Annotated in this window: 48 protein-coding genes, 1 tRNA gene and 2 rRNA genes (2 of these 51 running past the window's edge); 36 read left to right on the plus strand and 15 right to left on the minus strand. The window is 61.0% G+C overall.

Annotation, left to right across the window (positions count from 1 at the left end):
* Both QMN23_RS03595 and rrf read left to right on the plus strand, forming a co-directional pair.
* Positions 1-1158 (plus strand): 23S ribosomal RNA (locus tag QMN23_RS03595) (it extends 1799 nt beyond the left edge of the window).
* Positions 1159-1266: 108 nt separating this feature from the next.
* A 5S ribosomal RNA gene (rrf, locus tag QMN23_RS03600) occupies positions 1267-1383 on the plus strand.
* Positions 1384-1523: 140 nt separating this feature from the next.
* Here the strand turns inward: rrf and rpoH are convergent.
* Positions 1524-2378 (minus strand): RNA polymerase sigma factor RpoH, encoded by an 855-nt coding sequence (gene rpoH, locus QMN23_RS03605; RefSeq protein WP_282001820.1) that lies wholly within the window; start codon positions 2376-2378, stop codon positions 1524-1526.
* 207 nt (positions 2379-2585) lie between these two features.
* Here rpoH and QMN23_RS03610 point away from each other — a divergent pair, with 207 nt between their 5' ends.
* From QMN23_RS03610 to rplI, 14 genes are all read left to right on the plus strand, one after another.
* On the plus strand, positions 2586-3659 hold the full coding sequence (locus tag QMN23_RS03610) for a branched-chain amino acid aminotransferase (RefSeq protein ID WP_282001822.1): 1074 nt from the start codon (positions 2586-2588) through the stop codon (positions 3657-3659).
* Positions 3660-4031: 372 nt separating this feature from the next.
* Positions 4032-6626: an ATP-dependent chaperone ClpB gene (clpB, locus tag QMN23_RS03615; RefSeq protein ID WP_282001824.1), complete on the plus strand. Its 2595-nt coding sequence runs from the start codon at positions 4032-4034 to the stop codon at positions 6624-6626.
* A gap of 106 nt (positions 6627-6732) precedes the next feature.
* A complete protein-coding gene (locus QMN23_RS03620) occupies positions 6733-7563 on the plus strand; it encodes a polysaccharide deacetylase family protein (protein ID WP_282001827.1) in 831 nt (276 codons plus the stop codon).
* 201 nt (positions 7564-7764) lie between these two features.
* Positions 7765-8001, plus strand: coding sequence for a hypothetical protein (locus tag QMN23_RS03625; RefSeq protein ID WP_282001829.1), 237 nt, complete (start codon positions 7765-7767; stop codon positions 7999-8001).
* A 166-nt stretch (positions 8002-8167) separates the two neighbouring features.
* Complete coding sequence (ispE, locus tag QMN23_RS03630) at positions 8168-9010, plus strand: 4-(cytidine 5'-diphospho)-2-C-methyl-D-erythritol kinase (RefSeq protein ID WP_282001832.1); 843 nt, start codon at positions 8168-8170, stop codon at positions 9008-9010.
* Between the two features lie 23 nt (positions 9011-9033).
* Positions 9034-9108, plus strand: a tRNA-Gln gene (locus tag QMN23_RS03635).
* A gap of 64 nt (positions 9109-9172) precedes the next feature.
* Positions 9173-10117: a ribose-phosphate pyrophosphokinase gene (locus QMN23_RS03640; RefSeq protein WP_282001835.1), complete on the plus strand. Its 945-nt coding sequence runs from the start codon at positions 9173-9175 to the stop codon at positions 10115-10117.
* Between the two features lie 65 nt (positions 10118-10182).
* Positions 10183-10776: a 50S ribosomal protein L25 gene (locus QMN23_RS03645; protein ID WP_282001837.1), complete on the plus strand. Its 594-nt coding sequence runs from the start codon at positions 10183-10185 to the stop codon at positions 10774-10776.
* Between the two features lie 11 nt (positions 10777-10787).
* Positions 10788-11387, plus strand: a complete 600-nt coding sequence (gene pth / locus QMN23_RS03650; RefSeq protein ID WP_282001839.1) for an aminoacyl-tRNA hydrolase — start codon at positions 10788-10790, stop codon at positions 11385-11387.
* 33 nt (positions 11388-11420) lie between these two features.
* Positions 11421-12515: a redox-regulated ATPase YchF gene (gene ychF, locus QMN23_RS03655; RefSeq protein WP_282001841.1), complete on the plus strand. Its 1095-nt coding sequence runs from the start codon at positions 11421-11423 to the stop codon at positions 12513-12515.
* Positions 12516-12652: 137 nt separating this feature from the next.
* Positions 12653-13018, plus strand: coding sequence for a 30S ribosomal protein S6 (rpsF, locus tag QMN23_RS03660; protein ID WP_282001843.1), 366 nt, complete (start codon positions 12653-12655; stop codon positions 13016-13018).
* Positions 13019-13039: 21 nt separating this feature from the next.
* Positions 13040-13315 carry a 30S ribosomal protein S18 gene (gene rpsR / locus QMN23_RS03665; protein WP_282001844.1) on the plus strand — a complete coding sequence of 92 codons (276 nt, stop codon included), beginning with the start codon at positions 13040-13042 and terminating at the stop codon, positions 13313-13315.
* 15 nt (positions 13316-13330) lie between these two features.
* Positions 13331-14275, plus strand: a complete 945-nt coding sequence (locus QMN23_RS03670; RefSeq protein ID WP_282001845.1) for a YybS family protein — start codon at positions 13331-13333, stop codon at positions 14273-14275.
* A gap of 24 nt (positions 14276-14299) precedes the next feature.
* Positions 14300-14746 carry a 50S ribosomal protein L9 gene (rplI, locus tag QMN23_RS03675; protein ID WP_282001846.1) on the plus strand — a complete coding sequence of 149 codons (447 nt, stop codon included), beginning with the start codon at positions 14300-14302 and terminating at the stop codon, positions 14744-14746.
* Positions 14747-15074: 328 nt separating this feature from the next.
* Here rplI and QMN23_RS03680 read toward each other — a convergent pair whose 3' ends face one another.
* On the minus strand, positions 15075-15944 hold the full coding sequence (locus QMN23_RS03680) for a cytochrome C (RefSeq protein ID WP_282001847.1): 870 nt from the start codon (positions 15942-15944) through the stop codon (positions 15075-15077).
* Between the two features lie 353 nt (positions 15945-16297).
* On the opposite strand from QMN23_RS03680, the gene QMN23_RS03685 reads away from it, so the two are divergent.
* Both QMN23_RS03685 and QMN23_RS03690 read left to right on the plus strand, forming a co-directional pair.
* Positions 16298-17038: an AzlC family ABC transporter permease gene (locus QMN23_RS03685; protein WP_282001849.1), complete on the plus strand. Its 741-nt coding sequence runs from the start codon at positions 16298-16300 to the stop codon at positions 17036-17038.
* Complete coding sequence (locus QMN23_RS03690; RefSeq protein ID WP_282001850.1) at positions 17025-17348, plus strand: AzlD domain-containing protein; 324 nt, start codon at positions 17025-17027, stop codon at positions 17346-17348. Before QMN23_RS03685 ends, QMN23_RS03690 begins: the two co-directional genes overlap by 14 nt.
* Before the next feature lie 40 nt (positions 17349-17388).
* On the opposite strand, the gene QMN23_RS03695 is transcribed toward QMN23_RS03690, so the two are convergent.
* Together QMN23_RS03695 and QMN23_RS03700 are read right to left on the minus strand one after the other, a co-directional pair.
* Complete coding sequence (locus QMN23_RS03695; RefSeq protein ID WP_282001851.1) at positions 17389-18276, minus strand: RluA family pseudouridine synthase; 888 nt, start codon at positions 18274-18276, stop codon at positions 17389-17391.
* A gap of 71 nt (positions 18277-18347) precedes the next feature.
* Entirely contained in the window at positions 18348-19049 is a 702-nt protein-coding gene (locus QMN23_RS03700; RefSeq protein ID WP_282001853.1) for an AAA family ATPase, read from the minus strand.
* A 199-nt stretch (positions 19050-19248) separates the two neighbouring features.
* On the opposite strand from QMN23_RS03700, the gene QMN23_RS03705 reads away from it, so the two are divergent.
* From QMN23_RS03705 to QMN23_RS03715, 3 genes are all read left to right on the plus strand, one after another.
* Positions 19249-19992: a DUF3108 domain-containing protein gene (locus tag QMN23_RS03705; RefSeq protein ID WP_282003802.1), complete on the plus strand. Its 744-nt coding sequence runs from the start codon at positions 19249-19251 to the stop codon at positions 19990-19992.
* Positions 19993-20418: 426 nt separating this feature from the next.
* On the plus strand, positions 20419-21048 hold the full coding sequence (locus QMN23_RS03710) for an OmpW/AlkL family protein (protein WP_282001855.1): 630 nt from the start codon (positions 20419-20421) through the stop codon (positions 21046-21048).
* 244 nt (positions 21049-21292) lie between these two features.
* On the plus strand, positions 21293-21853 hold the full coding sequence (locus QMN23_RS03715; RefSeq protein ID WP_282001857.1) for a nitroreductase family protein: 561 nt from the start codon (positions 21293-21295) through the stop codon (positions 21851-21853).
* Positions 21854-21935: 82 nt separating this feature from the next.
* On the opposite strand, the gene hcp is transcribed toward QMN23_RS03715, so the two are convergent.
* Positions 21936-23588, minus strand: a complete 1653-nt coding sequence (gene hcp / locus QMN23_RS03720) for a hydroxylamine reductase (protein WP_282001859.1) — start codon at positions 23586-23588, stop codon at positions 21936-21938.
* A 198-nt stretch (positions 23589-23786) separates the two neighbouring features.
* On the opposite strand from hcp, the gene QMN23_RS03725 reads away from it, so the two are divergent.
* Both QMN23_RS03725 and QMN23_RS03730 read left to right on the plus strand, forming a co-directional pair.
* A complete protein-coding gene (locus QMN23_RS03725) occupies positions 23787-24368 on the plus strand; it encodes a class I SAM-dependent methyltransferase (RefSeq protein WP_282001861.1) in 582 nt (193 codons plus the stop codon).
* A gap of 150 nt (positions 24369-24518) precedes the next feature.
* Positions 24519-28100, plus strand: coding sequence for a DUF748 domain-containing protein (locus QMN23_RS03730; RefSeq protein WP_282001862.1), 3582 nt, complete (start codon positions 24519-24521; stop codon positions 28098-28100).
* Positions 28101-28151: 51 nt separating this feature from the next.
* Here QMN23_RS03730 and hpnH read toward each other — a convergent pair whose 3' ends face one another.
* The 4 genes from hpnH to shc all read right to left on the minus strand — a co-directional run bounded on the left by hpnH (position 28152) and on the right by shc (position 34265).
* Positions 28152-29150, minus strand: coding sequence for an adenosyl-hopene transferase HpnH (gene hpnH, locus QMN23_RS03735; RefSeq protein WP_282001864.1), 999 nt, complete (start codon positions 29148-29150; stop codon positions 28152-28154).
* An 80-nt stretch (positions 29151-29230) separates the two neighbouring features.
* Complete coding sequence (dxs, locus tag QMN23_RS03740; protein WP_282001866.1) at positions 29231-31135, minus strand: 1-deoxy-D-xylulose-5-phosphate synthase; 1905 nt, start codon at positions 31133-31135, stop codon at positions 29231-29233.
* Positions 31136-31156: 21 nt separating this feature from the next.
* Positions 31157-32143 (minus strand): hopanoid-associated sugar epimerase, encoded by a 987-nt coding sequence (gene hpnA, locus QMN23_RS03745; RefSeq protein WP_282001869.1) that lies wholly within the window; start codon positions 32141-32143, stop codon positions 31157-31159.
* Between the two features lie 79 nt (positions 32144-32222).
* Positions 32223-34265 (minus strand): squalene--hopene cyclase, encoded by a 2043-nt coding sequence (shc, locus tag QMN23_RS03750; RefSeq protein ID WP_282001870.1) that lies wholly within the window; start codon positions 34263-34265, stop codon positions 32223-32225.
* A gap of 267 nt (positions 34266-34532) precedes the next feature.
* Here shc and QMN23_RS03755 point away from each other — a divergent pair, with 267 nt between their 5' ends.
* From QMN23_RS03755 to QMN23_RS03765, 3 genes are all read left to right on the plus strand, one after another.
* Positions 34533-37223, plus strand: a complete 2691-nt coding sequence (locus tag QMN23_RS03755; RefSeq protein WP_282001873.1) for an MMPL family transporter — start codon at positions 34533-34535, stop codon at positions 37221-37223.
* Complete coding sequence (locus QMN23_RS03760; protein WP_282001875.1) at positions 37220-37807, plus strand: class I SAM-dependent methyltransferase; 588 nt, start codon at positions 37220-37222, stop codon at positions 37805-37807. The genes QMN23_RS03755 and QMN23_RS03760 overlap by 4 nt, the downstream gene beginning before the upstream one ends.
* A gap of 105 nt (positions 37808-37912) precedes the next feature.
* Positions 37913-39823: a SpoIIE family protein phosphatase gene (locus tag QMN23_RS03765; protein WP_282001877.1), complete on the plus strand. Its 1911-nt coding sequence runs from the start codon at positions 37913-37915 to the stop codon at positions 39821-39823.
* A gap of 8 nt (positions 39824-39831) precedes the next feature.
* On the opposite strand, the gene QMN23_RS03770 is transcribed toward QMN23_RS03765, so the two are convergent.
* Positions 39832-40947: an HD-GYP domain-containing protein gene (locus QMN23_RS03770; RefSeq protein WP_282001878.1), complete on the minus strand. Its 1116-nt coding sequence runs from the start codon at positions 40945-40947 to the stop codon at positions 39832-39834.
* On the minus strand, positions 40944-43118 hold the full coding sequence (locus tag QMN23_RS03775) for a HEAT repeat domain-containing protein (protein ID WP_282001879.1): 2175 nt from the start codon (positions 43116-43118) through the stop codon (positions 40944-40946). The genes QMN23_RS03770 and QMN23_RS03775 overlap by 4 nt, the downstream gene beginning before the upstream one ends.
* Before the next feature lie 212 nt (positions 43119-43330).
* On the opposite strand from QMN23_RS03775, the gene hpnI reads away from it, so the two are divergent.
* A complete protein-coding gene (gene hpnI / locus QMN23_RS03780) occupies positions 43331-44467 on the plus strand; it encodes a bacteriohopanetetrol glucosamine biosynthesis glycosyltransferase HpnI (protein ID WP_282001880.1) in 1137 nt (378 codons plus the stop codon).
* On the opposite strand, the gene QMN23_RS03785 is transcribed toward hpnI, so the two are convergent.
* Positions 44387-45250, minus strand: a complete 864-nt coding sequence (locus QMN23_RS03785; protein ID WP_282001881.1) for a PP2C family protein-serine/threonine phosphatase — start codon at positions 45248-45250, stop codon at positions 44387-44389. The two genes, hpnI and QMN23_RS03785, sit on opposite strands and share 81 nt — an antisense overlap.
* Positions 45251-45266: 16 nt before the next feature.
* The gene (locus QMN23_RS03790; protein WP_282001883.1) at positions 45267-46025 is read right to left on the minus strand and encodes an SDR family oxidoreductase; all 759 of its coding nucleotides are present in this window, start codon (positions 46023-46025) and stop codon (positions 45267-45269) included.
* A 121-nt stretch (positions 46026-46146) separates the two neighbouring features.
* Between QMN23_RS03790 and QMN23_RS03795 the strand changes: the two genes are divergently transcribed.
* Together QMN23_RS03795 and QMN23_RS03800 are read left to right on the plus strand one after the other, a co-directional pair.
* Positions 46147-46863 carry a hypothetical protein gene (locus QMN23_RS03795; RefSeq protein WP_282001885.1) on the plus strand — a complete coding sequence of 239 codons (717 nt, stop codon included), beginning with the start codon at positions 46147-46149 and terminating at the stop codon, positions 46861-46863.
* Entirely contained in the window at positions 46860-47528 is a 669-nt protein-coding gene (locus QMN23_RS03800) for an HAD family hydrolase (protein WP_282001887.1), read from the plus strand. Before QMN23_RS03795 ends, QMN23_RS03800 begins: the two co-directional genes overlap by 4 nt.
* On the opposite strand, the gene QMN23_RS03805 is transcribed toward QMN23_RS03800, so the two are convergent.
* The gene (locus tag QMN23_RS03805) at positions 47483-47677 is read right to left on the minus strand and encodes a DUF6485 family protein (RefSeq protein WP_282001889.1); all 195 of its coding nucleotides are present in this window, start codon (positions 47675-47677) and stop codon (positions 47483-47485) included. The two genes, QMN23_RS03800 and QMN23_RS03805, sit on opposite strands and share 46 nt — an antisense overlap.
* Positions 47678-47803: 126 nt before the next feature.
* On the opposite strand from QMN23_RS03805, the gene QMN23_RS03810 reads away from it, so the two are divergent.
* The 4 genes from QMN23_RS03810 to QMN23_RS03825 all read left to right on the plus strand — a co-directional run bounded on the left by QMN23_RS03810 (position 47804) and on the right by QMN23_RS03825 (position 52826).
* Positions 47804-48742 carry a PfkB family carbohydrate kinase gene (locus QMN23_RS03810; RefSeq protein WP_282001890.1) on the plus strand — a complete coding sequence of 313 codons (939 nt, stop codon included), beginning with the start codon at positions 47804-47806 and terminating at the stop codon, positions 48740-48742.
* 21 nt (positions 48743-48763) lie between these two features.
* The gene (locus QMN23_RS03815; RefSeq protein ID WP_282001892.1) at positions 48764-49462 is read left to right on the plus strand and encodes an aspartate/glutamate racemase family protein; all 699 of its coding nucleotides are present in this window, start codon (positions 48764-48766) and stop codon (positions 49460-49462) included.
* A gap of 223 nt (positions 49463-49685) precedes the next feature.
* Positions 49686-52313: a PAS domain S-box protein gene (locus QMN23_RS03820; protein WP_282001894.1), complete on the plus strand. Its 2628-nt coding sequence runs from the start codon at positions 49686-49688 to the stop codon at positions 52311-52313.
* Between the two features lie 183 nt (positions 52314-52496).
* Complete coding sequence (locus QMN23_RS03825) at positions 52497-52826, plus strand: hypothetical protein (protein ID WP_282001897.1); 330 nt, start codon at positions 52497-52499, stop codon at positions 52824-52826.
* A 57-nt stretch (positions 52827-52883) separates the two neighbouring features.
* Here QMN23_RS03825 and QMN23_RS03830 read toward each other — a convergent pair whose 3' ends face one another.
* On the minus strand, positions 52884-53516 hold the full coding sequence (locus tag QMN23_RS03830; protein WP_282001899.1) for a CAP domain-containing protein: 633 nt from the start codon (positions 53514-53516) through the stop codon (positions 52884-52886).
* 154 nt (positions 53517-53670) lie between these two features.
* Between QMN23_RS03830 and QMN23_RS03835 the strand changes: the two genes are divergently transcribed.
* From QMN23_RS03835 to QMN23_RS03845, 3 genes are all read left to right on the plus strand, one after another.
* Positions 53671-55488, plus strand: a complete 1818-nt coding sequence (locus QMN23_RS03835; protein WP_282001901.1) for a sensor histidine kinase — start codon at positions 53671-53673, stop codon at positions 55486-55488.
* A 3-nt stretch (positions 55489-55491) separates the two neighbouring features.
* Positions 55492-57186, plus strand: coding sequence for a sigma-54 dependent transcriptional regulator (locus QMN23_RS03840; RefSeq protein WP_282001903.1), 1695 nt, complete (start codon positions 55492-55494; stop codon positions 57184-57186).
* Between the two features lie 475 nt (positions 57187-57661).
* Positions 57662-57671: the 5' end (the start) of a carboxypeptidase-like regulatory domain-containing protein gene (locus QMN23_RS03845; RefSeq protein WP_282001905.1), read on the plus strand. The gene runs 2666 nt beyond the window's last position; 10 of the gene's 2676 nt are visible here — the first part of the coding sequence; its start codon is at positions 57662-57664; its stop codon lies off the right edge, out of view.

Consider the following 57671-nt stretch of genomic DNA (forward strand, 5'->3'; position numbering starts at 1 on the left):
AGGGGGTCGCAGAGAAATGGCGGTAGCGACTGTTTACTAAAAACACAGGACTCTGCTAAGTCGAAAGACGATGTATAGGGTCTGACGCCTGCCCGGTGCCGGAAGGTTAAGGGGATTTGTTAGCGCAAGCGAAGCTTTGAACCGAAGCCCCGGTAAACGGCGGCCGTAACTATAACGGTCCTAAGGTAGCGAAATTCCTTGTCGGGTAAGTTCCGACCTGCACGAATGGCGTAACGATTTCCGCGCTGTCTCAACCAGTGGCTCAGCGAAATTGAATTCTCGGTGAAGATGCCGAGTACCCGCGGCAAGACGGAAAGACCCCGTGAACCTTTACTACAGCTTGACAGTGACATTCGGAATAGCTTGTGTAGGATAGGTGGGAGACTATGAAACTGGGACGCTAGTCTCGGTGGAGTCAACCTTGAAATACCACCCTGGTTGTTTTGGGTGTCTAACCCAGGCCCGTCATCCGGGTCGGGGACACTGTCTGGTGGGTAGTTTGACTGGGGCGGTCGCCTCCCAAAGAGTAACGGAGGCGCACGAAGGTTCCCTCAGGCTGATTGGAAACCAGCCGTAGAGTGTAAAGGCATAAGGGAGCTTGACTGCGAGACAGACAAGTCGAGCAGGTACGAAAGTAGGTCTTAGTGATCCGGCGGTTCTGTATGGAAGGGCCGTCGCTCAACGGATAAAAGGTACTCCGGGGATAACAGGCTGATCTCCCCCAAGAGTTCACATCGACGGGGAGGTTTGGCACCTCGATGTCGGCTCATCGCATCCTGGGGCTGAAGTAGGTCCCAAGGGTTTGGCTGTTCGCCAATTAAAGCGGTACGCGAGCTGGGTTTAAAACGTCGTGAGACAGTTTGGTCCCTATCTGCCGTGGGCGCAGGATACTTGAGAAGAGCTGTCCTTAGTACGAGAGGACCGGGATGGACGTACCTCTGGTGTTCCAGTTGTTCCGCCAGGAGCAGTCGCTGGGTAGCTATGTACGGAAAGGATAACCGCTGAAAGCATCTAAGCGGGAAGCCTCCTTCAAGATTAGGTATCCCTGGGAGCAATCCCCTGAAGGCCCGTTGTAGACCACAACGTTGATAGGCCGGGTGTGTAAGCGCAGCAATGCGTTCAGCTGACCGGTACTAATCGGCCGTGAGGCTTGACCATAAAAAATATTTACCGAAGGGGGTGGTAACCCCACCCCCCTTCATATCAAATCGACTGACCACTTCGCTCCTCGATACTATGCAATTGACGAGATACCTTTTACGGTTTCTCGGTGGCTATGCCGAGAGGGCCACACCCGTTCCCATCCCGAACACGGAAGTTAAGCCTCTCAGGGCCGATGGTACTGCATGGGTAGCTGTGTGGGAGAGTAGGTCGCCGCCGGGATTTTTTTGGAAAAGCCCATCTGTGTATTCAGATGGGCTTTTTCTTTGCTTGCACGCCTATCTACGAAAATCCCACGAATTAACAACTTCGGCACCAGACCATTTTGCTTGCTCGACAGAGGCAGTTATTCGGGTACCCGGCTATAAAGCCGCTCTGATCGCGAAGGGGGACAGGTCTGTCTTCATTTTCTTTAATGCCATCGCTTCAATTTGCCGGACACGCTCGCGCGAAATGGCAAAGTGCTCGGCTATTTCCTGCAAAGTCAATGGTGTATCGGCAATGACCCGATTCTCGATGATGTACCGCTCTTTTTCGTTTAAATTTTCGAGTGACTTGGCAATATTGAGTTGTAATTGTAGCTCTTCTTCGTGGCTGGAAAGAGACTCTTCCTGGTTAGGGCGTTCATCGGCCAACGTCTCCAGCAGGGTTAAGCCATCGCCTCCCGCCAGTTCGGCATCAAGAGAAAAATCTCCCTTCATGCGTTGATCCATTTCAACTACTTCTGACACCTTGACGTCAAGCGAACGAGCCGTAGCTTCGGGGTCGTCGTCCTGGTCGCCAAGCATACGCAATGCATTTTTCGCCTGATTCAGCTTGAAGAAAAGTTTCTTCTGTGCTTGGGTTGTGCCGATTTTAAGGAGACTCCATGCCGAGATAATATAATTTTGAATATAGGCCCTAATCCACCATACAGCGTAAGAGATGAGCCTTATACCCTTGTAGGGGTCGAATTTGCGGACAGCTACCATGAGTCCGACATTACCCTCCTGAATGAGGTCAAGCATTTTCATCCCGTAACTACGGTACTCGGCGGCAACCTTTACTACAAAACGTAAATTAGCCGTCACAAGACGATGCGCGGCATCAAGATCCTTTTCTTCAAAGAACTTCACAGCATAAAGGTGTTCTTCTTCGGCGGTCAGTACTGGAAATTTACGAATCTCTCCCAGGTAGACTGTTAAGCTGTCCGCAACCACTGGTAAATTCATGGCCATGTAATGCTTCCTCCCCTGGATCGCAGGTTTAGCACTCGCAAGTGGCGAGTGCTAATAATGTAGCAAGTAGAGATGGAAAAATCAAGTCACACCAACAAGATTGCCAAGTGTGTTCGTTGAAAAGCCTTGCCCCTTGCGCGTCGCTGTGATAAACCGAAACTACTCAAATTTCTGACGCATTGCGCCGACCAATGGAGGTTGAAGAAGATGGACATCAGAGTCGAGCCGCTCCCGGACGACCGGAAAAAAGCGAAAGTAGCCGATGAGACGAAGTTGGGGTTTGGCAGGGTTTTTACTGATCGGATGTTGCTTGCTGAGTGGAAGAGTGGGCAGGGGTGGGTAGATGCCCGCATTGAGCCTTATGCTCCCTTTGTCCTTGATCCCGCTTGCTTGGTCTTCCACTATTCACAGGAAATCTTTGAAGGACTTAAAGCTTATAAATGGGCTGACGGGTCCATTGCCCTCTTTCGTCCGGAGATGAATGCCCGGCGTTTTAACCTTTCAGCTGAGCGGCTCTGCATGCCCGACGTGCCGGAGGACCTGTTCATCGGCGGTATTGAGGAGTTGGTTCGTCTTGAGCAGGACTGGATTCCGACCAGTGATGGCACCTCGCTTTATATTCGCCCGGCGATGATTGCTGTTGAACCGGTGCTGGGGGTGAAGCCGTCGGATCACTTCTATTTTTATGTGATTTTATCGCCGGTCGGCGCGTACTATGCCGCCGGCTTCAATCCCGTCAAGATCCTGGTAGAAGATAAGTATGTCCGGGCAGTTCCCGGTGGTACCGGGGAAGCCAAAACAGGCGGCAACTATGCGTCGTCGCTCAAGGCTGGCCTTGAAGCAAAGAAGAAAGGATACGATCAGGTTCTGTGGCTCGACGGGGTCCATCGTCGTTACATTGAGGAAGTTGGGGCGATGAATATGCTTTTTGCCTATGAAGACCGGATCGTAACCGCTCCGCTGACCGGCTCCATTCTTAATGGTGTGACACGCGATTCAACGCTGAAGCTGGCTGCGAAGCTGGGAATGAAGATTGAAGAGCGGCTGATTGATATAAACGAGTTGATGGCCGATGTACGTTCCGGAAAGGTGAAAGAGGCCTTTGGCAGTGGAACTGCCGCAGTCATCACGCCTGTCGGTGTTTTGTGCTATAAGGATGAAGTTGTCCAGGTAGGCGACGGCGGTGTCGGCCTGATCACCCAGCGCCTGTACGATACCCTCACGGGTATTCAGTACGGCCGTATTGCAGATGAGTTTGGCTGGGTAAGGAAGATTGCCTGATCAAGTTGATCACCCGTTTTCCATGGAAGCTTGATGACATGCTGATAATGCATGACAGAGCTAAATCGCCCTTCTGGGGGGATCGTGAAACACCAGCACGAGTCTAACAAACTCTGTCTTTCGTGCCGCCGGCAGTGTAAACAGCCGGCGGCTACCATTATCGCTTCATGCCCCCGCTATTATCCCGGGACAAAGATCAAGCGCGAGTCCTGGCGGCAGATGGAGCTTAATTTGCCACTGAGGTCTTAGTTTTCAGCCGTTTTCGATAAGCTGTAAGCCTCTCCCTCCTGCCGTTGATTTACCGCTTCCCCCTCCTTGACATCAGGTCAAGGCGTGCCTATGTTTTCCTCATCGGAACTAAGGAGAACGCCCATGATCAGACCTGAAAAAATGACTATCAAGTGCCAGGAAGCACTGGCCGAAGCCCAGCAATTGGCTGCTCGGCAAGCTAATAGCGCTATCGAGCCGGAACACCTTCTCACAGCATTGCTTGACCAAGAGGGTGGGGTAGTTTCCCCTATTCTCCAGAAAATCGGGGTAAGTCCGGCTGCACTCAAAACAAGCGCCGATGCGCTGGTAGGCAAGTTGCCGCAGGCCCGTGGTGCAACCGCCCAGATTTACCTCTCACCTACGCTCAACCGCATACTTGACGCTGCCCAGCGCGAGGCGGACGGGATGAAAGATGAGTTCGTTTCTACCGAACACCTCCTGTTGGGTTTTCTGGCGGAAAAAGGAAGCGAAGCCGCCCGGATTCTTGCCGACGCAGGTGTTACAAGGGAAGCGGTGCTCGCTGCCTTGATGGATTATCGTGGCGGGGAGCGGGTCACCGACCAGAACCCGGAAGAGAAATACCAAGCGCTGACCAAGTATGCTCGGGATCTGACAGAACTTGCCCGCCAAGGTAAGCTTGATCCGGTAATTGGCCGCGACGACGAGATTCGCCGGGTTTTGCAGGTACTTTCCCGCCGGACCAAAAACAATCCGGTGTTGATTGGTGAGCCGGGCGTTGGCAAAACAGCGATTGTTGAGGGGCTTGCCCAGCGGATTATTTCGGGCGATGTTCCCGAAACACTTAAAAACAAACGACTAGTTGCCCTTGATATGGGGGCGTTGATTGCCGGTGCCAAATATCGTGGTGAATTTGAAGAGCGTCTGAAGGCCGTCGTTAAAGAAGTTGCAAAGTCGGATGGCAAGGTGATTCTGTTTATCGACGAACTGCACACCTTGGTAGGGGCGGGTGCTGCCGAAGGGGCAATGGATGCCTCGAATATGCTCAAGCCCGCCCTGGCGCGTGGCGAACTCCATTGTATCGGGGCAACGACGCTCGATGAATATCGGAAGTACATCGAGAAGGATGCCGCCCTTGAGCGCCGATTCCAGCAGGTGTATACCGGTGAACCAACGGTTGAGGATACTATTGCGATCCTGCGGGGACTCAAGGAGAAATACGAGACGTATCACGGTATTCGGATAAAGGATAGCGCGATAATTGCGGCAGCTACACTTTCTGATCGCTATATTACCGACAGATTCTTGCCTGACAAGGCAATTGATCTGATCGATGAAGCAGCCTCACGACTCAGGATAGAAATTGATTCGTTACCGACTGAGATCGATGAGGTTGAACGAAGAATCATCCAGCTGGAGATCGAAAAACAGGCGCTCCTGCGCGAGCAGGATCCTCATGCTCAAGAGCGGCTGAAAAAGCTTTCCGACGAGCTTGAGGAACTGAAAGGGAAAGCTGCTGAACTTAGAGCTCACTGGCAGAAGGAAAAAGGCATTATCAACCGCATTAGCGAACTAAAGCAATCGCTCGAAGAACGAAAGGAAGAAGCGAAAAAAAGCGAGCGAGAGGGTGCCCTGGGGCGAACCGCCGAGTTGCGTTACGGAGAAATTCCGGCCATCGAAAAGGAAATTACCGCAAAACACAACGAACTGGAGGAAATCCGGAAAGAAGGTAAGATGCTTCCCGAAGAGGTTGATGGTGAACTCGTCGCCGAAATTATTTCCCGATGGACGGGGATTCCGGTGTCCCGAATGCTTGAGGGAGAGGCCGAAAAGCTGGTAAAAATGGAAAATCGGCTGAAATCACGGGTTGTCGGGCAGGACGAGGCACTGGTTTTGGTTGCGAATGCGATCAGAAGAGCCCGCTCGGGGCTGGCGGATCCAAACCGTCCAATCGGCTCGTTTCTTTTCCTCGGTCCGACAGGGGTAGGCAAGACCGAAACCGCCAAGGCGCTGGCTCAGTTTCTCTTTAACGATGATCAGGCAATCATCAGGATCGACATGAGCGAATATCAGGAGAAGCATACGGTGGCACGGCTGATCGGAGCACCTCCCGGCTATGTCGGCTACGAGGAAGGGGGGCAACTGACCGAGGCCGTCCGCCGGCGACCATACAGTATCATCCTTTTTGACGAAATTGAGAAAGCGCACCCGGAAGTCTTCAACGTGCTGCTCCAGGTCCTTGATGATGGTCGACTCACTGACGGCCAGGGGCGAACCGTGGATTTCCGCAATACAGTGATCATTATGACCAGCAATCTGGGGTCGCAATGGATTCAACAGTACGGGGCCACAGATTATGCCCGTATGAAGGCTATGGTTACGGAAACGCTGAAGGAAAGCTTCAAACCTGAATTCCTCAATCGTATCGATGAAGTAGCGATCTATCATTCGCTACCCCTTGAAGAGATTAAAAAAATCGTCGATATCCAGGCAGCTGAACTTGTGAAACGGCTTGCCGAGCGACATCTTCAGTTGGAAATTTCTGACAAGGCAAAAGAGTATCTGGCTCATGAGGGATTTGACCCTGCCTATGGCGCCCGACCGCTGAAGCGGACCTTGCAGCGGAATATCCAGGATCCGCTGGCTCTTATGCTGTTGGATGGGAAATTTCAGGAAGGGGATACTATCCGGGTCGACCTGTCGATTTCCGGGGATGGCCTCGTTATCAAGAAGAAGTAACCCAATGGATGCAAAGAAAGAGAGGCGGTCTTATGGACCGCCTTTTTGCTTTCAAAGCTGGCGGGGCATCGTTACAATACGGGCAATACTGATTTGTGGAGGGAGTATGGTTGTAGTGAGCCGGCTGCTACCAGCAGTACTGTTTAGTTTCGTTGCAGTGACGTCGGTGTGTGCTGCGCAAGCCGATCTGGCGAGCCCACCGCTGGAAGATGCACGGGGGGACTATGCCAGCCTTCGCTCTCGCCTGGTGAGTCGTTATGGTGAAGCAAAACCTCATGACTGGGGAGAAAATGTCCCGGGTGTGAAAACTCGGCTTAAAACACGGGAGCAGATTGTGGCGCTTACTTTCGATGCTTGTGGGGGTGCCAAGGGGAAAGGCTTCGATGCGAAATTGATCGATTTTCTTGAGCAAGAGCATGTTCCGGCAACGCTCTTTATCAACGGTCGGTGGATAGAGGCCAATCCCGATATTTTCAAGCGACTTGCCAGCAATCCGCTGTTCGAGATCGCCAACCACGGTGACCAGCACCGTCCGGCTTCGGTGACCGGACGAAAGGCATATGGCATTCAGGGGACTCGCTCAGTCGGGGCGCTGGTCGATGAAATTGAGCTTAATGCCCGGCGTATAGCGGCGATCACGGGGAGACGGCCAGCTTTCTACCGATCAGGGACCGCATATTATGACGAGATTGCTGTAGCAATTGCTGGTGAGTTGGGACAACAGGTCGCCGGCTTTTCGGTTCTTGGTGACGCCGGGGCGACCTTTAGCGCCGAGCAGGTGAAGAATGCCCTTCTGCGGGCGCCGGGAGGTGCGATCATCATTTGCCACATGAATCACCCCGAATCGGGAACTGCCGCCGGAGTGATGGCTGCTGTCCCGGAGCTGAAGAAGCGGGGTGTTACGTTTGTCCATCTCAGTGACAGGCTCCTTGAATGAGGCGTTAGGAGGGGGCTTTGCCGCAAATGCGGTAAACGTTGGCGCATACAAGGTGGGAGCGGCCCTTTGGTCTGTTGACCAGTTGTTAGAAAACGGCCAAAAATTAGCATGTTGCGCGATTTTATGCCAGTTGGCATGCTCTCTGCTCTTATAATAGACAAGAAGCGTTGCTTCATATCTTTTTGGAGAGAGGTCCTGGTCATGAAAAAAGTTCTGTCCTCTGTTGTTGCTGCTCTTGTTGCCGTTGCTTTCGCTGGGGTTGTTTTTGCTGCTGAGCCGGCAAAAGACGCCGCTGCTCCTGCTGCTCCTGCCGCTGGCGAAGTGAAAAAAGAAGAGAAGAAACCGGTTAAGAAACACCACAAAAAAGTCAAGAAAGCCAAGAAAAAAGCTGAGAAGAAAGAAGAAGCTGCTCCGGCTGAAGCTCCGGCCGCGAAGTAATTTTTCTACTTCCTGTGCGAAGCAAGGGCCACATCGAAAGATGTGGCCCTTTTTCGTTTCAATTCCTGTCGGGCTGGCGGCGTTAGCGTTATTCTCCTTGCATTTTCAGTAAAATCATTCTAGATAAACTCGTCTCTGTTCATCACCAATTTCCGTTACGGTGCCTATGACAAAATCAATTACCTTAAAAGCCCCGGCCAAAGTCAATTATCGGCTTGACGTGCTGCGAAGGCGATCAGACGGCTATCATGATCTGCAGATGATCATGCAGCGTATCGACCTGTGTGACGATATTGTTGTTGCTGTTTCCCCTGAGCCGGGCATCAGGGTTTCATGTGGGAGTGTCGGTGTCCCCAATGGGCCGGAAAATATTGCATGGCGTGCTGCTGATGCATTGTTGCGGCATAGCGGTGTGCAAACCGGCCTCGATATTGGCATTACTAAGCATATTCCGGTTGCGGCGGGGCTTGGCGGTGGCAGCAGTGATGGCGCGTCGGTACTGATGGGAGTTAATGAACTCTTGGGACTGGGGATTTCTGACCGGCAGCTGATGGAGATCGGGGTGAAACTTGGCGCCGATGTGCCGTTCTTTATTTTCAAGCGGACCGCCATTGCTGAGGGGATAGGAGAGGTGTTGACGGCGGTCGAGCATGTTCCGCCTGCTTGGCTGGTGATCGTTAACCCCCGGGTTCACGTCTCGACAGCATGGGTTTACCAAAATTTACAATTGACAAATTTGCGACCACAAGATAGAATTCCTCGCTTCTATAAGGATATTGGCGATCTCGTGGCTGTTTTTGCTAATGACCTCGAGTCGGTTACCATTCCGCGCTATCCGGTCATCGGGGAGATCAAGAAGCGACTGCTGGCAACCGGTTGCCGAGGGGCGCTGATGTCTGGCAGCGGGCCCACGGTGTTCGGCATCTGCGATCAAGAAGCGGTTGCCCGCAAAATTGCCGGACAGTTAAGTGGCGATGGTTGGTTTGTCGAAGCAGTTCAAACACTTTAAAGCCCATCGAGCGTAACTAACATTGGGGCGTCGCCAAGTGGTAAGGCACCGGATTTTGATTCCGGCATTCCCAGGTTCGAATCCTGGCGCCCCAGCCAGTTTGTCACCCATTTCCATCCGGGGCTGCCTGGTGGAAATTATTTTTTTGGTAAGGCTGCGATAATGGAAAAGAAAATCAAGGTGTTCAGTGGCAATTCCAATCATGAGCTGGCAGAGAAGATCTGTCATAATCTGAGTCTTCCGCTGGGGCAGGCCAAGGTTAAGACCTTTTCCGACGGCGAAGTAATGGTCGAAATCAGCGAGAACGTTCGAGGTCGGGATGTCTATGTCGTGCAGTCGACATGCGCACCAACCAACAATAATCTCATGGAATTGCTCATCATGATGGATGCCTTGAAGAGGGCCTCCGCTTCAACGATTACCGCGGTTATCCCTTATTATGGCTATGCCCGTCAGGACCGGAAAGTTGCGCCGCGGACGCCGATTACCTCAAAACTGGTTGCTGATCTGATTACTACTGCCGGGGCTGACCGGGTGGTTACTGTCGACCTTCATGCCGGCCAGATCCAGGGCTTTTTCAATATTCCGGTCGACAACCTCTATGCTGCGCCGGTCATTTTGGAAAACCTCAAACAGCGGTTTCCCGAAAACAATATCGTCATGGTTTCTCCCGATGCCGGGGGGACTGAGCGTGCCCGGGCCTTTGCCAAGCGTCTTGGCTGCACGCTTGCCGTTATCGATAAGCGTCGGACCGGCCCCAATGTGGCAGAGGTTATGCACTTGATCGGCGATGTCAAGGATAAGACGGCGATTATTCTTGATGACATGATTGATACAGCAGGCACGCTTACTCAAGCAGCTCGGGCACTGAAGGAACATGGTGCGAAAACGATCTATGCTTGTGCGACCCATGGCGTCCTGTCCGGTCCGGCCATCGACCGGATCAACGAGTCGGAGATCGAGGCCGTGGTCGTGACCGATACTGTCCCTCTCGGGGAGAAGGCCGACAGGACTTCGAAGGTCAAGGTTCTTACCGTTGCCAATTTGCTCGCCGAGGCGATCCGCCGCATCCATGATGACGAGTCAGTGAGTTCGCTTTTTGTGTAGCGAAAGGCGAAGTGTCGTGGAATCCTGAGATTAGCACTGAAACGAAGATAGCGAAGGAGATAGACATGGAACAAAAAGCAATCAGCATAGATCTGAGGACCGGCCTTGGCAAAAGCGCCGTGCGCAAGCTCAGGGTACAGGGTTTGGCTCCGGGAGTTGTGTATGGCAAGGGGCTGGAGCCGGTGCCGGTGACGGTCAATGCAAAAGAGCTGCTGACGGTGATCGCCGGCGAAGGCGGCCAGAATAATCTGATCCGCCTGCAAGGCGGGGGCAGTTTGGACGGAAGCACCGTGATTGTTGCGGATCTGCAGAGAACCGCCATCAAGGGGGAGCTGGTCCATGTCGACCTGCATAAGATTGATCTTGCCGAATTGGTTCATGTCAAGGTGTCGGTCTCTGTGGTCGGCTCTGCTGCCGGGGTAAAAGAGGGTGGTCTGCTGGATGTCGTTACCCATTCGCTTGATATCGAGTGTCTGCCTGGTGCGATTCCCGAGCATGTCGAGGTTGACGTGACCAACCTGGCCATCGGTCAGTCGTTCCACGTCAGCGATCTCGTGCTGCCCGAAGGGGTCAAAGCCCTCGACGACGCCAAAATGACCATCGCTAGCGTACATGGCCGCGCCAAGGAGCAGGAAGAAGCAGCTGCTCCGGAAGAGTAAGCTAGTAATCGATGGCTGCAAAACTTATAGTCGGGCTGGGAAATCCCGGCCCGAAATACCAATGGACCCGCCATAATGCGGGTTTCATGGTTTTAGACTGTCTTGCCCGAACGGCCGGCATCACGATGGCGAAGAAGAACTTCTCCGGCCAGTATGGTGAGGGGAGCTGGCGCGGGCAGCGTCTTTTCCTGTTGAAACCCCAGACCTTCATGAACCTTTCCGGCCGTTCCGTGGCCGAGGCCCTGCGTTACCATAAACTGCCGCTTGCTGAGTTGATTGTCGTTCACGATGATCTCGATATTCCATTTGGCCGGGTGAAATTAAAAGAGGGTGGCGGACACGGAGGGCACAACGGTCTCCGCTCGCTGGTTCAGGAACTCGGGAGCGCCGATTTCGTCAGGCTTCGGATAGGAATCGGCCGGCCCGCGCGAGGGGATGTTGCCGATTACGTGCTGAATAATTTCCCGCCGGACCAGCTACGGGAGCTGGCGCCGCTGTGTGATGGGGCGCTGGATGCGCTGGCGTTGCTGCTGGATGAGGGGCTTGCCAAGGCAATGAGCCTCTACAACAATAAGGACGTTCTTGCCGAGAGCCTGGGATCTTCCCGCTAGGCTGTCTGGCAATTGACTGAAGGAAGAGGGATTATGGGGTTCAACTGCGGTATCGTCGGCCTGCCTAATGTGGGGAAATCAACCATTTTCAACGCGCTTACTTCAGCGGGGGCGGAGTCGGCCAATTATCCATTCTGTACGATCGATCCCAATGTCGGGATTGTACAGGTCCCCGACGAGCGGCTTGACCGGTTGGCGGAGATTGTTGCCCCGGAGCGGATTCTTCCCACGACGATCGAATTTGTCGACATTGCCGGCCTCGTAAAAGGGGCAAGCCAGGGTGAAGGGCTCGGAAATCAATTTCTCGGCCATATCCGGTCGGTGGATGCCATCGTTCACGTTGTCCGCTGCTTCGATGATGAGAACGTTGTTCACGTCAGTGGCAGTGTCGACCCGGTGCGGGATATCGAGATCATTCAAGCCGAACTCGCCCTTGCTGATCTGGATAGCGTTGAGAAAAAGTTACAACGCGTTGAGAAGCAAGCCAAGAGCGGCGACAAAAAGCTCAAGGAAGAAAGCGAATTTTATGCCCGGATCAAGCAGGCTCTGGAGCAGGGGATTCCGGCGCGCAAGGTTGAGATCGGGGTAGATGAGCAGTTGTGGTTGCGTGATCTGCACCTCCTGACGGACAAACCGGTTCTTTATGTGGCGAATGTGGCTGAGGACGATCTGGCCGGCACCCATCCCTTTGTGGCTCAGGTGGGGGAGATCGCTGCCGCTGAAGGAGCGCGGATGGTTACGATCTGCGGCAGGATCGAGGCGGAAATTGCCGAGTTGGACGGTGACGAGAAAAAAGCGTTTCTTGCCGAAATGGGCTTAAGTGAATCCGGGCTCGATCGGCTTGTGCGGATGGGGTATGAACTCCTTGGGCTGATTACCTATTTTACTGCCGGGAAAAAGGAAGTGCGGGCCTGGACCATCCCGGTGGGGACCAAGGCGCCTCAGGCGGCCGGCGTGATTCATTCGGACTTCGAAAAGGGCTTCATTCGGGCCGAGGTCATCTCCTATAACGATTATCTTGCTGCCGGGGGCGAGGCGGGGGCGAAGGAAAAAGGGTTAATGCGCCTTGAAGGGAAAGAGTATGTTGTCCAGGACGGCGATGTCATGCATTTCCGTTTTAATGTGTAGCGCCATGACCCGTTGTAATAAAATGCCTTGAAACAGTTGGGGTGATGTAGTAAAATCCCCCTTTTCGCAGCAGCCGATGGCTGCAACTCCTTGCTCCGGTACAACCGGGGCTACTAAACCGTGAGGAGGATACACAGATGGTAAGGATGTATGAGACGATTATGATCGTCCAGCCGGATCTCGGGGAAGAAGAGCTCAAAGGCCTTTCGACCCGGGTGCAGGATCTCATCGGTTCGATGAACGGTGAACTGCACCGGTTGGAAGACTGGGGGGTGAGGAAGCTTGCCTACCCGGTCCAGAAAAGCCAGAGGGGTCGTTACTACTACCTCCGCTTCGATGGCGATGCGGCTCTGATCGCCGAGTTGGAACGGCGGCTGCGCCTCAACGACAAGGTCCTGCGCTACCAGAGTGTCAAGCTGGAGAAAGAGCAGGCGGTTCCTGTACCGAAAGCCGTGGCCACTGAAGCTGCGCCGGCCGCTGAGCCCGAATCGGCAAACGAATAAGGAAACGGAGGATTACGATAGATGAGTGAAGAAAGAACTCCTCAGAGAAGTAGTGGCCCAAGAAAGAGACGGCCTTTTCAGCGGAGAAAAGTTTGCCGGTTCTGCGCAGACAAGGATCTGGTAATCGATTACAAGGATCCCCGAGTGCTCCGTTCTTTTATCACCGAGCGCGGTAAAATCATTCCGCGGCGGATATCCGGTAACTGTTCCAAGCACCAGCGGGAAATCACCGAGGCTATCAAGCGGGCAAGAAATATCGCTCTGATCCCGATCGCGTCCAAGCACGTCATCGCCTAGTTGCCCGTTCGTTCAATGGTGCGCGATTTTAGGGGAATTCTCCTTGACGTTGTCAAGGGGACGGTAGCTACGGGATTACTTTTCGTTGCCTATCTGAAGCTACCGGTCCTTGGGATGCTGGCCGGAATCTTCACCCCATACCCTGCCCTGTATTTCGGCCTTAAGCGGGGTGTTGTCTCCGGTGGCGCGATTGTGTCCCTGACAATGCTTTTCCTGGCGTTTGCCGGCGGTCTGGAGGCGGTGCTTCTTTATCTGGTCCAAGCGGGGGGCCTGTCGTTGGTGCTCCCCGGCTTGCTGAAGCGTTTTGCCTTTACAAGCCGTGCTTTGGCATATGCTGTCTTGTTGATTGTTGTGGTATTGGCTCTGGGGACCGTCGGCTATTCCGTGGCGAACGGGGTAAACGTCCAAGCCGGTATCGCGGCCTCGATCAAGGCGCAGATTGCTGAGAGCGTGGCGTTCTACAAAAGCAAGGGTGTTACCGGTGACGATCTTCAGATGCTCCAGGAAGGCATGGACCGGATGGGAGCGATTGTTGTCCGGATTTATCCTGCCCTGATAGTGATCGGGATCAGCATGATCGCAGGGTTGAACACTCTCGTGTTACGGCGCAATGCCTCGCGTCTGCCGCAACCGCTGCCGCAAGTCCCCTTCAGACGCTTCAGGAACCCCGACTATTTGGTCTGGGTTCTCATTGCCGCCGGCTTTACCCTGGTCTTTGGCAATTCTGTTGCCGGAGCGGTCGCGGTGAATGTGCTCCTTATAGTGGGGTGTTTGTATTTTCTCCAGGGACTGGCGGTTATCCGTAATTTCTTTGATACGCTGGCAGTTCCGGTTTTTCTGCGTTACGTTTTCTATGTCCTGCTGGCGGTGCAGGCATATTTGGCTATTGTCGTGGCCCTCGTTGGTCTCTTCGATCTCTGGGGGGATTTCCGGCGGCCGCGAATTCACAAAAACCTGTAATTTCAGGCTGGAAGGAGAAAACCGATGAAAGTGATTCTGAAAGAAAACCTTGAAAATCTCGGCCAGATCGGCGACGTCGTCAAGGTTGCGCCAGGCTATGCCCGGAACTATCTGTTGCCGCGGGGCCTTGCCATCGAGGCGACTGAAAAGAACGCCAAGGCTCTCGAGCATGCCAAACGCCAGTTGGAGTACAAAAAGAACAAGGTTAAGGAGCAAGCCAAAGGAGTGGCTACCAAGATTGAGTCGCTCACACTGTCCATTGCCCATCAGGCGGGTGAGGAAGGAAAGCTGTTTGGCTCGGTCACGAATATGGAGCTTGCCGAACTGCTGAAGGCGCAAGGGGTCGAGGTTGACCGGAAGATCATCGTCCTTGCTGAGCCGATCAAACATCTTGGTGAGTTTGTCGCCACGGTCAAGCTTCATCCGGAAGTTTCCGCCGCACTGAAGGTTGTGGTGACCAAAGCCGATTAACGCGTTTGCTTGACTGATAATATGAAAAAGGGCAGCCCGCCGGGGCTGCCCTTTTTCTTTTATGGCGCAGGCCGCTAAGATGATGGCGGATGGCCGCTCTTTTCCAGTCCCCTCCGCAAGGCATGCTTCAGCTCCCCCATGTCCGAGCCGCACCGCGAACTGATACTCCCGGGGATTTTTTGCCATCCCTTACGATAGCCGGATGAGTCCCTCGTTGATTCAGGCTGTTGAGCCGGACGGGGATCTCTGCCCGCCTTTGTGGGTGCCAATAAAAAGGGCCTGGACAGCAGTCCAGGCCCTTTGTGACCATCGGGTCAAATGCGGGATCCTACTTTTTCTTCTTTTTCAGATCCTTTTTAATTTCCTGCTTGACCGATTCTTTGGCCGGTGAGTTCCAGCGGTTCAGGTCATGGGCAATGTTGTGGCATTCGCCGCATTTCGGGAACCTGGACATCATGGCTGCCGGATGCGGCGTGCCGTGACAGGTCTGGCAAGCAGGGACCATTTTGTGTTTGTCTTGGTGGCAGTAAACGCAGGCCAGCGACTTGTGCTTGGTCTGGCTGGCGCTCAGCAGTTCCATGGCCTTCTTGTGGCAGGCGCCGCAATCCTTGTTGGGAATGTCCTTGCCGTAGGTTACGTTCTTCGGCTGGTGCGCCTTGTGGCATTTTTTGCAGTCATCCTTCGTCTGTTCGGCGAAGTGCGGTTTGTGGCACTGGGTGCAAGCCGGAATCTTGCCGTGAACGTTGTGGCAGGTTGAGCAGTACAGCTTGCTGTGCTTGCTGGGGAATTCCTTGAGTTGCGCCATCTGCTGGGTGTGGCAGGACAGACACGCATCGGTGATGTTACCCGACAGCACGATGTTGAGCGGCGTATGGGGGTTCTTGTGGCAACCGAGGCAGCCGGTCAGTTCGTAGTGTTTTTTTCCGCTATGGCACTGGCTGCATTTGGGGATGATGTCTTTTGCCGGGACTTTGGGGGGGTGGCCGTCATGGCAGTCGAAACAAGTGATTTTCTTGTGGCCGGCGCCGTTAGCCGCAATGTCAGCGGGTGCCTGGGCGTGACACTTCACGCAGTCGTCAGTCGTCAGCTGCGGGGTAGCCTGCGCGGCTTGTACCTGGCTGCCAAGCCCCAGGCAGAGCGACGCCGCCAGGGCCAGGCCTGCTACGACGAAAAGCCTGATTTGTCTTACAGCATTCATCGTTCCTCCTCTGTGCATCTGCACATGTCATGAATTTGCTCCCTGACCGATGTCGCCAGGTTGCATGTCTCGCATTGAATACGGCGGATCATGGCGAAAATCGGCCGCAAAGCGCGCTGATTATGCCATTTCTCCTGATTTCAGTCAATTAGAAAAAGATAATCATCTGTTATTGAGAGGTTAGGGGTATGGCTGCACGGTGATGCGTCGCAGGCGTTGATACGAAGTGCCGACGTTTTAGCCCGGCACGGTTGAATGTTGGCCCGGGATGACATACATTGTTCCAAGGTGAGATGGTCAGTTTACCGGTTGGCAGAGCCGGGCCGGCCGATCAACTGAAGGAGGTGGATTGGGTGGAACGCGAATTGACCGATGATTTGCCGGTGCCGCACAGAAAGGCGGTCAGCGCTGGATTACGCGCGGCCTGGCCGATCTGTTTGGGGTATTTCCCGATTGGCTTGGCCTTTGGTGTCCTGGCGGGGAAAGCGGGCCTTACCCCTTGGGAAACGGGCTTGATGGCAATCCTGGTCTTTGCCGGCAGTGCGCAGTTCATTGCGGTAGCGATGCTCCAGGCGGGGGTGTCTGTGCTGCCGATCGTCATTACCACCTTTATGGTCAACCTGCGACACTTGTTGATGAGCTCTTCGCTTGCGGTCCATTTGCAGGGGGCTGGCGGCCGGTTCCTGGGTATGTTCGCCTATGGGGTCACCGATGAGAGCTTTGCGGTGAACATGGCGCGCTTCCGGAGCGGGGAATGGGACCGCTGGCGGGCTCTGGTGGTTAATCAGGCTGCGAACTTCGTCTGGATCTGCTGTTGTGTGGCGGGAACTTACGCCGGTCAGTTCATCCCCGCCCGGGCGTTTGGGATCGATTATGCGTTGACGGCGATGTTCATCTGCCTGCTGGTTTTCCAACTACACAACCGGCTTTACGTTATTATCGCGCTCGTGGCGGGCGCGGTTTCGGTCCTGCTGTATCTGGCGCTGCCAGGGAATATTTATGTAGTCGGAGGAGCAGTGACTGCGGCCACTGCCGGCTTTGCGTTGAAACGTCGCTATGCCGGTTCGGGGAGGAAAGCCGATGACAACAGCTGATTATCTGTTGCTGGTAATCGGGATGGGGCTGGTGACCTATCTTCCCCGCTGGTTGCCGCTGGCCCTGCTGACACGGCGGCAGTTGCCGGAGTGGCTGGTGACCTGGCTGGAGTTCGTGCCGGCCGCCATTCTCGGGGCATTGCTGGCGCCGGCGCTGGTGGCCACGGGTGAGCCGCGTCGGCTTGACCTGCTGCGCCCGGAGTTGTTTGCCGCCATGCCGACCTTTATCTTTGCCTTCAAGACCCGGTCCTTTGCCGGAACCGTCGTGGTCGGGATGCTCGCTTTCTGGTTGATCGGCTTGCTGGTTTAGCCGGAAACCATGCGCTGGAGGGGAAGGGGCCGTCCGGTGTCTACGGAAGCCCGGCAAGGCTGGCGAGCAGTTCTTGATAGTCGTTGCCGCCGATCTGCCGTAGCCGGGGCAGGAAGCCGGCGGGGAGCGGCGCGTGGATCGCCAGTTCCCGCCCGCTTTCCGGATGGCGCAGGGTTACCCGGAAAGCGTGCAGCAGATGGCCGGGATAGTCGCGCAGCGGTGTGCCGCCATAGCGGCGGTCGCCCCGGATCGGGTGGCCGAGCAGTGACAGGTGTTTGCGCAGCTGATGGGTCCGGCCGGTGATTGGATAGAGGGCGACGAAGGCCTCCGCCGCCCCCTGACGGAGGAGCTGAAAGCGGGTTTCCGCCTCTTTGCCGTCCAGCGGCTCGCTGATGGTCCCCTCGGTCGGGATTTCTCCTTCGACGACGGCCAGATAGAGCTTTCCCAGCCCTTCTTCCTTAACAAACCGACCGAACATCCCGGCGCTGGTGGCGCTTTTTGCCAGGATGGTCGCGCCGGAGGTGCCACGATCGAGGCGGTTGACCGGCCGGAGCTTGACGGGTGTTTCCCGCCAGCGGAGATGCCCTTCCGCAACCTGGACGAGGTTATGCTCTTCCGCTTCGGCGGTCCGGTGAACCGGCAGTCCCGCCGGTTTATTGACGACGATGATCCATTCGTCTTCAAACAAAATATCCAGGGCCGGTGGCTCGTGTGCGAGGAGCGCCCGGGTCCGGGAGCTCTCTTTGACGGTCAGCCGGTCACCGGCATGCAACGGGGCTTCGGCGGGGAAGGGGGCGCCGTTGACGGCAATATGTTCACTACGCAGCAGCTTTTTCAGATAAGCGGACGGAGCGGCCGGCAGGAGGTTGCGTAGCAGGCTCTCCAGGCTGCGGCAGTGGTCGGTGTCGGTAATTGTATAGGTGAGCATGGCAGCGAGTATAGACGGCCCCGGGGTGGAGTGCAAGCGGGAAGGAGAATGCCCTCCTTCCCGCTTGTCGCCTAGGCTTCCGTTTTCAGGAAGAGATAATCGGCAATGAGTTGGGCGATCCGGTCCGGCGGGTTGCGGTCATTGTTGAATGCCAGATGATAGAAACTCAGGTCGGCGGCGTCACAGTCGAGAAAATCGCGGATGAACCGGTCCCGCTCCTTTTGCCGTCTTTCGATGAGAATCTCGGCGTCTTGTCGGGAAATTCTGGAGCGGCGGGCGATTGAGCGAACCTTGTAGTCGAGTGAAGCATAAATCCGGAAATGGTAGCAGTTATCCAATTGCTGGGTAATGATAGAACTCCCCCGGCCGATCAGGATCACGTTGCCGGCGGTGGCCAGGGAAACGATCTGGCGGCAGAGGAGCCGGTAGTAATCCTTCTCGCTTTTCCAGCGGGAGGTAAGCGTGGAAATCATCTCGTCGAGGAAGCGGGGGCGATGACCGAGCGTTTGCAGCACGTCTTCGGCAAGATCGTGACGCCGCGCTACCTCTTCAAGCAGCCCCTTATCCATGACCGCCCACGGCTGCCGGGTTTTGGCCTCCAGCAGCTGCGCCAGTCGCTCGGCCATCGGGTATGCTTCACAACCGAATTCCCGCGAGATCGTGATGGTCGGCTTGCCTTTGCCCGCGCCCCGTTCCTCCTTGAGCCGGCGGGTTACTTCGAGCATTCCGGCAATTCTCTGTTCGATCGATGGTACGAGCAGCGTGTCCGGCATGATGCCCTCCTTTGGTCCGCCCGGTGTATTTGCTGGAGCGAAGATCCAGGATGGCGGACGCTCACGGTACAATTGTGCCGTCAGCTCCTCGCTAGTCAAGTGGCGAGCGCCGATGGATATTGGCAGGCGGCTTCGCTATACTTGAGTACAAGCTGAGGAAATGTCCCTGATACGGAGCGCGAAGGGAGGATACGGAGTGATGGTGGGCAGCCGACTTGCAGTGATTGCCACGATGCTGTTGCTCGTCTGCGGGGCGCTACCGGTCGACGGCGCCGACCGGGTGCCGGAGGTCTTGACCTATGAGCTTACCTGGACCGGCATCCCCGTCGGAGTTGCCTCTCAGGAAATCTTTGATGACGGGGCGAACCGGCGGATTGTTTCCACCGCCAGGTCCAACGATTGGCTGTCGGTGTTCTTCCCGGTAGAGGATCCGATCGAGAGTCGTTACAACCCGCATGAAGGCCAATTCCCCGGCCAGGTTCGTCATTATCGATTGCAGACCCGGGAAGGGCGCCATCACCGCGACCGGGAGATCGAGTTCCTGCCAGCGCAAGGGATCGCCCGGTTCCGTGACAACCTGAGCGGTGAACAGGCAGCGGTGGCCATTCCGCCCGGGACAATCGATGTTTATGGCAGCTTTTACCTGGTCCGCTACCTGCCGCTAGAGGTGGGCGTATCGCACTTTGTCGAGATTCTCGACAGCAAGCGCCAGCGGCGCATTGAAGTGCGGGTGCTCCGGAAGGAACGGTTAAAAACCGTCCTCGGCGACGTCGAGACCATTGTCATCCAACCGCTGGTAAAGTCGGAAGGGGTATTCGAGGGGAAAGGGTCGGTGCTGATCTGGCTGACTGACGATTCCCGGCGAGTTCCGGTCCGAGCCCGAACCAAGGTGACGGTAGGAAGCGTGACCGCGACGCTGGTAAAGCGCCTGGCGGGAGAGTGACGGCCTCGGGCTACCAATGGCAGTTTACGGCCCGCTTAACCACCTTTCTTTGGCATAATTCCCATACGACACCACGATCGGTGTTCTGCCACCCCCTTCCTTTTTATAAGGCCTCGTTCACCATTACCATCCGCACATGATAATTACTTATTGACACATTAAGAAAAATTTGATAAAAGAAGACCAATATTATCCGATTAATCCTGATTTGGTTGCCGCATCGGTTCAGTTTCGTGCAGTTGTGAGCAGCTCCCTGCCGATCCTGGCCCTTGCCAAGCCGGACGTCGATGGGAGATGGTGGTGTCGTGGTGTCTGGAGTGCCTGTTAAGAAGACTAAAAAGGTCTTATTTGTTTTTGTGGAGATGGGAAGGGGGAGAGAGCCACGTTTGCCGTTGTATTGTCGATCACCACACAAAGGAGAAGAACATGAACACCATGAGGCATGGAATTTTTCTGACATTGCTGCTGAGTATCCTTCTCGTTGTCTCTACGACGTCGGCCATGGCCGACGGTGCGGAATTCAAGCACTATGGCGTCAGATTGCGGGCGCTTGCGGTTATCCCCGACCAGAACGTCGACAGCCGGATCGACAACCTGGAGGTGGAAGCCAAACTTGACGTAACTCCGGAACTCGACCTGGAGTATTTCTTTACCCGCAACTTTTCCAGTGAACTGATCCTCGGGGTCACCAAGCACGATCTCGTTGCTCAGGGCCGCACCCTCGGCTCCACCTGGCTCCTCCCTCCGACCCTCACCTTCAAATATCATCCGTTGCCAAACTCCCGCGTGAGCCCTTATATCGGCGTTGGCATCAACTATGTCATTCCGTTTAACGACAAGGCTAACGGCGTCATCGATGTCCCCGATTTCCACGTCAAAAGCAGCGTCGGCTGGGCGGCCCAGGCCGGCGCTGACCTGGCCCTGGGGAATAATTGGTTTTTGAACCTCGATTTCAAATATCTCAACGTCGATACCCAGGTCAGAATCAATGGTACGGATTACGATCTCGATCTGAATCCCTATATTGTCGGTACCGGCGTCGGCTACCGCTTCTGAAATATCCCGGCTGTCCCTCCTTCTTTCCATGCCCCCGGTGCTCCCGGGGGTTTTTTTGTCTGTGGGGCGGCGCGCCGATCGAGCGTTGGCACCGTCAGGGCCGCTTCAGCGATCATCCGGTTCCCGGAGAGGAGAATGGTCGTCTTGGGCAGGCAAGCTGAGCCGGCCGCTTTACAAACGGTCCGGCAATGCTATTGTAGGAGGACATTTGGCTGAACGAACAACGAGAGAAAGGAACTCGACGATGGAAACCCTGGCAGCGATCAGCAGCAGAAGAAGCGTGCGGAAATTCTCTTCCCAGCCGGTGGAGCCGGAAAAGCTCCAGGCGGTGCTGGAGGCGGCCCGGCTGGCCCCTTCCTGGGCCAACATGCAGTGCTGGCGATTTGTGGTGGTAGAGGATCAGGCGATCAAGGCGAAGATCAGTGAACTCTCGTACGTGGAGGCGTTCTTTGCGCCGAAGGGATACAAGTCCAATCCGGCCCAGGGAGCCCTGGCGGAGGCCCCGGTGGTAATTGTCGCCTGCGGCGAGCCGACCCAGTCCGGCGAACTGCGGGGGCAGCCCTATTATCTGACCGATGTGGGGATAGCCGCGGAAAACATGATGCTCGCCGCCCATGACCTGGGTCTGGGCACGGTCTTTGTCGGCGTGTTCGACGAAGAACAGCTCGGCGAGCTGCTTGGGATTCCGCCGGAACTGCGGATCGTCGGCCTCTTCCCGCTCGGCTATCCGCTGGAGCCGGCCAAGGCCGGGCCGTCGCGCAAGCCGCTGGCCGAGATCGTCCATTACGGCAAGTATCAGGCGTAGCCGGTCTGCAGCGTTGTCCCCGATAAAAAAGGCGCGGAGAGTGTTCTCCGCGCCTTTTTTCGGCCAGGGGAAAGAGGGGGGGTCAATTCCCCAGGGCCGCTTTCAGATCCGCTTCCGCCGTGGTGATTGGGCCGAGGTTGAAGTTCTCCACCAGGAAGTTGAGGATGTTCGGGGTGATGAAGGCCGGCAGCGACGGGCCGATCTTGATGTTCTTGATCCCCAGGTGGAGGAGCGAAAGGAGAATCACTACCGCCTTCTGCTCGTACCAGGAGAGGATCATCGACAGCGGCAGGTCGTTGACGCCGCAGTTGAAGGCGTTGGCCAGAGCCAGGGCGATCTGCAGCGCCGAGTAGGCGTCATTGCACTGGCCGATGTCGAGAAGTCGCGGGATGCCGCCGATGTCGCCGAACTCCAGCTTGTTGAAACGGTATTTGCCGCAGGCCAGGGTCAGGATGACGCAGTCCTGGGGAACCTGTTCCGCCAGTTCGGTGTAGTAGTTGCGGCCCGGCTTGGCGCCGTCGCAGCCGCCGATCAGGAAGAAATGCTTGATGGCGCCGGTCTTGACCCCTTCGATCACTTTGTCGGCAACGCTGAGAACGGCGTTGTGGCCGAAGCCGGTAAGGATGTCCTTGGCCGGGGCGTCGGGGAGGTCGGGAGATTCGAGCGCCTTGTTGATGACTTCAGAGAAGTCCCAGCCGGCGATGTGCTTGATTCCCGGCCAGCCGACCTGGCCCCAGGAGAAGAGCCGGTCCTTGTAGGATTCGGCGGGGCGCTGGATACAGTTGGTGTTAAAGATGATCGCCCCGGGGAAACTGGGGAATTCCTTGGCCTGATCCTGCCAGGCGCCGCCAAAATTGCCGTAGAGGTGCGGATATTTCTGCTTGAGCCCGGGATAGCCGTGGGCTGGCAGCATCTCGCCGTGGGTATAGATGTCGACCCCCTTGCCGGCGGTCTGCTTGAGCAGCTCTTCGAGCATCCGCAGGTCGTGACCGGAAACAAGGATGCCCTTGTTCTTTCGGGTGCCGGTCGGTACCGGGGTCGGGACCGGATGTCCATAGTGCTCCACGTGCCCTTCGTTCAGTATCCCCATCACGGTAATGTTCAGCTTGCCACACTCCATGGCGAGGCCGACGAAGTCCATCAGCCCCTTGGTCGGGTCGGCGGTGGCGGCCAGTGCCTTGTGGAAGAAGGCGAATACTTCGTCGCTCTTCTTGCCGAGGATCGCGGCATGGTCGGCGTAGGCGGCCATCCCCTTGAGGCCGTAGATGAGAATTTCGATGGCCGAGCGGATGTCGGGATCGCTGTGGTGGGTGTTGATGCCATGTTCCTGGCCCTGCTTGATCAGTCCTTCGAGATCGCCGGCGATTACCCAGGCGGCGGGAGTGGCGGTGACGGCCGGGGCATGGCCGCCGTTCTTCTCGCGGTAAGCCGTTTCGTAGAGCGCCTTGGCCTTTTCCTTCAGGTCGAAACAGGTGCGAAGCTTGCCGGCGATGCTGACCGGATCGAAATCGACGTTGGTGACGGTGGTGAAGAGCCCTTCGAGGGTGAACTGGTCGATTGCCTCGTCCGTTACCCCCAGCTCGCGTGCCTTGTCGGCGTAGCTGGCGAGCCCCTTGAGGCCAAAAAGCATCAGATCCTGCAGCGCGGCGACCTCCGGGTTCTTGCCACAAACCCCGATGATTTCACAGCCGACGCCTTTGGCGGCCTGTTCGCACTGGTTACAGAACATTCCCATGATCGTAATCCTCCTTTGTGGTTTTGGGGGAGCCCCGTGAAAAAAGAGCTCTAAAACTATAGCCCCGTTGGGATGGTTTTCAATTGTGCCTGGGTTGATTTGTACCGCAGTTGCGGTCCTTTATCTTTGACCTTGGTCAAGTTTTGTGCGAAAAGGAGCGGAGCTGCCCGGGTACCGCCGCAGGCGGGGGAGGATGTCGTGAATGAGGATAAAATGCGCTGGAATCAGCGCTACCTTACGGAGGATTGCCTTCTCGGCGAGCAGCCGTCGCGCTTGCTCGCCGAATGGATCGAGAAACTGAAACTGCTCTGCCCGGGACGCCGGGCGCTTGATGTTGCCTGCGGCGAAGGGCGCAACAGCATCTTTCTTGCCCGACACGGCTTTGCGGTCACCGGCCTCGATATCTCCCCGGTGGGGCTTGCCAAGGCCCGCCGCTGGGCGGCCCGAGAGAGGCTGGCCGCCGAGTTTCGCCTGATCGACCTGGAAGGATATCGTTTTGCCGAAACCTACGATCTGATCCTCAATTGCAATTTTCTCCTCAGGGAGCTGATCCCCCGGGAGGTCGCCGCCCTTGTTCCCGGCGGGGTGCTGCTGTTCGATACCATTCTCGCCGGGGCCAATGCGCCGGTGCCGCACCGACCGGAGTATCTGCTCCAGCCGGGAGAACTGTGCCGACTCTTCACGCCCTTTCCCGGTTCGATCCTCTTCTGCGAGGAATTCCCCGCCGACCCGTCGCCGACCGCCAAACTGATTTTTCAGAAGCGCGCCGGCGAGCGGTGATGCCGTCCCGCACAGGCACTCCGCGACGAGCAAACTGCCGGGGGAATGCGGAAAATCGCCGGTCAGCTTTTGACAAGGCGGCGTTTTAAGCAAGAATTAACAGAAAGGCCCTGGCGATTTTTGCCAAGTATGTGCTGCCGAGGAGTAACGATGCGCGTCTGGAAAAAACTGGTTATCGGAGGGGTCGTTTTCCTGGTCTGTCTGTTGGCGTTTATTGCCTTTATTCTGCCCGGGATTGTCAAGAGCAAGGCTATCCGGGCGGTGGAGGAGTCAACCGGCAGAAAACTTGCCATCGGCGCGATTGCCCTCAACCCGCTGAACTGGACGGCGGAGGTGCGTGATGTCCGCTACACGGAGCGCGATGGCCGGACGGTCTTCGCCTCGTTCAGCAGCGTCCGGGTAGCGGTCAGCCCGAGTTCGATCTTCCGCTGGGCGCCGATCGTCTCTGAACTGCGCGTCAGTTCTCCCTACCTTCACCTGGTCCGGACCGGGGCCAATACCTATAATTTTTCCGATCTGCTGGAAAAAAAGCAGCCGACTGCCAAAAAAGAACCCGAAAAACCGTTTGCCTTCTCCCTTAACAATATATCGGTGGTCAACGGTTCGATCGATTTTATCGACCAGGGGCTGCCGGTCGAGAAGCGCCACCAGATCCGCCGCCTCGAACTGGCGGTGCCGTTCATCAGCACCATTCCCTATTATGCCGACCGCTATATCGATCCCCGCTTCCGGGCGGTGGTGAATGGTTCACCGCTGGCTCTCGACGGCAAGCTGAAACCGTTTGCCCGAAGCGTCGAATACTCGCTGGACATCAACCTGCGCCAGCTGGATCTCCCCTACTATTTCGCCTATATCCCGGCAAAGCTGCCGATCCGCATCGAGCGGGGAACCGCGGCGACCCAACTGGAGGTAACCTACCGCAATCCCGCCGACCGCAACCCGGAGCTGGAGGTCCGGGGCACGGTTTCACTGGCCGGCCTGCGGCTCGCCGAACGCTCCGGTGCGCCGCTCACCGAACTGGACCGGCTCGAAGTGGGGATTTCCCGGGCGTCGCTGTTGAACCGCGAATTCCTCCTCTCCTCGATTGCCGTTGATCAATTGCACGTCACCCTGGCACGTGACCGGCAGGGGATCTGGAATGTGAACCGGCTGAGCGAGCGGGAGGGGGCGGCCGGGGAGCTGCCGCCGGAGAAGGAGCAGCCGGAGAAGACGAAGCCGGTCATCGAGGTCGGTCGATTCCAACTGCGCGATGCGGGCATCACCCTGAGCGACGCCGTACCGCTGGGTGGCTTCCATAGCGAGGTCAAGAAGCTTGACTTTGACCTGCACGGTTTTTCCACCCGGGCCGGCAAGACGGCGAACTATGTGCTTTCCTTTGCCACGGGCCGTGGGGAAGAGGGGCGCTTCGACGGGAAGTTCTCGGTCGAACCCCGGGCAGCGACGGTGGCGGCGTCGGTGAAAGGGGTCAGCCTCGATGCCTATTATCCATATCTGGCCGGCATCCTGGCGGCACCGGTCAAGGGGAAGGCCGAACTGGCCGGCGAACTGTCCTATAGTGCTGAAACCGGCCTTGCCGCCGACAAACTCAAGGTGTCGCTGGCCGATCTTGCGGCACCGTTCGGCCCCCGCGACCGGGGCCGGATCGCCCGGCTCGTCCTGGACGGCGGCCGTTACCGGCAGCAGGAAAATCTTTTCGAGTTGGCTTCGGTGACGATGAGCGGCGCCGATATCCGCTTCTCCCGCGACGAACAGGGCCGGTTGTCGCCGCTGGCGTTGCTCGCGGCGGCAAAAGGGGGCAAGGAGAGAGGGAAGGGGGAGCCGGCTCCTGCCGAGCGCCATGGCCCGCCGTTCCGCTATCGGATCGAGTCGGTCGGGGTGAACGGCGCCACCGTTGCCTTTACCGACCACCAGGTGGAAGATGCGCCGACCTTCACCCTCCGGCGGCTCACGGTCAACGCCCGCGGGATCACCGGGCCGAAGATGGCCGTCATGCCGTTCCGGCTCTCTGCCGGCTACGGTCGGAACGGCACGATCCGGGCCGCCGGGACCGTTCTCCCCGTGCCGCTCACTGCCAAGGGAACTCTGGCGCTGCAACGGCTGCCGCTTGCCGACTTTTCCCCCTATTTACCGGAGAACCTGAACATCATCGTCGCCAGCGGGACGGTCGATACCCGGCTTTCCTATGCACTGGCCTCCAAAGGGGGACGGCTGACCGGTTCATTCTCCGGCGGCGGCGACGTCCGCGCCTTCCAATGCCTCGATGCCGAGGGGGACGACCTCCTCAAGTGGGACAGCCTCCAGCTCGACCAGGTCAAGGGGACCCTTGCTCCCTTTGCGCTCCGGATCGGCGCGGTGGCCCTCTCGACGTTCTATTCGCGGATCATCATCGAAAAGGATGGCCGCCTGAACCTGCAGAATCTCTATACGTCGGAAGCGCCGGCCGAGAAGACCACTGCAGCGACACCAACCGCGGCGCCGCCGGCAGCGGCAGCGCCGGCTCCGGTGCCGACCCAGCCGGCGCCCGGGAAAAAGATCGTCATCGACAACGTGACGATGCAGGATGGGACCCTCAATTTCACCGATCGGCACCTGCAACAGGAATATACCACGACCCTCTACAACCTCGGCGGGCGGATCAGCGGGCTTTCTTCCGAGGAGAACCGCTTTGCCGATGTCGACCTGCGCGGCAACCTGGAAAATCTGTCGCCGCTCCAGATCACCGGCAAGATCAATCCGTTGCGCAACGATCTCTATGCCGACCTGAAGGTGAGTTTCACCGATATCGAGCTGTCGCCCTTCACTCCCTATTCGGGCACCTATATCGGCTACGGCGTCGAGCGGGGCAAGCTCTCGCTCGATCTCAAGTATCTGATCCAGAACAAGCAGCTCAATTCGGAAAACAAGGTCTTCATCGACCAGCTGACTTTCGGCAAGCAGATCGAAAGCGACAAGGCGACCCGCCTGCCGGTCCGGCTGGCCGTGGCGCTCTTGAAGGACCGCAAGGGGGAAATCCATCTCGATCTGCCGGTCACCGGCCGGACCGACGATCCCCAGTTCAGTGTCTGGCGGGTGGTCTGGAAGATCATCAAGAATCTGCTGGTCAAGGCGGCGACCTCTCCCTTCGCGTTGCTGCAGGCGGCCTTCGGCGGCGGCGAGGATTTCAGTGCCGTCCGCTTCGCCCCGGGCTCGGCCCGCCTGGCCGAGCCGGAGCAGGCCAAGCTGGCGAAGATCGCCCAGGCGATCAACGATCGCCCCTCGCTCAAAATCGACGTCACCGGTTTTGTCGATCGGGAGCGCGATCCCGAAGGGTACCGCAACGAACTGCTGTTGAGGAAGATGCGGGGAGAAAAATTCCTCCAGCTGGTGAAGGAGCGGCGCAACCGGCCGGAAGACTCGGCCGAGACAATGCAGCTGGCGCCGGAGGAGTATTCCCGTTACCTGAAAGAGGTCTACCGCAAGGAGAAATTCCCCAAACCGCGCAATATCTTCGGCTTCGTCAAGGACATCCCCGATGCGGAGATGAAAAAGCTGATCCTGGCCAACACCGTGGTCGGCGAGGCGCAGCTCAAGACGCTGGCGGCGGAACGGGCCGGGGCGGTGAAAACGTTCCTGGTGGAAAAAGGGAAGGTCGATCCGGCGCGGATCTTTATCAAGAGCGGGGATATCTACAAGGCGCCGACGGAAGAGGGGACCGTCGCCAGTCGGGTCGAGTTCGGGGCGGCGGTCGATTGACAGCCGACGGGGGCGAACCGTGCTTCGCCCCCGTCGGCCCAAGTCGTATCGCTAGCTGAAATTCCAGATAATCATTTCCAGAATATCCTTCCAGCTCTTGCCGATCTCGTTAACCACCGTCGGTTCGAAACCGCAGTGCATCATGCACTGGGCACAGCGGGGGTCCTTGCCGACACCGTACTTGTCCCAGTCGGTCTTGGCCATCATCTCCCGGAAGGTCGGGTAGTGGGTGTCGGTGATCAGGTAGCAGGGGGCTTTCCACCCCAGCGGGTTGCGGGTCGGATTGCCCCACGGCGTGCAGGCGAGCTTCTTCTCTCCCTTGAGGAAACGGAGGTACATGGGGGTGGACCAGAAGCGGAACCGCTTGCTCATCCGGTAGACTTCCTCGAATTTCTTCTCAATCTCCCGGCGTTGCAGGAAGAGGTTCTCGCCAACCGCCTCGTAGTCGAAGCCGGGTGCCACCAGCAGTCCGTCGACGCCGATATCGGTCAACAGCGAGAAGAGCATCTCGATTTCCACCAGGTCAGAATCCTTGAAAATGGTGGTGTTGGTGCAGACACGGAACCCCAGCGACTTGGCCTTCCTGATGCCGGCGATGGCGGTCTTGAAGGTCCCTTTCCGCTCCAGAATCCGGTCGTGGGTCTCTTCCAGTCCGTCCATGTGGACATTGAGGGTCAGATTGGGGTGGGGCTTCATGTTCTCGAGGGCCTTTTCCAGCAGCAGGCCGTTGGTGCAGAGCTGGATGTGTTTCCCCCGGTCGAGCACTTCCGGGATCAGTTCGTAGATGTGGCTGTAGAGGAACGGTTCGCCACCGGTAATGGTAACTACCGGGGCCGGGCATTCGTCCACCGAGCGGAGACATTCTTCCAGGCTCATCATCTGCTGGATGGTCTCGGCGTATTCGCGAATCCGGCCACAGCCGGAACAGGCGAGGTTACAGAGGTGGGTTGGCTCCAGCATCAGTACCAGTGGGTATTTTTCGATCTTTTGCAGCTTGTTCGAAATGATGTATTTGGTCAGGTCGTAGTTAAGCTTCCACGGAAAACGCATCGAACGGTAATTCCTTTCACTTGCCATACGGCATTCATTGGTCAGGGCGACCGAAGTGGTCGCCGCTGTCGCTCTCCCGGCTATCTTGCCAGCGAGAGTGGCGGTTGTTGCCGGGACTTGAGAAATGCCTCCGTTGCAGCGGCGATGCCGGCGGCATCCAGCCCCAAATCCTTGCGCAGCTGTGCCTGGCTCCCCTGCTCGATAAACCGGTCTGGGATGCCGAGCCGCTTTACCCGTACGTCGGTCAGCCCCTCGTCGGCCAGCAGTTCCAGGACGGCGCTGCCGAAGCCCCCTTGCAGGGCGTTTTCTTCGACAGTGACGAGGCAGCCGGTCCGCTGGGCGGCGTCGAGGATCAGTTCCCGGTCGAGCGGCTTGACGAAGCGGGCGTTGATGACGGTGGCGGCAATGCCCCGCTCGCGGAGGTTTTTGGCGGCCTCGACCGCCGGGTAGACGGTGCTGCCGATGGCCACGATCGTCACGTCGCCGCCATCGGTGATGAGTTCGCCCCGGCCGATTTCCAGTGCCCGGAGTTCCTGGTCGAGCGGAATGCCGTAGCCGGTGCCGCGCGGATAGCGGAGTGCGATGGGGCGGCCGTGGTAGATGGCGGTTTTCAACATGTGCTGCAGCTCGTTCTCGTCCTTCGGCGCCATCAGGGTCAGCTCCGGCAGATGGCGCAGGTAGGAGAGGTCGAAGACACCGTGATGGGTCGGGCCGTCATCGCCCACCAGCCCCCCCCGGTCAAGGGCGAGGGTGACGGGGAGCTTCTGCAGGCAGATGTCATGGAACACCTGGTCGTAGGCCCGCTGCATGAAGGTTGAATAGATGGCAGTCACCGGCCGGAACCCTTCGGCGGCCAGCCCGGCGGCAAAAGTCAGGCCGTGCTGTTCGGCGATGCCGACGTCGAAGAACCGTTCAGGGAAGCGGCGGGCAAAGGGGGTCAGCCCGGTGCCGTCAGGCATGGCGGCGGTGATGGCGACGATCCGCTCGTCTTCCTCGGCCAGTTTCACCATGGTGGCGCCGAAGACCCCGGTGTAGGAGGCGCCGCCCCCTTTGGCGGTGGTCTTGCCGGTGGCGACGTCGAAAGGGCCGACGCCGTGGAAGACGTCGGGGTTGGTTTCGGCCGGCAGGTATCCCTTCCCCTTGGTGGTCATGATGTGAATCAGCACCGGGCCGTCGAGATCGCGGGCATTCTTCATCACCTCCAGCAGCTGGGGAAGGTCGTTGCCGTTGAGCGGGCCGATGTATTCAAAGCCGAGGGCTTCGAAGAGCATCCCGGGGGTGAGGAATCCCTTGAGGGAGTTTTCCGCCCGGCGGGCGAAATGAAGAATATCTTTGCCGATGGCCGGAATATTCTGCAGGAGCCCCTGCATCTCCTTCTTCAGGTCGCGGAAGTAGCTGCCGGTCAGCTTGCGGGAGACGAAGGAGGAAAAGGCGCCGACGTTCCTGGAGATCGACATCTCGTTGTCGTTGAGGACCACGATCAGGTTCTTGTGGAGATGGCCCGCCTGGTTGAGGGCCTCGAAGGCGATGCCCCCGGTGAGCGAGCCGTCGCCGATCACCGCGATCACCTTGCTTTCCTTGCCGTCCAGGTCACGGGCCACCGCCATGCCGAGACCGGCGGAGATGGAGGTCGACGAGTGGCCGGCGCCGAAGGCGTCGTGGGGCGATTCGCTCCGCTTCGGGAAGCCGCTGATGCCGCCGTACTGGCGCTGGGTATGGAAGCGGTCGCGGCGGCCGGTGAGGATCTTGTGGGTATAGGCCTGGTGTCCCACGTCCCAGATGATCCGGTCGGTCGGCGAGTCGAAGCAGTAGTGGAGGGCGATGGAAAGCTCGACCGCCCCCAGGTTCGATGCCAGGTGACCGCCGGTCTGGGCTACGGTTTCCAGCAGAAAACGGCGGATTTCGGCGGCCAGGGCGGGCAGGTCCTCGCGCTTGATCTGCTTGAGGTCCGTCGGACTGTTTATGGTATCGAGCAGCTTGTACATGGCAACTCCTTTTGCAGCAGCCTAGCGGGCATAGCCGTGGGCGCGGAACCACTCGACCGCCCGGCGCAGGGATTCCGCGGCCGGCCGTTGGGGAAGGCCAAGTTCCCTGACCGCCTTGGTCGAGTCGAAAAACATAAACTTCTTGGCCATCTGCACCCCGGCCAGCGGGATCAGCGGTTCCCGGCCGGTGATCCGGGCCAGCCCTTCGTTCAGGTGGGCGGCCAGCAACAGCGGGGTGTGGGGAAGCCTGACCCGCGGCGCTGCCAGCCCGGTGATCTCCGCCAGCAGGGCGAAAATCTGTCGCAGGGTCAGATTTTCGTTGCCGAGGATGTATTTCTCGCCGACCGTTCCCCGTTTGGCCGCCAGCAGGTGGCCGCGGGCACAATCCTGGACGTCGATGATGTTCAGGCCGGTGTCCAGGTAGGCCGGCATCTTCCGATTGAGGAAATCGACGATGATCTTTCCCGTCGGGGTCGGTTTGATGTCGAAGGGACCGACCGGGGTCGAGGGGTTGACGATCACCAGCGGCAGCCCCTCGGCGACGAACTTCTCCGCTTCCCGCTCCGCGAGGAACTTGCTTTTCTTGTAATGGCCGACCATGTCGGCAAAGGTGACCGGAGTGGTTTCGCTCCCCGGCGTGCCGTCGCCGGGGTTGCCGAGGGTGCCGACGCTGCTGGTGTAGACGACCCGGGCAATGCCGCTTTCCCGTGCCGCCGTCAGGATATTCCTGGTGCCGTCAACGTTGGCGGCGTACATGGCGGCAGGATCGCGGGTCCAGAGCCGGTAGTCGGCGGCGGCATGGAACAGCCAGCCGCAGCCGGCGAGTCCCCGGGCCAGCGCGCCCCGGTCCCCGAGGTCGCCGGGGCAGATCTCCACGTCGAGCCCGGCCAGGTTGCCGCGGTCGGCACTCGGCCGGACGAGTACCTTGACCTGGTGGCCATCGGCCAGCAGTTCCCGAACGATGCTCGCGCCTATGAATCCGGTCGCCCCGGTTACGAAAACCTTCATGATTCCCTGCCAGAAACTGATGTAGGGGCGTGTCCGGGACCCGCCCCTACCCATGGGTGATCTCTGTTGCTGCCGGTGGCTATCCGGCCTGCCCCACCAGCTGTGCCCGGTAGCGTCCCAGCGCCATCAACGGGAAGCAGTTGCGGTAAATATGATACTTGATCATGAAGTACTTGGGGAAACCGGTGCCGGTGAAATTATCCTCGTCCCAGGTCCCGTCCGGCTTCTGAGTGTCGATCAGATATTGGACCCCGCGGGCGACGGCGGTACTGTTCACTTCGCCGGCGGCCAGGAGCGACAGGAGCGCCCAGCCGGTCTGGGAGGCGGTGCTTTCGCCCACGCCCGCCAGGGACGGATCATCATAGGACGCGCAGGTCTCGCCCCAGCCGCCGTCGGCATTTTGCCGTGACTTGATCCAGTTGATCGCCCGGTGAATGTCGGGGCTGGACATGTCCAGCCCGATGGCGGCCAGCCCGCTCAGCACCGACCAGGTGCCGTAGAGATAGTTGACGCCCCACCGGCCCCACCAGGGCCCCTCGGGTTCCTGGGTTTCCCAGATGAACTTGAGGGCTCGCTGGGCTGCCGGGTGGTCCTGCGGGTAGCCGAAAGTGCCCATCAGCTCCAGCATCCGGCCGGTCAGGTCGGCGGTCGGCGGATCGATCAGCGCTTCCAGGTCGGCAAAGGGGATCTTGTTGAGGATATGTTTGGTATTGTCCTTGTCGAAAGCACCCCAGCCGCCGTTTTTGCTCTGCATGCCGAGACACCAGTTGATCCCCCGTTTGATGGCATCCTGTTTCGCCTGTTCGTCCTTGACCCGGATATGGTTGATGGCCATCATGACGATCCCCGAATCATCGACGTCGGGATACCAGTCGTTGAGGAACTCGAAGGCCCAGCCGCCCGGCGCCAGGTCGGGACTCTTGATTCGCCAGTCGCCAGCCTTGCGCACCTCGCGGTCGAGGAGCCACTGGGCGGCCTTGACCAACGCCGGGTGGTCGGTCGGCACTTCCGCGTCGGCCAGGGCCATCAGGCCCAGCGCAGTATCCCAGACCGGCGAGACGCATGACTGGAGGACGATCTCGTTTTCCCCTTCGACACAGAAATTGGCCAGGGCCTGCAGGCCGTTGGCCACTGCCGGGTGGTCGTTGGCGTAACCGAGGCAGTGCAGCGCCAGCACCGAATTGAGCATCGCCGGCTGAATGCCGCCCCAGTCGCCGCTCGGCTCCTGGTGGTCGAGCACCCACTGTTCGGCCATCGCCATCGACCGCTTTTTGAACGGGCGGATCGGGTTCGATTCGTAGACCTTCAGCAAGTGATCGATGCCGATGAAAAAGTTCTTCCAGGTAAAGATGCCGTCTTCCTTGGTGAAAGTATAGTCGGTCGGCCGCGGTGGCCGGACGTAGAGCTCCTGGACCCGGGCCCAGGGGGGAAGCTTGCGCACCGGCCGCTCGGCCATGACGATCGAGAGCGGGATGATTGTCGCCCGGGACCAGCTGGAGAACTCGTACATGTTGAAATACGCCCAGTTCGGCAGCAGCATCAGCTCGATCGGCATCGACGGAACGCCGAGCCAGGAGAATTCGCCGAACAGCGCCAGGAAGATCTTGGTGAAGACCCGGGCCTTGAGGATCCCCCCCTTGCTGAGGATGAAGGCGCGGGCCTTGGCCATGGCCGGATGGTCGGCCGGGTAGCCGGCCAGCTTGAGGGCGAAGTATGCCTCGATCGTGGTCGACAGGTCACCGGGGCCGCCGTAATAGATGCACCAGTACCCTTCCTCGGTCTGCTTGCTGAGGATGTAGTTGGCCATCTTCCGTTCTTTTTCCTTGTTCACCAGCCCCATGAAATGGAAGAGCATGATGTACTCGGAGGTGATGGTGACGTTGGACTCCAGTTCGGCCCACCAGTACCCTTCCGGCAATTGCTCGCGGAAAAAGAAGTCACGGGTCCGCTCGATGGTCCGATCCAGGGGGGTATTCCCCTCGACGTCCCGCTTTTTCCAGATGGAGGCCGGCAGATGGTGAATCTTGGCCCCCGGTTTTTTTCGGTTATCCTCTTTTACCTCCCGCACCGGTTCGCTGAATGACGTAAGTGCGTTGGAAATTGGATGTTTAGAGGTATTCATCGTGCTCTGCTCCTTGTTGCATTCCACCGAAATTTTGGCTATCCGCAGGCGTTGGAGATAATAAGACCAAAATAATCTGTACCTTTTACCACAAAATTTTGAAAAGTACACGCTCTTTCCCCAAAGCCGAAACATCTCTGTAATCATGTCGACATGTTAGGCCGCTCGCCGCTGGGGGATTCGCCGGGGGTAACTCAATTGACCTGCGCCGGACCGGTATGCTATCGTGGCCGAGTTTGCCTGAACCTGGACGATGAAGGTGTGAAAATGGGACAAGATAAGGAAATGAAACGTTTTTCCGGGCTGTTCGGGATGGTTGCCCGCCATCCGCGGCTGATCCTGGCGCTGGCGCTGCTGCTCTCGGCGCTGGCGGTGCTGCTGACCAAGGAGAAGATGCGTTTTCTGACCGGTCGGGACGACCTGATGCCGCGCAACGCCCCCTTCCAGCGGGAATACCGGGCGAACCGCGCCGAATTCGGCGACAAGGAAGAGATTGTCGTTGTCATCGAAAGCAGCGACGAAGCGAAGGCCGCCGCCTTCGGCTCCCGGCTCTACGAGCGCTTGACGGCCGACCGGCGGGTGTTCCGGGAGGTGTTCTATCCCGCCGGGCTCCCCTTTTTCCGGACCAATGGCCTCCTCTTCATGTCCCTCGACGACCTGCGGACCCTGCGCCGCAACCTGACCCTCGCCAAGCCGACGCTGAAAGCCCTGGCGGCGGCACCGTCGGTCCAGACTCTCTTCACCCAACTGACCGAACAGATTGATGCCTATCTCCGGCAGGGGGGCGGCCGGCCGGAGAGCGCTGCCGATCTTGCCCGCATCTCTTTCATGCTCGACAAACTTGGGAGCGGCATTGCCACGTTCGGTGCCGGCGGCGGCACATCCCCCCCCTCCCTGGAGGCGGTGTTTCTCGGCGGGAACGATTCGGCCCTGGCACGGGCGGGGCGGATGCAGATCCTGACGGTGCTGCCGGTCCGCGATGCTGCCAGCTTCGTCCCGGCTGAAGAGGCGATCCGGACCGTCCGCGGCGAGGTGGCGAAACTGAAGGCGCTGCCCGAATTCGCCGGCGTGACCGCGGGCCTTACCGGCACGCCGGTGCTCGAATTCGAGGAGATGGCCACCAGCCAACGGGACATTGCCATTGCCACCGTTCTGTCGCTGGGGCTGACCGTGGTGCTGCTCTTGCTGGCTTTCCGGGGCTTTCTCAACGTCCTGGCGGCGATGGTGTCGCTGGTGGTGGCCATCTGCCTCTCCTTCGGCCTGGCGACGCTGGTGGTCGGCCACCTCAATATCCTGTCGATGGTCTTTGCTGTGATGCTGATCGGTATCGGGATCGAGTACGGCATCCAGGTGGTGCTTCGCTACCAGGAGGAACTCGGTACCGGGGCGGAGCCGCTGGACGCGATCGCTACCGGCCTCAGCCGGAATTTCTGGGCGATCCTCATGGCCGCGGCAACTACCGCCGCCGCTTTTTTCACCTTCGTCTTCACCGACTTCCGGGGGATCGCCGAACTCGGGATCATCGCTTCGCTCGGCATCGGCGTCTGCGTACTGGTCACCTTCACCGTCCTGCCGGCAATGCTGGTGCTGCTGGCGAAATACCGCCGGCCGGCGAAGAGCGGCCGGGCGGCGGCCGGGCGTTCACCCGGCGGTTCCGGCACACTGCGGCGTTTCCTCTTCGGCCATCCGAAGGCGGTGGTGACCATCACGGCAATCTTGTGCCTGGCCTCGCTCTACCCACTGATCGAGACCCGCTTCGACTACAACCTGCTCAATCTCCAGGCGAAAGGCCTGGAACCGGTGGAGTACGCTTACAAGCTGATGCGGAGCAAGGAAAACTCCGGTTACTTCGCCGTCGCCACCGCCGGCTCGGCCGCCGAGGCCCAGGCGCTGACCCGTCGCCTGGAGGCGTTGCCGGCCGTCGACCACGTGGTCAGTCTTCTCTCCTTCGTTCCCGACCACCAGCCGGAAAAGCTGGCCGAACTCGCCGCCCTGCGCCGGGAACTCGCCGACGTCAAGCCGGTCCCCTATGACGAGGATCTGCAGGTGATGGCGTTGCCGACGGTCTTCGAGAACTTCCGGACCACCGTCACCCGGCTGAACGAGCGGCTTACCGCCGAGCGGCGGCCGGAGGCCCGGCAGGTCGGGGCGTTCCTCGCCACCCTCGATCGCTTTTTCGCCACCCTGGAGAAAGAAAAGGACAAGAACGCCCTCGGCATGCTGCGGGATTTCCAGGGGGGGATGCTTGCCTCGCTGCCGGAGCAGCTCGGCCAGCTCAAGGAGAGCCTCAACGCCAGACCGGTGACCGTTGCCGATATCCCGCCGCAGCTGCGGGAGCGGTTCGTCGGCAAGAGCGGCCGCTATCTTCTGCAGATTGCCCCGCGGGAGGAGATCTTCGAACGGGGGCCGCTGCAGCGCTTCATCGAGCAGGTGCGGACGGTGGTCCCGAACGTCAACGGCGAACCGGTGATGGTTTACGAGTCGATGACCATCATGCGCAACGCCTACCTCTGGGCCTTCATCTACGCCTTTGCCGCCATTGTCGCCATTCTGCTGCTGGCCTTCCGCAGCGTGACTTACGCCGCCATCGGCCTGGTGCCGCTGGTGGTCGGTATCCTCTTGATGGTGGGGGGAATGTGGCTCGGCGGAATCAGTTTCAATTCGGCCAACATCATCGTCATGCCGCTGATCCTCGGTATCGCCGTCGATTCGGGAATCTACATCATCAACCGCTTTCGCCGGGAAAATGGCGATGCCGCCGCGGTGGTGATGAGCAGTACCGGCCTCGGGGTGATCTACAATACCCTTACCATCATGGCCAGCTTCGGCGCCCTGATGGTGGCCCATCATCGGGGCGTGTTCAGCATCGGGGCGGTGATGTCGCTCGGGATGGTCGCCTGCCAGGCAGCCTTCATCCTGGTGTTGCCGGCCGTGTTGAGCCTGGTGGGGAAAAAGTGACCGCCGGGCGCTACCGGGGGCTGGCCGGCGCGGTGCCGCTGGCGCATTTTTTCCTCCGCGAGCGGCTGCGCGGCGGCGACCGGGCGGTGGACGCCACCTGCGGCAACGGCCACGACACCTTGCTGCTCGCCCGGCTGGTCGGGCCGACGGGAAAAGTCTGGGCCTTCGACGTACAAGCGGCAGCCCTGGCCGTCGCCGCCGAGCGACTGACTGCGGCGGGTTGCCGTGATTGGGTGGAACTGCTGGCCGTCGGCCACGAGCGGTTGGCCGAACTGGTCGCCGGACCGCTGCGGGCGGTGGTCTTCAACCTCGGCTATCTCCCCGGTGCCGACCGACAGACGGTCACCAGTCCCGCAAGCACCGTCGCCGCCCTGGAGCAGGCGCTTTCCCTGCTGGCGCCCGGGGGGCTCATTCTCATCGCAGTCTATACCGGCCATCCCGGCGGCGAGGCGGAGCGGCAGGCCGTCGAACAGTGGGCGACCGGCCTTTCCCCTGCTTGCTGCAATGCCTGGCGGAGTTGTCAACTCAACCGGTCGGCGGCGGCTCCCTATCTGATCCTCGTCGAACCCCTCCCCGAACGTTAGCTCTTTTTCCCCGCTTCGCCATTGCTGCCCCGGCGGAAGATAGTAGACTAGTTAGACGGGCTCCCGCAGTGCTGCTTCCCTGCGGGTCACCCCTTGAGGTTCGCCATGACTATGCCGCTCCAGGTCCTGATCATCGAAGATTCCGAGGATGATGCCCTGCTCCTGCTCCGGGAACTGCGCAAGGGGGGATACGAACCAGTCTTCGCCCGGGTCGAAACAGCCGAGGAGATGGCCCGGGAGATGGCCGCACAGCCGTGGGATCTCGCCCTTTCCGACTACGTCCTGCCCCGCTTCAGCGGCCTTGAGGCTTTGCGCCTCTGGCGGCAGAGCGGTATCGACCTGCCGTTCATCGTCGTCTCCGGCAAGATCGGCGAAGATACCGCCGTCAACATGATGAAGGCCGGGGCCGACGATTACCTGATCAAGGGGAACATCTCCCGTCTGGTACCGGCCATCGAGCGGGAGCTGAAAGAGGCGGAGAACCGGCGGCGGAAACGTAAGGCAGAGGAGGCGCTCCAGGAGAGCGAACTCCGCTACCGGCGGCTGGTCGGGGCGGTGACCGACTACATCTACACGGTGGAAATCCGCGGCGGCCGGGCGGTCGGCACCCAGCACGGCCCGGGCTGCGAGGGGGTGACCGGCTACACCAGCGACGAATACCGGGCCAATCCGTATCTCTGGTATCAGATGATCCATCCCGACGACCGCCAGCAGGTGATCGACCAGGCGGAGCGGCTGCGGGCCGGCGAGGACGTCCCTCCCCTTGAGCACCGGATCGTCAACAAGAACGGCTCGATCCGCTGGGTCAGGAATACCATCGTCCCCCGCTACGATGAAGCGGCGGTGCTGGTGGCTTACGACGGGCTGATCGCCGACATCACCGAGCGGAAGGTTGCCGAGGAGGCGCTGCGGCTGCGGAGCGCGGCGCTCAACGCGGCGGCCAATGCCATCGTCATCAGCGATCCGGCGGGGCGGGTCATCTGGGCCAATCCCGCCTTTACCGAATTGACCGGCTACGAGGTGGAGGAGGTACTGGGGAAGAGTCTTGGCATCCTCAGTTCGGGGAAGCACGACGCGGCATTCTTCCGCGAACTCTGGGAAACCATCCAGGCGGGGAAGGTCTGGCGGGGCGAAATGATCAACCGGCGCAAGGATGGCACGCTCTATTACGAAGAGCAGACCATCACCCCGGTCAGCGACGAGCGGCAGATCATCAGTCACTACATCGCCATCAAGCAGGATGTCAGCGAGCGGCGCCGGGCCCAGGAAGTACTGCTGGAAAATGCCCGGATCACTTACGACATGGAGGTGGCGCGGCAGATCCAGTGGTCGCTCCTCCCCCAGCAGGCGCCGCGGGCGGCCGGGATCGTCTGCGCCGGCCGGTGGGTGCCGGCGGCCCAGGTCGGCGGGGATTACTACGATTTTTTCCCCCGGGACGACGGCTCGCTCGACATGGTGATCGCCGATGTCTCGGGGCACAGCGTCGGCGCCGCCCTGATCATGATCGAGGCGCGGAGCGTCATCCGCAGCCAGGCCCGGGCCGGCGGTTCGCCGGCGGAGATCGCCGCCGCCCTCAATTCACTCCTCTATGACGACCTGAACCGGGCGGAGCTCTTCGTTTCCCTCTTTTACGCTTCCTACGCCCCCGCCCGCCGCATCCTCACCTACGCCAGTGCCGGCCACAATCCGCCGCTCGTCTACCGCCGCGACGGCCAGTTTCTCGAACTCGACGCCGAAGGGCTGATCCTCGGGGTCCGGCAGGAGGTGCTGTTCGAGGAGCGGGAGACCCGGCTCGATCCGGGTGATCTGGTCCTCCTCTACACCGACGGGATCACCGAAACGGCCAACGAGTCCGGCGAGCTGTTTGGCGTGGACCGCCTGCGCCGGCTGCTGCGGGAGTGGGCCGGCGCGCCTCCCGAGACGGTCTTCGATGCCATCCTGGAACGCCTTGCCGAATTTTCACGACAGACCTCCCTGGCGGACGACGTTTGCATGGTCTTGCTCAAGGCGGTCTGAGCGGTCATTCAACTCATCGTCCGGCTCAAAAGCAGGAGAAAATTGCGAGTCAGCAGCGGGTGGAACTCCTGCCCCCGCTTCTCCAGCAGGATGCCGGCGATCTCCTTCAGTTCCATGGCGTCCCGGTAGGTGCGGTGGGTGCGGAGGGCGTCGAAAAAGTCGGAAATGGCGGTCATCTCGCTGCAGGGGTGCTGTCGCCAGCTGGCTGGAACGGCCGGATAACCGGACAGATCGTGCTTCAGGTGGTGCTCAAAGGCGACAATGGCCGCCAGCGGCGGGATTCCCGGCGTTTCGATGAGGCAGCGGGCTCCCTGGTGGGGGTGGCGGCGCATGACCTGCCACTCGTCCTCGTCCAGGTAGCCGGGCTTGGTCAGGACCTCGGTCGGGACGAACAACTTGCCGATGTCGTGGAGGAGCCCGGCGATGCCGATATCGCGGAGGAGCGGGCCGTCGATGCCGAGCGAGATCGCCTGGGCGAGGTTGAGGGTACAGACGTTGATCGAATGGGTGAAGGTGTATTCGTCCATGTCCCGCAGCGGGGCCAGCGGCAGGAGCGGCTGGGCCTGGCGGCGCAGCGTGGCGATGAAGGCGTCGACCACCTCGGCGATTCCCGTTGCCTTCAGCCGGCGGTGTTTGCTCACCCCCTCGTAAACTTCCCTGAAACGGGCAACCTCGTCGGCCGAAAAGGATGTGGCGTCGGCCGTCGCTTCGTTCCCGGCACCGCCGGCAAACCGCACTTCCACCCGGCCGAGACGGATATGGGGGGTGGCCTTGAGCGGGCCGTTGCCGCCGGGGGCGAGCCGGCGGGCGAACGCCGCCAGTTCTCCGGCGTCGATGCCGCGAAGAAATTTCAGCTGGCCGACTCCCCGCCCGGTCAGCAGCTCCACGAATCGCTCGATGTAGAGGCCGGAATCGAGCGGCGCCCCATCCACCAGCAGTTCATCGTCGATCACCACCAGGGCGATTTCAGCCACCGTTTCGAGGGCGTGCTGCAGGCTTGCCAGGGCCTTTTCCCGCAACCGGCTCGGCTGCTGGTGGTCGGGGGCGTAGAGGGCGCTGCTGGAGACGGCGGTTACCAAGTTGCGGACGGCGGCCTGTACCGCCTGGCGATTCAGCTCGTTCATCGCAGCCTCCCCTGACAGGTCCGGAGGGCCTCCCGGGCGGCCTGGGCCACTTCACCGCTGCCGGTGGCGGCCTCCTGGAGCAGCCGGACCGCCTCCGGCTGCCGGTAGCGACCGAGGGAACGGATAATCTCGACCTTCAGCCGGGTGAGTGGGGCGGCGCGAAACAGACTCCGGCTGCGCAACTGGCGGGCCAGCTCCGGGAGAAACGCCCCGTCGCCGATCTCGGCCATTGCCCGAACGGCGGCGCAGCGAATCTCGACCTCGGCGTTCCCCAGTCCCCCCTTGCCGAACAGTTCCAGCAGTCGGCCGCGTACCTGGGGGCTGTGGCTCCGTTCGGTCAGGTGGATGGCCGTTAAGAGCGTTTCCCGGTTGTCGCTCGCCAGTTCGCGGAGGAGCATCCGTTCCCCTTCCTGATCGCCGAAATGGACCAGGGTGCGGAGGGTCTCCTGGCGGACCCGGGGGTGGGGGTGGCCGAGAAAGCGGTGCAGCGACTGGCCGGCTGCCGGATCGTTGAGGGTGCGCAGGACGATGATCAGGTTGCGCAGGTAGAACCAGCGGTCATCGCCGAGACGGGCAACGATCGCATCGCGGGCTGCCGTACCCATGGCGGCCAGACATTCCATGTAGTAGCGGCGCAGCGACATATTCTGCTCTTCCGCCAGACGGTCGAGGAGCGGGGCGAGACACGGGGGGCCGATACGCTCGATTATGGCGCGGATTTCGTCGTAACGCTCTTTTCCCCAGGTTGCCGGCGCCTCGATCAGGGCAGCGGTAAAGGCGGGGTTGGCGACGATTTCCCGGAGCTGCGCCTGGAACTGGTTGGCTGGCTCCTCGCCCGGCGGCGGGAGATCGGCGCAGAGGGCGGTGAGCGGGGCAAAATCGCCCGTTTCCAGGTAGTAGGCGCAGAGTTCCGTCAGCCGTTCCGCCATCCCCGGCCCATCTGTCGGATCCGGATCGGTACGCAGGATTTCCATGATGATCGCTCCCACCTTGGCTTCCTGGTTGGCGGCGGCGATCGCCTCGCGGAGTTCTCCCGCTTCCTTGATGCCCGATTCGGCTACACGGCCGGTGGCGGCGATCTGCTGCAGGTCCTGCCGGTAGCTTTCCGGCATGAACCGGGCCGATTCCTCCTCGCGTACCAGGGTGGCCAGGTGCCCATCCTGCGCGGCGGCTGCCGGCACCCGGCCGTTCGCTGCTCCCGGCGCGGCAAGGTGCCGGCAGAGGTTGAGGATCACCGGCGGGATAGCGCTGTTCTGACCATTGAGTTCATCGAGCGCTTCCAGGAGCAGGGTGCTGGGAAATGCCGGCAAGGTCCGGCTGGCGGCCGCCGGCCGCTCGCCAAGCAGGGCGAAGGTGCTGTCGAGCATCTGCCGGCGCAGCTCCGGGGCAAGTTCCGCCACCAGGGCCGCCAGCTTCTCGGCGTACTCCTGGCTGTCCCGGCCGGCTGCCAGTTCCCGCTCCAGACGGTGGATGAATGAAAGCGCCACCGCCTCGCAGGCGGAGGGACCACCGAGGCGCGACTCCCGGGACCGTTCGTTCAGCAGCCGGGCCAGCAATGGCAAATCGATGCCTCCGGTTCGTTCGGTCGCTTCGCCGAACGGGTCGAGGGTCCCATCCAAAAGGCCCTGGACGAACTTCTCCCGGAGCCCGGCCGCCGGCTTGCCGGCACTGCCGGCGGGCGGTGAGGCCAGCTGCTCTTCGTCGGTGATCCTGAACAGCTCGTAGTTGATCTCTTCCACTTGCAGGCGGGAGACGCCGGCGGCGGCCAGTGCCCGGGCCATCCCGCCCGCCTGCCGGAGTTCTTCCCGCTTGCGCCCCATGATGCTGCTGAAGGCGCGGAGTTCGTCGGCGGCCGGGGTGCGGTGGATCGTCAGGGCGGCGACTCCCCGCTCGGCCAGCGCCCGGGCAAAATCGCGGTAAACGGGGTTTTTCCGGTCGAGCGGGTGTTCGCCGAGCAGTACGGCGTCGCGGGTGATGCCGAGGGTGACGTTTTCGGGCATCTGGAGGAGGCGTTCCGCCAGACCGGCCACCTTGTCCGCCGCCGCGCCGATCACCGGGTGGCCTTCCGGGTAAGCGGTCACCTGGCGGCGGAGGATGTTCAGTTCGATGAGCAGGGCCGCGACGAGTTCCGGGTCGATGGCGGCCGGCAGCTGCTGGGGAGAGGTCTCCACGGGTGAATTCCTTAACCTGCTGGCGATTGGCGCATTTCTGCGCTGTCAGGCAAAGTAGCAAGGTGTGTGCCAGCTGTCACCGGAGTGTTGCCGTGCGGGGAGAGAGGGAATTTTAGCATTGCATATTTGCGACAAATCGGCACAATACGCCTGCGCCCCGCGCCGGGACCGACCCGGCGTCGGGCGGATTTCCCCGCGAGGACCGTTGCTCCATGCTGCGTAGCGTACTGCCGTTGTTCTGTATTGTCCCACCCCTGGCTTACGGGCTGATCACCCTCGGCTGCGCCCGGGCCTACTTCTGCCGTCGGCGACCGGCCGCCGCCACGGCGCCGCCGGTTACCATCCTCAAGCCGGTGAAGGGGGGGGATGCGGACAGTTTTGCCAATTTCGCTTCCTTCTGTCATCAGGAGTATCCCTGTTACCAGCTGCTTTTTGCCGTCGCCGCCGCCGATGATCCGGCGGTCCCGGTGATCCGGCAGCTGATCGCCGCTTTCCCGGCCAGCGATATCGAGCTGGTGATCGACGGGACAATCCACGGTCCCAATTACAAGGTCTGTAACCTGATCAACGCCTTTCCCCGGGCGAAGCACGATCTGATCATCGTTTGCGACAGCGACATCCACGTCGGCGAACGGTATCTGCAGGAGGTCTGCGCTCCCTTTGCCGATCCGGCGGTGGGGCTGGTTACCTCCCTCTACCGCAGTCCGGGGGTGCGGGGGGCGGCGACGGCGATCGAAGCGATGGGCTTTACGGCTGAGATGGTGCCGAATGTGCTGACGGCGCTCCGGCTCGAAGGGCTCTCCTTTGCCCTCGGCGCCTCCATGGCGGTGCGCCGGGAAGCGCTGGCGGCCATCGGCGGCTTTCCGGCGCTGGTCGACTACCTGGCGGACGACTACCAGTTGGGGAACAAAGTCTATCGGGCGGGGTACCGGCTGGAACTTTCCGACTATTTCGTCGAGAGCGTCATGCATCGCGAGGACCTGGCGACGGTCCTCTCCCGGCAGCTGCGCTGGGCGCGGACCATGCGGGTTTCCCGTCCCGGCGGCTATTTCGCCTCCGGGATCACCCAACCATTCCCGCTGGCACTGCTGGCGCTGCTGGTTTCCGGCTTCACCCTGCCGGGGGTTGCCGCCGGCCTCCTTCTCTACCTGGTGCGCGGCAGTATCGTTACCATCTTTAGCCGCCGCTATCTCCGCGACGGGATCTTTCCCCGCTGGCTCTGGCTGTTGCCGCTCCGCGATCTGCTCGCCTTTGTCACCTGGCTCCTCTCATTTCTCGGCAACCGGGTCCGCTGGCGCGGCCACGCCTTCCGCCTGGAACCGGGCGGCAGGATCGTCCCCCTCGACTGAGGCGCCGCTGTGGTGAAAGTCGACGACGATAACGGTGCAGTCGTCTTCCGGCGGGTCGGGAGCGCCGAAGTCGTCAAGGGCTGCCGTCAGGGCGGCGATAAAAGCGCTGGCGGTGGCATGGCCGGCGAGAAGGACCTGGGCGAGCCGTTCCCGGCCGAACAGTTCGCCGTGCCGGTCGGCCGTTTCGGTAATGCCGTCGGTATAGAGGAGCAGCCGGTCGCCGGGAGCGAAGCGAAACGACTTCATCTCCAGCTCCGGATTGGCGAAAAAACCGATCGGCGGGGCGGTGGAGGGGAGGCGGAGCAGCCGGTCGCCCCGCCGCACCAACGGCGTCCCTTGGGCGGCATTGACGTAGTGCATCGTCAGGCTGGCAGGGTCGATGATCCCGAAGAAGATAGTGGTGGAAAAGTAGTAGTCGAGCAGCTGGGTGCGCCGGGCGAAGGTTTCGAGGAAGTTGTTCACCTCGTTGACGATGGTTCCCGGCGGGTCGTCGTCCTGGATCGCCCGGTGAATGAAGCCGTAGACGAGGGCCATCACCACCGAGGCGTGGACGCCGCTGCCGGTGACGTCGCCGAGCAAGAGCACCTGCCGGCCGTCCGCCTTGGTGAAAAAATCGAAGTAGTCGCCGCCGAGGCCGTGGGCCATCCGGTTGCTGACCTCGATGCAGCACCAGCTGCAGGCCGGCGAACTCTTGGGGAAGAGGAACCGGGCGAGCCGTCCCGCCAGCCTGAAGTCGCCGGCCAGTTCCGGATCGGTCGGGAGAAGGGGCGGCTTGCGGTCCATCGGGGCTCCTTTTTGTTCAGACATAGATCATCTTCCGGGTCATGCCGCCGTCGACGACGAAATTCGCCCCGGTGACGAAGCCGGCCTCCGCCGAGGTCAGCCAGGCGACCAGGGAGGCGATGTCTTCCGGTCGGCCGACCCGCCCCGCCGGGTGCTGGCGATGGTCCGCCTCGCTGAGCCGGGCCGGCTGGCGGCGGCTTTCTTTCTGCCAGTCGCTGGTGTCGATCCAGCCGGGGGAGATGCAGTTGACCCGGACGGCGGGGCCGAGGGAAACCGCCAGGGCGTGGGTCAGGGCGACGATCCCCCCCTTGGTGGCGGCGTAGGCCTCGGTGTCCGGTTCCGACATCAGGGCCCGGGTCGAGGCGATGGTGACGACGGCGCCCCGGCTTTCCCGCAACAGTGGCGCGGCCTGACGGGCGCAGAGAAAGGCGCCGGTCAGGTTGACGCCGATGATCCGGTTCCAGTCGGCGAGCGAGCAGCGCTCCAGGGGGAGGCTGCTGAAGATGCCGGCATTGCAGACCAGGATATCGAGCCGCTGCCAGCGCTCCCGAACCCGCTCCAGCAGGGCGGCAACCTCCGCCTCGGCGGCGACGTCGGTCGGGACGAAGAGTGCCTGGCCGAAGGGGGCGAATTCGGCGGCGGTTTCTTCTCCCGCTTCCCGGTCGTGGTCGGCGATGACTACGGCGTAGCCGTCGTCGAGCAGCCGGCGGGCGACCGCCTTGCCGATCCCCTGGGCGCCGCCGGTGACCAGGGCAACCTTGTGCTGTCCGGACATGGGTCCTCTCCTTTTGCCGTGGTGGTACTGCCAAGTGTACCCTGTTTTTCGCCTTCTGTTTTGCCGTTTTCCTCTGCTACTATGGAACCGGTGCCGCCGTTCGGCGGCGGAGGATGCCTCGATGACCTTACGATACCGACTGGTGGCGGTGGCAGTGGCTGGGCTCTTGGCCGGCGTTCCGCTGTCCGCCCGGGCCTGGCACGACGAGACCCACCTGGCAGTGGCCAAGGCCGCCGGCTATGCCGGCTGGTACAACGCCGCCGGTCCCGATCTCGCCAAGGTGAAGGCCGGCGCGGTCGAGCAGCGCAACCATTTCTGCAACAACAGCGGGGGGGGACCGGTGACCCCGGAACTGGTGCTGGCGCAGGCGGCCCGTTACAACTCCCCCCGCGATGCCGAGGGGCACCTTTACGGGGCGATCGTCGCCGCCCTCCGCGCCTACGAGCGGGCACGCCGCGAAGGGTGGTACGCCGAGTACCACCTGGCCTACGCCGCCCACTATCTGGGCGATCTCTCCATGCCGCTCCACAATCTTCCCTATGACGACTTCAACCGGAGTCACCACGATCGGAACGACGGGATCGTCGACCACGGGGTGCTGGCGGATCTGGCGCCGCTGCGCCGGCAGATGCGGCCGGTTTCCCTCGGCGATGCCACCTTCGAGCGGGACCTGGCGCGGGAGATCGCCCGGATCGCCAATGGCGCCCAGAAGCTCGGCGAGCGGCTCCGCCGGGAGCAGCGGGACCTGACCGTTGCCGAAGCGTACGGCCAGCTCGGGGAGAGCGCGGCCCTCCTCCGGGCGGTACTGGACCATTATGGCCGGGGAGAGGGCCGATGACCGCTGCCATGGCCGCGATCCTGACCCGTTCGCACTGGGTCTTCGATCTGGACGGGACCCTGACGGTGGCAGTTCATGATTTTGCCGCCATCCGGGCATGTCTTGGCATTCCTGCCGGGAGCGACATTCTTGCCTATCTCGCCGGTCTGCCGGCGCGGGAAGGGCGGCTGTTGCATGCCCGGCTCGATGCCATCGAGGACGAACTGGCCGGCCGGGCCGAGGCGGCGCCCGGGGCGGTGCGATTGGTGGAGAGCCTGGCCCGCCGCCATGTCCGGCTGGGAATCGTGACCCGCAACACCCGGCGGGTTGCCCGGCGGGTGTTGGCGAGCATCGGCGTGGCGCGGCACTTCCCCGCCGACTGTGTCATCGGCCGGCACGATGCCGCGCCGAAGCCCGATCCGGACGGGATTCTCCGCCTGGCGGCCCGCTGGCATGCCCCGGGAGCGGCGCTGGTGATGGTGGGGGATTATCTCTTCGACCTGCAGACCGGCCGGGCCGCCGGCGCCGCAACGATCCTCGTCGACCGGAGCGGCCATTTCCGCTGGCCGGAACTGACCGATCTCGGGGTGACCTCCCTGGAGGAGCTGGCGGACCGGCTGGACGCCGTTGCCCCTGTCGATCAGAGCTCCCGGTCGCGGGCGAACATCTGCAGCGAGCGGTCGTAAGTCCGCTCCCCCTCGCGAGAGAAAAAGCAGCCGGGAATCTCGCCCCGGCTGTTGTGATAGCTGACGCATTTGCAGCAGTTGCCCCGCTTGTCGCAGGCTTTGGCGGTACAGCTGCAGTGTTCCTGGGAACGGGTCGCGAGGCACTCCATGACAACAACCTCCCTGTGCGGTAGTGACCGGTCGGTAACCGCGGCGAAGCGGCCCGGGGCCGGGGGTGATACTACATGGTTCGACCGGGCGAGGCAAACGGGAAATGCGCTGCCGGAGGGTCACCGATGACTGACGGGTGGGGCGGCGGCGTGCCGGTAGTGACCGGCATCGGCCAGTGCTGCTGGGATACTCTGGCGGTAGTCGACGCTTATCCGGCGGCGGACAGCAAGGTGGAGGCCGCTGCCTGGGAGGAACAGGGGGGCGGCCCGGCGGCGACGGCGCTGGTAACGCTGGCCCGCTTCGGCATCGCCTGCCGCTTCGCCGGGGTGGTCGGCGACGATGAAGCGGGGACGTTGATCCGCCGCGGCCTGCGGGCGGAGGGGGTGGACGTCGCGGCGCTCGCGACCCGCGCCGGCAGCGTCTCCCAGCGGGCGCTGATCGTCGTCGAACGGGGGAGCGGCCGGCGGACCATCGTCTGGCAGCGGCCGACCGGCCGGCCCTTGAGCGCGGCGGAGGTGACCCCGGAACTCTTGGCCGGCAGCCGCTTGCTCCATCTGGACGGGCTGATGGCCGAGGCTTCGCTCCAGGCCGCCCGACTGGCCCGTTGCGCCGGCATTCCGGTGATGGTCGATGCCGGTCGGCTGCGGCCGGGGATGGTCGAACTGGCCGGCTGCTGCGATTACCTGGTGGCGGCGGAGCAGTTTTTCCGCGACCTCGGCTGGGACGGCGACGAGGCCCGGTTCCGCCGCCTGGCGGCGGGGCTCGGCGCGCCGGTGGTGACGGTAACGCTCGGCCCCCGGGGGAGCTTGACCTGGCGCGCCGACGATTTTTTCCCGACGCCCGCCTTTCCGGTCGCGGTCGTTGACAGCACCGGCGCGGGAGATGTCTTCCACGGCGCCTATCTTTACGGGGTGCTCCGGGGGTGGCCGCTCCGGCGGACGGTTACCTTTGCCGCGGCCGCCGCGGCGCTGAAGTGTCGCTTCCTCGGTGCCCAACGGGGGATTCCGCCGCTGGCCGGGGTGGAGGAGCTGCTGCGCGAGCGGGGTATTGCAACGGCCGGGTGAGTCACCGGCGACGGAGGAACCATGAAAACGATCGGCATCATCGGCGGGCTCGGTCCGGAGTCGACGGTCGACTACTACCGGAGCATCATCGCCGCCTGCAGAACGTCGGCCGACGATCTCTCGGCCCCCGAGATGGTCATTTACAGCGTCAATCTGCCGGAGGTGCTGGCGCTCGTTGCCGCGCGGGACTGGGAACGGCTGACTGGTCTGTTGGCGGACCGGCTTGCCGCCCTGCAGCGGGCCGGCGCCGACTTCGCCGTCATCTCGGCCAATACTCCCCACGTGGTGTTCGAGGCGCTGGCGGCGCGTTCGCCGCTGCCGCTGCTCAGTATTGTCGAGGAGACCTGCCGCGCGGCGCGGGCAGAAGGGCTGACCAGGGTCGGCCTGCTCGGGACCCGCTTTACCATGCAGGAGAACTTCTTCCGCGGTCCGTTCAACGCCGCCGGGATAGCGGTGGTGGTGCCCGATCCGGCCGAGCAGGAGTATATCCACACCAAGCTGATGACGGAAATCGAGCTCGGCATCGTCCGTGACGAGACCCGTTGCGGGCTGTTGGCGATCATCGACCGGCTGCAGCGCGAAGAGCGGGTCGACGGGATCGTCCTCGGCTGTACCGAGTTGCCGCTGATCCTCGACGACGGTGTGGACGCCGGGCTGCCGTTTCTCAATACGACGGCGGTCCATGTGGCAGGCATCGTCCGTTACTGCCGGGAAGCCTGAGCGGTTGGCCGCGGGGACGCCGGATCGGCCGGGGAAATACCTTGACCGGCCTTGGCGATCTGGACTAGAGTTGACACAGGGAGTGCACCGCGCGGCCCTTGGTGGACCGCAGCAGGCGAGGGGAGATGGACGGGCCTGACCGCATCGACGTTGCGCATTGTTCCGGACGGCTTGGCCCGCCGTGGTGGCGGTGTCGCCGCTGTGCCGGCAGGGGAATGAAGCAATGAACTTCGCCAGCCTGAAGACGAAGATGGCGGTGGCGATTTCGCTGCTGTTCCTGGTTTTCGGTGCGGTGCTGGGCTGGCTGGTCTTTTCCTCTACCCGCCAGCATTTCAAAGAGGGGCTCTCCTCCCAGCAGTTCACCCTTGTCACCTCGCTGGCCCGCGAGTTGGACAACAAGTTCGCCCTCTCCCAGAATGCCCTCCTTGCTGCCATTCCCCGGGTGCCGGCTGCCGCGGCAACCGACGCCGAAGTGGCGCAGCGGTTTCTCGACAGCAAGACCTCGCTGCACCTGCTGTTCGATAACGGGCTGTTCATCTTTTCCCCCGCCGGCCGGCTGGTCGCCGAGAGCCCGTACCAAGTGGGTCGCCGGGGCCGCGACATCTCCTTCCGTGACTACTACAAAACCACCATCGCCACCGGCAAGCCCCAGATCAGCGAGCCGTACGTCTCCACCCACAATCCTGGCCATCCGGCGATTTTGCTGACCGTCCCGCTGTTCGACAAAGAGGGCAAACTCTCCTGCATCCTGGCCGGAAGCATCGACCTCTACTGCGACCGTTTCCTGGAGAGCATCACCCGGACCCGGATCGGTACCAGCGGCCACCTGGTACTGGTCAGCCGGGACCGGACCATCATCTACCACCCCCAGCGGAGCCGGATCATGACCCGGGTGCCGAGCGGGATCAACCGGTTGCTCGATCGGGCGATGAACGGCTTCGAAGGAAGCGGCGAAACCATCACCACCCAGGGAGTGCCGATGCTCGCTTCGTACAAGCGGCTGGCGAGCACCGGCTGGATCCTGGGGGCCGATTTCCCGCTTGCGGAAGCTTATGCCCCGCTGCGCAAGATCCAATGGTACTATGTCGGTACGACGGTCCTCGGCATTGTCGCGATGATGGTGGCGAGCTGGCTGATCATGCGGCAGCTGCTGGCTCCCCTGTTCCGTTTCATCCGGCACGTCGAAGGGGTGACGGCCAGTCCCGGCACCTATCAGCCGTTACCGGTCGCCGCGCCTGACGAGATCGGCCTGCTGGCCGTCGCCTTCAACCGGATGATGGCCGCCATCGGCGAGCAGCAGGCGGCGCTGCGGGAGTCGGAAGCGAAATTCGCCAAGGCTTTCCGGGCGGCGCCGACGATGATGATGATCAGTACCATTGACGATGGCATGGTCATCGATATCAACGAGGCGTTCGAGCGGAGTACCGGTTACCGGCGCGCCGAGGTCGTCGGCCGGCAGGCCCTGGAGCTGGGGGCCTGGGAGAGCCCCGAAGAACGGACGGCACTGATTGCCGAATTACGCGAAAAGGGGCGGGTCACCAACCGGGAAATCTGTCGCCGGAATGTGGCCGGCACTCCGTTCGTCGGCCTCGTTTCGGTCGAGATAATCGAAATCGGCGGTCGGGAGCACCTGTTCACCCTGATCAACGATATCACTGAGCGGAAGCAGATGGAGCTGGAGTTGTGGGAGGCGATGCACCGTGCCGAGGACGAGCGGGCGAAGACCGAGGCGATCATCGCCGCCATCGCCGACGGGATCAGCATCGTCGACCTTTCCTATCAGATTGTCTACCAGAATCAGGTCCACCGGGAACTGAAGGGCGCCGACCATCTCGGCAAGTACTGTTACCAGGCCTACCACGGGAAGAACGGGGTCTGTGCCGACTGTCCGGTCGCCTGCTGCTTCGCTGACGGGCAGGTCCACAAGGTGGAGAAGGCGTTCACCGTCGGTGGCAGGACGACCTTCGTCGAGATAACCGCTTCGCCGTTGCGCGACGGCAGCGGCGCCATCATTGCCGCGATCGAGATGGTGAGGGATATTACCGCCCGGCGGGTCACCGAAGACCGAATCCGGCGGCTTAACGAGGAGTTGGAGCACCGGGTCGGCGAGCGGACGGCCGAGTTGCAGCGGGCGCTACGGGAGATGGAAACCTTCTGCTATTCGGTTTCCCACGACCTGCGGACCCCGCTCCGGGGGATCAGCGGTTTTGCGGTGATTCTCCAGGAGGAGTATGGCGCCACCCTCGACCAGCCGGGCCGGGAATACCTGGGACGGATGGCCGCCGCCGCCGTGCGGATGGGGGAGCTGATCGACGACCTGCTGGCGCTGGCGCGGATCAGCCGGGGCGAGTTGCGCCACGAGCTGGTGGACCTCGGCGAACTGGCCCTGGAGGTGGTGGAGTCTTTCGAAGTGCTGCGACCGGATGGCGGCGCGCAGTTCATCATTGCCGAGGGGCTCGCGGCGGATGGGGACCCCGGCCTGCTGCGGGTGGTTCTGGACAATCTGCTGAGTAACGCCCTGAAGTTCAGCAGCCGGCAGCCCGGGGCGCGGATCGAGTTCGGCGCGGCCGGCGAAGCGCCGCAACAGGTCTTCTTCGTCCGCGACAACGGGGTCGGCTTCGATATGCAGTATGCCCACAAGCTTTTTGTCCCCTTCCAGCGGCTCCATGCGGCCGATGAATTTGAAGGCACCGGAATTGGCCTTGCCACCGTCCAGCGGGTGATCGAACGGCATGGCGGCCGGATCTGGGCCGAGAGCCAGCCGGGGGAGGGCGCAACCTTTTTCTTTACTCTCGGCTGGAGCGGCCCGGCGACTTCGGTCTCTCCCCCGCCGGCGGAGAACGGTCGGTAGCGGACCGTGGCAAAACGGGCGCGGGGGCATTCCGCGCCCCGCGGTTCTCTCGCCGTATTGCAACATCTGCCGGATCATGACAGCGGTTTCGACGGCGGCCGGTCATCCTTTGTCTGGCCGTTTATTTTTGTTCCACCGGGCTCGGCCCGGCCTGCATTGCCTCGGCCTTTACGGGAGTTTGCCATGGAGCGCGAGAAGGCGCGTGAGAATACCGAAACGGACCTCACCATTCACATCTTTTCGGTATCCGCCACGCTGGTCGGGGTCTGCCTGACTGTTATCGGCATCCTGAAGATCAGTTTCCGGATCGCCCGGGTGGCGACGTACAGTGACGATCTGCTGGCGCTCGATGCGCTGTTGTTCCTGGTGTCCTGCAGTCTGGCGTTCGCCGCTCTGCGGCTTAGGAAGCGAAGACGGCAACAGCTTTTGGAAACGATTGCCGAAAATGTCTTTTTTCTGGCGCTGGCGCTGATGGTGTTCGTCTGTGCCGTCATCGTCTACGAACTGCTCTAGCGCCCGTTTGCGGCGCAGTCATTCCGGTCGTTTCCGCTGCCGTGGCCGCCGGGCCGGCTATTGCCCGGCGGGTGAGGCTGTAAAGCCGCCGGCGAAATCGATGACGCAGCCGGTGCCGAAGACCGGATGGGGCGCACAGGCGACCCCCGCTTGCCGGTAGGCCGGATCGAAAATGTTCCGCCGGTGTCCCCGCCCTTTCACCCCGTCGTCGATGATCAGTTGCAGCACGATCTGCCGGGCATCGTCGGGGCCGTAACTGATGTTCTCGCCGATGCTCCTCTGCCAGCTCCCCTGCCGCTCGACCCTGTTCCGCAGCTCTTCATCGCCGGCCCCGTGGCCGGTCGCTCCCGTTTGCTCCTGTTGGCCTGCCAGTTCCGCCGCCACGGCAGCCAGCCCGTCGGACCAGGCGAGCGGCGGGATGGGCCGCTGGCGGAGTAGGGCGCCGATCGCTTCGTCGACCGCAGCCGCCCCTTCCCGGGTAACGATCCGCACCGAACCGCCGGGAGGGAGATACATCTTTCCCGACAGGTGGCGGCGGTAGTCACGCAGGAACGCCACATAGCGGCGGGGAGCGGTGCGGGCGAGGTTGAGTTCGGCGACGACGGCCCGGTCTAGGGGAGTGGCGGCGCGGGCCGGCAGCGCCGGCAACATCAGGCAGCAAAGCGTCAAGGCGATGATAAGACGGTGCATCGAACCTCCTGCGTGGATGGGTAAGGGTGGGGGCAGCGAGCCGGAGCAGATTTTGCATTAGTTCTCAGCTTGGCGCTCCTCAGGGCTTGACCGGCTCTCTGTCGGTCATGTGCCAGCATAGCACAGCAGGTTAGTTCCCGAAACCGGTGAAACGATGCGAACGATCAGCCTGAAAACCAAATTGGTCCTTATCGTCCTGGTGCTCTTTTTTGTCCTTGCTCCGGCCACCGCCTATTTTGCGATCGAATACAGCAAGTCCTGCTTTAACGATGCCATCCAGCGGCAGCAGATGATCATGGTCGAGCGAATTGCCGACGAGTTGGACCATCGGATCGAGGCGACGGTTGCCGCCCTCGCCAGCTCGGCAAAGGCCGTTACGCCGGAGATCGTTGCCGATCCCCGGCGTGCCGAACAGTTCCTGTATGACCGGATCGGCCTGGAAGCGATTTTCGACAGTGGGGTATTCATTTACACCACCGCCGGGCGCCTGCTGGCCGAAACGGCCCATCGGCCGAGCCGCGTCGGCTTCGACTTTTCCTTTCGCGAGCATGTCAGGAAGACGATCAGCACCGGCAAGCCGTTCATTTCCGCGCCCTACATCCCCAATCCGCAGCACGTGCATCCGGTGATCATGTTCACCATGCCGGTCTTTGCCGGTAACGGGCGGTTGATAGCGGTGCTGGCGGGCAGTATCGACCTGATGCAGCGCAACTTCCTTGGCGAGCTTGCCGATGCCAAGATCGGCAAGAAGGGCTATTTCTGCCTCTATACCCACGGCCGGACGATCTTGATGTATCCCGATCGCAACCTGATTTTTACCAAGGAGTCGGAACCACAGGTCGAACGCTATGTGATGGATGCCGATGCCGGTCGGGAGGTGGCCGGCGAGATTACCGGGCGACATGGCGCTGGCGCGCTGGCGGCGTTCAAACGGCTCGACACCGTTGACTGGATCCTGTCGGCGAATTATCCTCTGACGGAGGCGTACGAGCCGGCCCGACGGCTGGTCCGCCTCGCCTGGTGGATCGTCGGTTGCGGCGGCGTCATCGCCGCGGTGGTGATGTGGCTGGTGATGCAGCACCTCATTTCGCCGCTGCTCTCCATGACCGCCCAGATCAAACAGATCGGCTCGGGTGGCGCCGGCTCAATGACAGTCAAGGTCGACTCCAACGATGAAATCCGCGAAACTGCCGAAGCCTTCAATCTGTTGATGGAGGAACTCCGCTGCCGCGAACAACAAGCGATCACCCTGCAGAAGGAGGCCATGCAGGCCCAGCACCTCGTGGCGCTCGGCGAATTGGCCGCCGGCGTGGCCCACGAGATCAACAATCCGATCAACGGCATTATCAACTGCGCCCAGATTTTGGCGGACGATTGCCGGCGGGCGGGGGGGGAGCCGGAGGTTGCCCAGCGGATCATGCGCGAGGGGGAGCGGATCGCGGTGATCGTCAGGAATCTGCTGTCGTTTGCCAGGACTGATGGTGGGGAAAAGCTGCCGGTACGGCTGATCGACGTCTTGGCCGATACGCTGGCGCTCTTCACTGCCCAGTTGGCCCGGGAGGGAATCACCCTGACGGTGGCGGTGCCGGCCGGGTTGCCGGTGGTGAATGCTTACCCCCACCAGTTGCAGCAGGTGTTTCTCAATATCCTCAGTAACGCCCGCTATGCCCTGCTTCGCAAATGCCCGGCCCCGGCGGAAGGCAGACGCCTGGAGATCCGGGGCGAATATCGCGCCGGCGAGATGGTCCGGTTGCTGTTTGTCGACAATGGGACGGGAATCCCGGCTGGGGTGGTGGAGCAGGTGATGGTGCCGTTTTTTACCACCAAGCCGCCGGGCCAGGGGACGGGGCTCGGCCTCAGCATCAGTCACAGCATCGTTACCGAGCATGGGGGCCGGTTGCGGATTGAGAGCCGCGAAGGCGAATTTACCATAGTGACGGTCGAGTTGCCGGCCGCCCGGCAGGAGAGTTAGCCGATGGGACAGATCTTGATCGTTGACGATGAAGAGACGCTCCGCTTTACGTTCGAGCGCTTCCTGACCGAGGAGGGGCATGTGGTGGACAGTGCCGGGAGTTATCGGGAAGCGTTGGCCAGGGTTGCCGACACCGATTACGACGCAATCCTGGCCGATATTATCCTCGGGGGCGAAACCGGCATCGAACTGCTCCGGCAACTCCGGGAGCTACGCTGCCCGGCCCCGGTAGTGATGATCACCGGTTTCCCCAATGTCCAGACGGCAACCGAGGCCGTTCGGCTCGGCGCCTATGACTACCTGCCGAAACCGGTTAAGAAAGAGACCCTGCTCCGCGTTGTCAGGATGGCCCTGCAGCACAAGCAGCTCATCCAGGAACGCGAAACCTACCGGGCCAACCTGGAAGCGATTTTTCGCAGCGTTGACGACGCCATCGTCACCATCGATCTCGACGAGCGGATCGTGGCGTTCAATGATGCCGCCCGCCGTTTTTACGGGTTGAGCGATGCCGATATGGGGGTCCGCTTCGCCGCCCTGCCCGGCGGTCGGTTCGGCACCTGCAAGCCGGTGATGCTCGAAACGATCCGCAGCCGCCAGCCGGTACAGCGGTTCCGGGTCGAATGTGTTGCCGTCGATGGTTCCACCGCCGTGGTCAGCATCAAGACTTCGCCGCTGCTCGACAGCGCCGGCGTCTTTTCCGGGGCCGTCATGGTGGTCAGGGACGAAACCCGGCTCGATAACCTGGAGCAGAATCTGCGCGCCCGCACCACCTTCCACGATCTGATCGGCAAGAGCAAGCGTATGCAGGAGGTCTATGCCCTGATCGAGTCGCTGGCCGATGTGCCGACCACTGTTCTGGTTACGGGGGAGAGCGGTACCGGCAAGGAACTGGTCGCCTCCGCCCTCCACTACACCGGAGGGCGCGGCAATTCGCCCTTTGTTCGGGTCAATTGCGCCGCCCTTGCCGAAACCCTGCTGGAGAGCGAGCTGTTCGGCCATGTCCGCGGCGCCTTTACCGGTGCCGTCAAGGACAAGATCGGCAGGTTCCAGCGCGCCCATGGCGGCACCATCCTGCTCGACGAGATCGGCGATATTTCCCCGGCCTTGCAGGTCCGGCTGCTGCGGGTGCTCCAGGAAAAGGAGATTGAGCGGGTGGGGGACACGACGCCGCTCAAGGTTGACGTCCGGGTCATTGCCGCCACCAACCGGGACCTGGCGGAACAGGTTCGGCGCGGCCGTTTCCGGGAAGATCTCTATTACCGGCTCAAGGTTGCCCGAATCAATCTCCCCCCCCTTCGGGATCGGCGGGAGGATATCCCGCTCCTGGTCGACCATTTCCTCGACAAGTTCCGCACCAAGTTCAGGAACCGGGTCGACGCCGTCTCTATCGATGTGTTGAAGATGCTGATGCAGTACGAGTGGCCGGGCAACGTGCGGGAACTGGAGCATCTTCTCGAACACGCCTTCATTCTTGCCGCGACGCCGATCATCACTATCGATCAGTTGCCGGTGGACTTCGTCGAGTCGCTGGCGGGACAAGGCGCTGCCGAAGGCGACCGGGGATGTACTCCGCAGACCATCCGGCATGCCCTGGAGAAGGCCGGCGGCAATAAGGCCAAGGCGGCCCGCCTGTTGGGGGTCAGCCGGATAACGCTCTATCGCAAGCTGCATGAGTTCGGTCTCCTGACCGGATTGTAAAACCGGCTGGTACAGTTTTAGAGACCATTCTGTAACATGTAACAGGACTGTAAAGATACACATGTGTATAATGATACACTTTCCTTACTATCCCGCCGATCGGCGGGCCTTCCTGCCTTTTTCCCGCTGTTTTCCCGGCCATCGTTTCTCCCTGTACGAAATTCAGTAGCTTAGCCCGCATCTTCTCCTTGCCGCCTCCCGGCAATCCCTGATTCGTCCCTCCTCACGGCGCGGAAATCCACCGTTCCGATTGCTGGCATATTCCTTGAGTTAATGCCGTGGGGAGGAGGCGTCCCCTCACGCCCCCCCGCGGTATCGCCCGCGCCCGGTCCGCCTCCTGCCTGAAGGCCGGATCGTTGCCCGTCAGACAGCCGCTTCGGCTTATCAGCAAACGCGAAAGGAGGCCAGATCAGGAACAGATGTGGGCTTGAACACTGTGCAGATCATTTCGTCAATGTATGAAAGGAGAATGTAGATGGCACGAC

It is taken from the genome of Geotalea uraniireducens (assembly GCF_027943965.1).
Classification (GTDB): domain Bacteria; phylum Desulfobacterota; class Desulfuromonadia; order Geobacterales; family Geobacteraceae; genus Geobacter; species Geobacter uraniireducens.

Coding starts and splice junctions, on each gene's coding strand:
- shc (WP_282001870.1), bottom strand. CDS start 34,265: ATGAATACCTCTAAACATCCAATTTCCAACGCACTTACGTCATTCAGC.
- QMN23_RS03805 (WP_282001889.1), bottom strand. CDS start 47,677: ATGGAGTGCCTCGCGACCCGTTCCCAGGAACACTGCAGCTGTACCGCC.
- QMN23_RS03755 (WP_282001873.1), top strand. CDS start 34,533: ATGGGACAAGATAAGGAAATGAAACGTTTTTCCGGGCTGTTCGGGATG.
- QMN23_RS03715 (WP_282001857.1), top strand. CDS start 21,293: ATGGAAACCCTGGCAGCGATCAGCAGCAGAAGAAGCGTGCGGAAATTC.
- hpnH (WP_282001864.1), bottom strand. CDS start 29,150: ATGCGTTTTCCGTGGAAGCTTAACTACGACCTGACCAAATACATCATT.
- QMN23_RS03625 (WP_282001829.1), top strand. CDS start 7,765: ATGAAAAAAGTTCTGTCCTCTGTTGTTGCTGCTCTTGTTGCCGTTGCT.
- QMN23_RS03840 (WP_282001903.1), top strand. CDS start 55,492: ATGGGACAGATCTTGATCGTTGACGATGAAGAGACGCTCCGCTTTACG.
- QMN23_RS03835 (WP_282001901.1), top strand. CDS start 53,671: ATGCGAACGATCAGCCTGAAAACCAAATTGGTCCTTATCGTCCTGGTG.
- hcp (WP_282001859.1), bottom strand. CDS start 23,588: ATGGGAATGTTCTGTAACCAGTGCGAACAGGCCGCCAAAGGCGTCGGC.
- QMN23_RS03825 (WP_282001897.1), top strand. CDS start 52,497: ATGGAGCGCGAGAAGGCGCGTGAGAATACCGAAACGGACCTCACCATT.
- QMN23_RS03700 (WP_282001853.1), bottom strand. CDS start 19,049: ATGCCGGACACGCTGCTCGTACCATCGATCGAACAGAGAATTGCCGGA.
- QMN23_RS03790 (WP_282001883.1), bottom strand. CDS start 46,025: ATGTCCGGACAGCACAAGGTTGCCCTGGTCACCGGCGGCGCCCAGGGG.
- pth (WP_282001839.1), top strand. CDS start 10,788: ATGGCTGCAAAACTTATAGTCGGGCTGGGAAATCCCGGCCCGAAATAC.
- QMN23_RS03680 (WP_282001847.1), bottom strand. CDS start 15,944: ATGAATGCTGTAAGACAAATCAGGCTTTTCGTCGTAGCAGGCCTGGCC.
- rpoH (WP_282001820.1), bottom strand. CDS start 2,378: ATGGCCATGAATTTACCAGTGGTTGCGGACAGCTTAACAGTCTACCTG.
- rpsF (WP_282001843.1), top strand. CDS start 12,653: ATGGTAAGGATGTATGAGACGATTATGATCGTCCAGCCGGATCTCGGG.
- QMN23_RS03800 (WP_282001887.1), top strand. CDS start 46,860: ATGACCGCTGCCATGGCCGCGATCCTGACCCGTTCGCACTGGGTCTTC.
- QMN23_RS03620 (WP_282001827.1), top strand. CDS start 6,733: ATGGTTGTAGTGAGCCGGCTGCTACCAGCAGTACTGTTTAGTTTCGTT.
- QMN23_RS03830 (WP_282001899.1), bottom strand. CDS start 53,516: ATGCACCGTCTTATCATCGCCTTGACGCTTTGCTGCCTGATGTTGCCG.
- QMN23_RS03770 (WP_282001878.1), bottom strand. CDS start 40,947: ATGAACGAGCTGAATCGCCAGGCGGTACAGGCCGCCGTCCGCAACTTG.
- clpB (WP_282001824.1), top strand. CDS start 4,032: ATGATCAGACCTGAAAAAATGACTATCAAGTGCCAGGAAGCACTGGCC.
- ychF (WP_282001841.1), top strand. CDS start 11,421: ATGGGGTTCAACTGCGGTATCGTCGGCCTGCCTAATGTGGGGAAATCA.
- QMN23_RS03730 (WP_282001862.1), top strand. CDS start 24,519: ATGCGCGTCTGGAAAAAACTGGTTATCGGAGGGGTCGTTTTCCTGGTC.
- hpnA (WP_282001869.1), bottom strand. CDS start 32,143: ATGAAGGTTTTCGTAACCGGGGCGACCGGATTCATAGGCGCGAGCATC.
- QMN23_RS03710 (WP_282001855.1), top strand. CDS start 20,419: ATGAACACCATGAGGCATGGAATTTTTCTGACATTGCTGCTGAGTATC.
- QMN23_RS03820 (WP_282001894.1), top strand. CDS start 49,686: ATGAACTTCGCCAGCCTGAAGACGAAGATGGCGGTGGCGATTTCGCTG.
- dxs (WP_282001866.1), bottom strand. CDS start 31,135: ATGTACAAGCTGCTCGATACCATAAACAGTCCGACGGACCTCAAGCAG.
- QMN23_RS03705 (WP_282003802.1), top strand. CDS start 19,249: ATGGTGGGCAGCCGACTTGCAGTGATTGCCACGATGCTGTTGCTCGTC.
- QMN23_RS03670 (WP_282001845.1), top strand. CDS start 13,331: ATGGTGCGCGATTTTAGGGGAATTCTCCTTGACGTTGTCAAGGGGACG.
- ispE (WP_282001832.1), top strand. CDS start 8,168: ATGACAAAATCAATTACCTTAAAAGCCCCGGCCAAAGTCAATTATCGG.
- QMN23_RS03795 (WP_282001885.1), top strand. CDS start 46,147: ATGACCTTACGATACCGACTGGTGGCGGTGGCAGTGGCTGGGCTCTTG.
- QMN23_RS03640 (WP_282001835.1), top strand. CDS start 9,173: ATGGAAAAGAAAATCAAGGTGTTCAGTGGCAATTCCAATCATGAGCTG.
- hpnI (WP_282001880.1), top strand. CDS start 43,331: ATGCTGCGTAGCGTACTGCCGTTGTTCTGTATTGTCCCACCCCTGGCT.
- QMN23_RS03690 (WP_282001850.1), top strand. CDS start 17,025: ATGACAACAGCTGATTATCTGTTGCTGGTAATCGGGATGGGGCTGGTG.
- QMN23_RS03765 (WP_282001877.1), top strand. CDS start 37,913: ATGACTATGCCGCTCCAGGTCCTGATCATCGAAGATTCCGAGGATGAT.
- QMN23_RS03810 (WP_282001890.1), top strand. CDS start 47,804: ATGACTGACGGGTGGGGCGGCGGCGTGCCGGTAGTGACCGGCATCGGC.
- QMN23_RS03785 (WP_282001881.1), bottom strand. CDS start 45,250: ATGGACCGCAAGCCGCCCCTTCTCCCGACCGATCCGGAACTGGCCGGC.
- QMN23_RS03695 (WP_282001851.1), bottom strand. CDS start 18,276: ATGCTCACCTATACAATTACCGACACCGACCACTGCCGCAGCCTGGAG.
- QMN23_RS03610 (WP_282001822.1), top strand. CDS start 2,586: ATGGACATCAGAGTCGAGCCGCTCCCGGACGACCGGAAAAAAGCGAAA.
- rplI (WP_282001846.1), top strand. CDS start 14,300: ATGAAAGTGATTCTGAAAGAAAACCTTGAAAATCTCGGCCAGATCGGC.
- rpsR (WP_282001844.1), top strand. CDS start 13,040: ATGAGTGAAGAAAGAACTCCTCAGAGAAGTAGTGGCCCAAGAAAGAGA.
- QMN23_RS03815 (WP_282001892.1), top strand. CDS start 48,764: ATGAAAACGATCGGCATCATCGGCGGGCTCGGTCCGGAGTCGACGGTC.
- QMN23_RS03645 (WP_282001837.1), top strand. CDS start 10,183: ATGGAACAAAAAGCAATCAGCATAGATCTGAGGACCGGCCTTGGCAAA.